Origin of the sequence: Aquibium sp. ELW1220, assembly GCF_030398385.1 — a bacterium.
Lineage (GTDB): Bacteria > Pseudomonadota > Alphaproteobacteria > Rhizobiales > Rhizobiaceae > Aquibium.
Genome location: NZ_JAOAOQ010000038.1, coordinates 1 through 52232, shown reverse-complemented (window position 1 = coordinate 52232; position 52232 = coordinate 1). Strand labels below are relative to the sequence as shown.

47 protein-coding genes and 2 pseudogenes are annotated in these 52232 nt (G+C 66.6%); 18 read left to right on the top strand and 31 right to left on the bottom strand.

Annotation, left to right across the window (positions count from 1 at the left end; genetic code table 11):
• Positions 1-569: 569 nt before the first annotated feature.
• Entirely contained in the window at positions 570-1496 is a 927-nt protein-coding gene (locus N1F91_RS24710; RefSeq protein WP_289996143.1) for a dienelactone hydrolase family protein, read from the top strand.
• Between the two features lie 37 nt (positions 1497-1533).
• Here the strand turns inward: N1F91_RS24710 and N1F91_RS24705 are convergent, their stop codons facing one another.
• From N1F91_RS24705 to N1F91_RS24640, 14 genes and pseudogenes are all read right to left on the bottom strand, one after another.
• Entirely contained in the window at positions 1534-3003 is a 1470-nt protein-coding gene (locus tag N1F91_RS24705) for a nucleotidyltransferase family protein (protein ID WP_289996142.1), read from the bottom strand.
• Positions 3000-3692, bottom strand: coding sequence for a glycosyltransferase family A protein (locus N1F91_RS24700; RefSeq protein WP_289996141.1), 693 nt, complete (start codon positions 3690-3692; stop codon positions 3000-3002). Before N1F91_RS24700 ends, N1F91_RS24705 begins: the two co-directional genes overlap by 4 nt.
• Positions 3689-4447 (bottom strand): glycosyltransferase family A protein, encoded by a 759-nt coding sequence (locus N1F91_RS24695; RefSeq protein WP_289996140.1) that lies wholly within the window; start codon positions 4445-4447, stop codon positions 3689-3691. Before N1F91_RS24695 ends, N1F91_RS24700 begins: the two co-directional genes overlap by 4 nt.
• Positions 4444-5523 carry a serine kinase gene (locus tag N1F91_RS24690; RefSeq protein WP_289996139.1) on the bottom strand — a complete coding sequence of 360 codons (1080 nt, stop codon included), beginning with the start codon at positions 5521-5523 and terminating at the stop codon, positions 4444-4446. Before N1F91_RS24690 ends, N1F91_RS24695 begins: the two co-directional genes overlap by 4 nt.
• 4 nt (positions 5524-5527) lie before the next feature.
• Complete coding sequence (locus N1F91_RS24685) at positions 5528-5938, bottom strand: PqqD family protein (RefSeq protein ID WP_289996138.1); 411 nt, start codon at positions 5936-5938, stop codon at positions 5528-5530.
• A 288-nt stretch (positions 5939-6226) separates the two neighbouring features.
• Positions 6227-7948, bottom strand: coding sequence for an AMP-binding protein (locus tag N1F91_RS24680; protein WP_289996146.1), 1722 nt, complete (start codon positions 7946-7948; stop codon positions 6227-6229).
• 99 nt (positions 7949-8047) lie between these two features.
• Positions 8048-9562 carry an amidase gene (locus N1F91_RS24675; protein ID WP_289996145.1) on the bottom strand — a complete coding sequence of 505 codons (1515 nt, stop codon included), beginning with the start codon at positions 9560-9562 and terminating at the stop codon, positions 8048-8050.
• 528 nt (positions 9563-10090) lie between these two features.
• A pseudogene (locus N1F91_RS24670) lies at positions 10091-10579 on the bottom strand (ATP-binding cassette domain-containing protein); the annotation flags it as partial.
• A gap of 4 nt (positions 10580-10583) precedes the next feature.
• On the bottom strand, positions 10584-11300 hold the full coding sequence (locus N1F91_RS24665) for an ABC transporter ATP-binding protein (RefSeq protein WP_289996137.1): 717 nt from the start codon (positions 11298-11300) through the stop codon (positions 10584-10586).
• On the bottom strand, positions 11293-12324 hold the full coding sequence (locus tag N1F91_RS24660) for a branched-chain amino acid ABC transporter permease (protein WP_289996136.1): 1032 nt from the start codon (positions 12322-12324) through the stop codon (positions 11293-11295). The genes N1F91_RS24665 and N1F91_RS24660 overlap by 8 nt, the downstream gene beginning before the upstream one ends.
• The gene (locus tag N1F91_RS24655) at positions 12324-13190 is read right to left on the bottom strand and encodes a branched-chain amino acid ABC transporter permease (RefSeq protein WP_289996135.1); all 867 of its coding nucleotides are present in this window, start codon (positions 13188-13190) and stop codon (positions 12324-12326) included. Before N1F91_RS24655 ends, N1F91_RS24660 begins: the two co-directional genes overlap by 1 nt.
• A 238-nt stretch (positions 13191-13428) precedes the next feature.
• Positions 13429-14664, bottom strand: coding sequence for an ABC transporter substrate-binding protein (locus tag N1F91_RS24650; RefSeq protein ID WP_289996134.1), 1236 nt, complete (start codon positions 14662-14664; stop codon positions 13429-13431).
• 72 nt (positions 14665-14736) lie between these two features.
• The gene (locus tag N1F91_RS24645) at positions 14737-16335 is read right to left on the bottom strand and encodes a flotillin domain-containing protein (protein ID WP_289996133.1); all 1599 of its coding nucleotides are present in this window, start codon (positions 16333-16335) and stop codon (positions 14737-14739) included.
• Positions 16336-16501: 166 nt separating this feature from the next.
• Positions 16502-17581 (bottom strand): substrate-binding domain-containing protein, encoded by a 1080-nt coding sequence (locus N1F91_RS24640; protein WP_289996132.1) that lies wholly within the window; start codon positions 17579-17581, stop codon positions 16502-16504.
• 181 nt (positions 17582-17762) lie between these two features.
• Here N1F91_RS24640 and N1F91_RS24635 point away from each other — a divergent pair, with 181 nt between their 5' ends.
• Positions 17763-18200, top strand: a complete 438-nt coding sequence (locus N1F91_RS24635) for a MarR family transcriptional regulator (protein ID WP_289996131.1) — start codon at positions 17763-17765, stop codon at positions 18198-18200.
• 614 nt (positions 18201-18814) lie between these two features.
• On the opposite strand, the gene N1F91_RS24630 is transcribed toward N1F91_RS24635, so the two are convergent.
• Positions 18815-19078, bottom strand: a complete 264-nt coding sequence (locus N1F91_RS24630) for a helix-turn-helix transcriptional regulator (RefSeq protein WP_289996130.1) — start codon at positions 19076-19078, stop codon at positions 18815-18817.
• Between the two features lie 287 nt (positions 19079-19365).
• Here N1F91_RS24630 and N1F91_RS24625 point away from each other — a divergent pair, with 287 nt between their 5' ends.
• From N1F91_RS24625 to N1F91_RS24615, 3 genes are all read left to right on the top strand, one after another.
• Complete coding sequence (locus N1F91_RS24625; protein ID WP_289996129.1) at positions 19366-19626, top strand: DUF6634 family protein; 261 nt, start codon at positions 19366-19368, stop codon at positions 19624-19626.
• Between the two features lie 7 nt (positions 19627-19633).
• Positions 19634-21175 (top strand): AAA family ATPase, encoded by a 1542-nt coding sequence (locus N1F91_RS24620; RefSeq protein WP_289996128.1) that lies wholly within the window; start codon positions 19634-19636, stop codon positions 21173-21175.
• A gap of 152 nt (positions 21176-21327) precedes the next feature.
• Entirely contained in the window at positions 21328-22083 is a 756-nt protein-coding gene (locus tag N1F91_RS24615; RefSeq protein ID WP_289996127.1) for a metallophosphoesterase, read from the top strand.
• A gap of 479 nt (positions 22084-22562) precedes the next feature.
• Here the strand turns inward: N1F91_RS24615 and N1F91_RS24610 are convergent, their stop codons facing one another.
• The 4 genes from N1F91_RS24610 to N1F91_RS24595 are packed head-to-tail and all read right to left on the bottom strand — an operon-like array spanning position 22563 to position 25598.
• On the bottom strand, positions 22563-23300 hold the full coding sequence (locus tag N1F91_RS24610; RefSeq protein ID WP_289996126.1) for an SDR family oxidoreductase: 738 nt from the start codon (positions 23298-23300) through the stop codon (positions 22563-22565).
• Positions 23297-23938, bottom strand: a complete 642-nt coding sequence (locus tag N1F91_RS24605) for an isochorismatase family protein (RefSeq protein WP_289996125.1) — start codon at positions 23936-23938, stop codon at positions 23297-23299. The genes N1F91_RS24610 and N1F91_RS24605 overlap by 4 nt, the downstream gene beginning before the upstream one ends.
• A 24-nt stretch (positions 23939-23962) precedes the next feature.
• Positions 23963-24823, bottom strand: coding sequence for an isocitrate lyase/PEP mutase family protein (locus tag N1F91_RS24600; protein WP_289996123.1), 861 nt, complete (start codon positions 24821-24823; stop codon positions 23963-23965).
• A gap of 25 nt (positions 24824-24848) precedes the next feature.
• Positions 24849-25598: an aspartate/glutamate racemase family protein gene (locus N1F91_RS24595; RefSeq protein WP_289996121.1), complete on the bottom strand. Its 750-nt coding sequence runs from the start codon at positions 25596-25598 to the stop codon at positions 24849-24851.
• 227 nt (positions 25599-25825) lie between these two features.
• Here N1F91_RS24595 and N1F91_RS24590 point away from each other — a divergent pair, with 227 nt between their 5' ends.
• Positions 25826-26593: a GntR family transcriptional regulator gene (locus N1F91_RS24590; RefSeq protein WP_289996120.1), complete on the top strand. Its 768-nt coding sequence runs from the start codon at positions 25826-25828 to the stop codon at positions 26591-26593.
• 23 nt (positions 26594-26616) lie between these two features.
• On the opposite strand, the gene N1F91_RS24585 is transcribed toward N1F91_RS24590, so the two are convergent.
• Genes N1F91_RS24585 through N1F91_RS24555 form a run of 7 tightly spaced genes read right to left on the bottom strand, consistent with a single transcriptional unit; the run spans position 26617 to position 33575 of the window.
• A complete protein-coding gene (locus N1F91_RS24585; RefSeq protein WP_289996119.1) occupies positions 26617-27495 on the bottom strand; it encodes an MBL fold metallo-hydrolase in 879 nt (292 codons plus the stop codon).
• A gap of 9 nt (positions 27496-27504) precedes the next feature.
• On the bottom strand, positions 27505-28362 hold the full coding sequence (locus N1F91_RS24580; protein WP_289996117.1) for an SDR family oxidoreductase: 858 nt from the start codon (positions 28360-28362) through the stop codon (positions 27505-27507).
• Positions 28362-29870 carry an aldehyde dehydrogenase gene (locus N1F91_RS24575; RefSeq protein WP_289996144.1) on the bottom strand — a complete coding sequence of 503 codons (1509 nt, stop codon included), beginning with the start codon at positions 29868-29870 and terminating at the stop codon, positions 28362-28364. The genes N1F91_RS24580 and N1F91_RS24575 overlap by 1 nt, the downstream gene beginning before the upstream one ends.
• 46 nt (positions 29871-29916) lie before the next feature.
• On the bottom strand, positions 29917-30651 hold the full coding sequence (locus tag N1F91_RS24570; RefSeq protein ID WP_289996116.1) for a GntR family transcriptional regulator: 735 nt from the start codon (positions 30649-30651) through the stop codon (positions 29917-29919).
• Positions 30651-31565: a polysaccharide deacetylase family protein gene (locus N1F91_RS24565; RefSeq protein WP_289996115.1), complete on the bottom strand. Its 915-nt coding sequence runs from the start codon at positions 31563-31565 to the stop codon at positions 30651-30653. Before N1F91_RS24565 ends, N1F91_RS24570 begins: the two co-directional genes overlap by 1 nt.
• A gap of 16 nt (positions 31566-31581) precedes the next feature.
• The gene (locus tag N1F91_RS24560) at positions 31582-32328 is read right to left on the bottom strand and encodes an Asp/Glu racemase (protein WP_289996114.1); all 747 of its coding nucleotides are present in this window, start codon (positions 32326-32328) and stop codon (positions 31582-31584) included.
• A 41-nt stretch (positions 32329-32369) separates the two neighbouring features.
• Positions 32370-33575, bottom strand: coding sequence for an FAD-dependent monooxygenase (locus N1F91_RS24555; protein WP_289996112.1), 1206 nt, complete (start codon positions 33573-33575; stop codon positions 32370-32372).
• Positions 33576-34020: 445 nt separating this feature from the next.
• Between N1F91_RS24555 and N1F91_RS24550 the strand changes: the two genes are divergently transcribed.
• The 8 genes from N1F91_RS24550 (at position 34021) to N1F91_RS24515 (ending at position 42365) form a co-directional block, all read left to right on the top strand.
• Entirely contained in the window at positions 34021-34938 is a 918-nt protein-coding gene (locus N1F91_RS24550) for a branched-chain amino acid ABC transporter permease (protein ID WP_289996111.1), read from the top strand.
• 2 nt (positions 34939-34940) lie between these two features.
• Positions 34941-35861 (top strand): branched-chain amino acid ABC transporter permease, encoded by a 921-nt coding sequence (locus N1F91_RS24545; protein WP_289996110.1) that lies wholly within the window; start codon positions 34941-34943, stop codon positions 35859-35861.
• The gene (locus tag N1F91_RS24540; protein ID WP_289996109.1) at positions 35858-36658 is read left to right on the top strand and encodes an ABC transporter ATP-binding protein; all 801 of its coding nucleotides are present in this window, start codon (positions 35858-35860) and stop codon (positions 36656-36658) included. The genes N1F91_RS24545 and N1F91_RS24540 overlap by 4 nt, the downstream gene beginning before the upstream one ends.
• Positions 36648-37391 (top strand): ABC transporter ATP-binding protein, encoded by a 744-nt coding sequence (locus N1F91_RS24535; RefSeq protein ID WP_289996108.1) that lies wholly within the window; start codon positions 36648-36650, stop codon positions 37389-37391. The genes N1F91_RS24540 and N1F91_RS24535 overlap by 11 nt, the downstream gene beginning before the upstream one ends.
• 52 nt (positions 37392-37443) lie before the next feature.
• Positions 37444-38619, top strand: coding sequence for an ABC transporter substrate-binding protein (locus N1F91_RS24530; protein ID WP_289996107.1), 1176 nt, complete (start codon positions 37444-37446; stop codon positions 38617-38619).
• A gap of 87 nt (positions 38620-38706) precedes the next feature.
• Positions 38707-39648 (top strand): TAXI family TRAP transporter solute-binding subunit, encoded by a 942-nt coding sequence (locus N1F91_RS24525; protein WP_289996106.1) that lies wholly within the window; start codon positions 38707-38709, stop codon positions 39646-39648.
• A gap of 26 nt (positions 39649-39674) precedes the next feature.
• Complete coding sequence (locus N1F91_RS24520; protein WP_289996104.1) at positions 39675-41618, top strand: TRAP transporter fused permease subunit; 1944 nt, start codon at positions 39675-39677, stop codon at positions 41616-41618.
• A 177-nt stretch (positions 41619-41795) separates the two neighbouring features.
• Positions 41796-42365, top strand: a complete 570-nt coding sequence (locus N1F91_RS24515) for a CopD family protein (protein WP_289996103.1) — start codon at positions 41796-41798, stop codon at positions 42363-42365.
• Here the strand turns inward: N1F91_RS24515 and N1F91_RS24510 are convergent.
• Positions 42343-42843 carry a DUF2231 domain-containing protein gene (locus N1F91_RS24510; protein WP_289996101.1) on the bottom strand — a complete coding sequence of 167 codons (501 nt, stop codon included), beginning with the start codon at positions 42841-42843 and terminating at the stop codon, positions 42343-42345. The two genes, N1F91_RS24515 and N1F91_RS24510, sit on opposite strands and share 23 nt — an antisense overlap.
• 42 nt (positions 42844-42885) lie before the next feature.
• On the opposite strand from N1F91_RS24510, the gene coxB reads away from it, so the two are divergent.
• From coxB to N1F91_RS24495, 3 genes are read left to right on the top strand one after another with little or no spacing between them, the layout of a single operon-like run.
• On the top strand, positions 42886-43563 hold the full coding sequence (gene coxB, locus N1F91_RS24505) for a cytochrome c oxidase subunit II (RefSeq protein ID WP_289996099.1): 678 nt from the start codon (positions 42886-42888) through the stop codon (positions 43561-43563).
• Positions 43560-46070 carry a cytochrome c oxidase subunit I gene (gene ctaD, locus N1F91_RS24500; RefSeq protein WP_289996098.1) on the top strand — a complete coding sequence of 837 codons (2511 nt, stop codon included), beginning with the start codon at positions 43560-43562 and terminating at the stop codon, positions 46068-46070. Before coxB ends, ctaD begins: the two co-directional genes overlap by 4 nt.
• A complete protein-coding gene (locus N1F91_RS24495; RefSeq protein ID WP_289996096.1) occupies positions 46067-46429 on the top strand; it encodes a hypothetical protein in 363 nt (120 codons plus the stop codon). Before ctaD ends, N1F91_RS24495 begins: the two co-directional genes overlap by 4 nt.
• Before the next feature lie 2 nt (positions 46430-46431).
• Here the strand turns inward: N1F91_RS24495 and N1F91_RS24490 are convergent, their stop codons facing one another.
• The 3 genes from N1F91_RS24490 to N1F91_RS24480 form a co-directional block, all read right to left on the bottom strand.
• The gene (locus N1F91_RS24490; RefSeq protein WP_289996095.1) at positions 46432-47058 is read right to left on the bottom strand and encodes a hypothetical protein; all 627 of its coding nucleotides are present in this window, start codon (positions 47056-47058) and stop codon (positions 46432-46434) included.
• Between the two features lie 384 nt (positions 47059-47442).
• Positions 47443-48672, bottom strand: a complete 1230-nt coding sequence (locus N1F91_RS24485) for a YeeE/YedE family protein (RefSeq protein ID WP_289996094.1) — start codon at positions 48670-48672, stop codon at positions 47443-47445.
• A gap of 95 nt (positions 48673-48767) precedes the next feature.
• Positions 48768-49682, bottom strand: a complete 915-nt coding sequence (locus N1F91_RS24480; RefSeq protein ID WP_289996093.1) for a sulfurtransferase — start codon at positions 49680-49682, stop codon at positions 48768-48770.
• Positions 49683-49994: 312 nt separating this feature from the next.
• Here N1F91_RS24480 and N1F91_RS24475 point away from each other — a divergent pair, with 312 nt between their 5' ends.
• The gene (locus N1F91_RS24475) at positions 49995-51293 is read left to right on the top strand and encodes a sorbosone dehydrogenase family protein (protein WP_289996092.1); all 1299 of its coding nucleotides are present in this window, start codon (positions 49995-49997) and stop codon (positions 51291-51293) included.
• A 589-nt stretch (positions 51294-51882) separates the two neighbouring features.
• Here N1F91_RS24475 and N1F91_RS24470 read toward each other — a convergent pair.
• Positions 51883-52232, bottom strand: a pseudogene (locus N1F91_RS24470) (hypothetical protein); the annotation flags it as partial.

Below are 52232 nucleotides of genomic sequence, written 5' to 3'. Positions count from 1 at the left end.
TCAGCTCGTTGCGCACTCGCCCGCATCGCTCCGCCATCCCTTCGACCGATTCGTCGACAAGCGGTTTCCCGAGCGCTAGCGGCAAAAGTGAGTCGTTCGTGAAATGAGGGGATTCATGAGGACTCCGGCACGCCACTCCGCTTTAATTCGCCACTATACGAAGTAAACAGTCAATCCAAAAATGGCGCCTTCTTCTTAACGTTGGATTCACTAAGCATCTTGCGCTTGAGTTGTCCTCTCGTCCGTCGACGCCCAGCGTATCACTCTCCAGCTTGTGTTTCGACAGGTCCACCGTTTAGAATCTCATTGGATTCAACCATTTGCCGCTACGCTTCCCGACCGCATTCATATCATCTAATAAACGATCGGATTGAGCCGTCTATTTGTAGCCGGTACGGGATGGCGAATGAACGGCCGAGCGATTCCTCTACAACCTGTTGCAACAACGACACACGCATTTAGCTACTGGCGAGAGTACTCGGGGTTTCGCGCATTGCCGCTGAGGAACCCATGCGGTAGATCAGGAGAAAGACCGCATGGTCGCTTTTGCAATCTGAAGATCGCCGCCAATGGCAGGCAAACCTTTCCGACGACAGGTCGACCGCTGCTGCGCCGCCATGGCCGCCCGCGCTCTGGCTGGGCTCGTCGTCGCCCTGTTGGCCGGGTGCCAGTCCATCGGGGGCATGGTCGTCCACTTGCCGGAATCGGCGGTCACTACGGCGGGCTCCGGCGCGGTGGCGATACCGGTTGCGGGACTGTCGCGTCCCTTGCCGGCGACGCTTCATCTTCCCGCCGGGACGCCCCCCTTCCCGCTCGCCGTCGTCAGCCACGGCTCCGACCAGCGCCTCGAGGTCCGGGCGCGCATGACGATGCCCGCCTATCCCGCGCTGACCGAGTTCCTGGTTGGCGAAGGCTACGCGGTGCTTATCCCGCTGCGCCCGGGCCACGGTCCGGCGGGCGGTCCTTATCTCGAGGACCAGGGCGGCTGCGAGCGGGCCGACTACCGTGCATCGGGACTGGAGACCGCCCGGCTGATCCGGGCGGCGATCGACCATGCGGAGACGCTGCCGGCCGTATCGAAAAACGATACGCTGGTCGTCGGCACGTCCGCGGGAGGCTGGGGCGCCATCGCCATCGCCTCGACCGATCCGGATGGCATTCGCGGCTACGTGAACTTCTCGGGCGGCAGAGGGGGACGCAACCGCGGCCGGCCCGGCGTCAACTGCGCTCCCGAACGGCTCGTCGAGGCGGCCGGTGCGTTCGGGCGCAGCGCGCGCCTGCCGGCCTTGTGGCTCTACGCCGAGAACGACAGCTATTTCGGCCCGCAGCTCAGCCAGGCCATGGCGGAAGCCTATCGCGGTGCCGGCGGACGCCTCACGTTTTCACTTCTGCCGGGCACCTCCGGCGAGGGCCACGGCCTGATCAACCGGCCCGCGGCGGCATGGGCGGACCCGCTGCGCAGCTTCCTGCGCGAGATCGATGACAGCCGGAAGTAGCGCCCCCTTTGCAAGAAGCGCGAAGGGCAGCCCGGGCTCACGCAGACAGGCTCGACTCCGCGATGGAAAACGGGACCGCGCCGTACAGCGCCAGGTCCTGCGGGGCCGCCCCTCGCCGCAGATACCGCGCAGGCCGCGCCTCCAGCGTGAGCGGACCCGCCTCGGGAAGCGTGACGACGCCCTCGAACACCAGCCTGCGCGGCCCTTCGCGGCGATCGAGCTTGCGGTAGCGCAGCCTTGCAATGTGTCCGGCAGGCGAGCGCAATTCGAACTCGATGCGCCGCCGGGTGGCCGGCAGGGTGCAGTCGAGCACGAGCCGGATCCGGCAACGTCCGGGATGATCAGGCCCGGCCGGCAGGTCCGCACGAAACCGCGCCGGGCGTTCCGGTGCTGGAGACGTTGCTCCGCCAATTGCCCGACCGCGCAGCAGATCGTCCGGCAAGGGGCTTCTCGCCTTCGGCCCGGCGCGCATGCGGCGCAGCTTCGCCAGTCCGCGCGCCAGCGCGAGGACCCGCTCGCCCTCCGCTCGGGGACGGGCCTGCAGCAGCACGGAGAGCCGGTCGGCGAAGGATCGGCCACGCGCCCGCGCGACGAGCGGCTCGAGCACATCGGCGGGGACGGGGCTGCCGATGACGGACACAAGATAGGACAGCGCGACGGCCGCGGGGACGGCCAGGCCGCGCTCCTCGACGACCGAGAGAAACGCCGCCCAGTCGAGGTCGGTGCGGCGGACAGCGGCGTCGCAATCGACCAGCCAGTCGCTGTGGGCATGTGCGTCCAGGCTGCCATGCGCGATGGAAAGAGCCAGCCTGTCGGCCGTCGACGGAACGCTGACGGCGATGCCCGCGAAAACGGCGGGCACCGCACGCTGCCACAGCGCGGCGTCGTCTTCGGCACTCGCGTGAACCGGGTGGAAGGCGGCCTGGTGCAGGTCGACGTCGCCATAGTCGCCGCGCAGGAAGTTCAGCGCCCTGACCGCGCCGAGCCGTCCGCGCAGGAAGTGCATCGAGACGCCGGTAGCGGGCTCCCATCCGTCCGTAACGAGACATTCGAAGGCGGCATCCATGGAGCCCGGCGGCACGAGAAGGTCGATGTCGTGCGAGATGCGCGAGCGCTCGGCGCCGGCCTCGACGGCCACGCGTGCCGCGCCCTTCATCAGCATGACGGGGATTCCCGAAGCGGTCAGGGCGGCCAGCACCGGCTCGGCCTCGCGCATGGCAAGGCGCGACCGCGTCCAGAGCATGCGCTGCAGCCCGGCGAGGCGGGGCTGCGCCGGAAACTCGGCCAGGCGCCTGCCGAAACGTTCGGACAGCGCCGCAAGCAGCCGGTGCTCGCGGAAGCCGACGACATCGATGTCGTGTTGCGACAGCCAGGACCGCGCCGCGGCAAAGGCGGCGTCTTCGTCGCGGGCGGCGACCGCGCGAATGAGGAGATCGAGATCGCCGGCAGGCCAGGCCCAGCCGAGATCGGGAAAACGGCGACGAACAGCGGATCGCGGGGCGGTCACAGGTCTTCGTTCCGCTTGCGCCGGAGGATCGCCCGTCGGGCGACGTCCAGATAGCCCTTGTCGCGCAGCGGGTTGTTCCGGTCCGACAGGCTGCCGGGACGCATGCGCCGCAGCGCGACGACATCGGGATGCATCGACAGCGAATGACCCGCTTCCCGTGCCCGGGCAAGCCAGTCGATCATGTCCCCGGCAAAGCCGGGAGGATCGATGACGGGGCCGACCGACCTGACCACGTCGGTCAGTGCGAAGAGCGTCGTGCGGGTCCAGCCTGGCAGGGGAGCCGCGACGCGGTTGGCCGGATCGCCGGAAAAGGCCTGCCAATGGCCGAACGCCAGGGCGGTCCCGGCACATGTTCCGAGAAAGGCGAACTGGCGCTCGATCTTGTCGGGCAGCCACAGGTCGTCGGCATCGAGCGTCGCCAGATAGGGCGTCGAGACCGCGGCGATACCGGCGGTGGTCGCAGCACCCGGTCCGGCATTCGCCTGCGATAGGATGTCCACCGGCAAACCGGCCGCTCTCACGGCAGCCACGGTGGCATCGGTCGAGCCATCGTCCACCACGATGACGCGGACGGGCGGACGCGTCTGGCCCCAGACCGACGCCAGGGCCTCGGCGATCGTGCTCTGCGCGTTCCAGGCCGGGATGACCACGGTATAGGAACCTGGTTCGGCAATTCTCTCCGTCGTCACATCAGGCCCCGCATCTTCTCCATCTCCGCCACGTCGAGGAACGGCGGGATGGAGCGCAGCAGGGACGGGTCGTTCTTGCGCCGCTGCGCCGACTTGAGCATGGCCCGCATTACCCCCCGGCGCAGGGCCTCGGTGTCGGCCGTCATGTTCGCCTCGTGGCGGCGGTAGAGCACGGAGACATGGTCGCAAAGGACATGCGGTGTCCCCCGTTCGAATATCCGCAGCAGGAAGTCGAGATCCTCTCCGACCGGAAGCTGCGGATCGAACGGTCCGACCGCCTCCACGAGTTCGCGGCTATAGGTCCCGGTGCTGAGGCTGATGCCGCGAACGGTGGCGCAGACCGCACCCCTCGCGACGGAGAATGTCTGCGGGTCGATGTCGTTGACGAGGGTCATGCGCGAATAGACCATGCCGAGCGAGGGATCGCCGGCGAAGAGGGCGAGGTCGGTGGCGTAGCGCCCCTCGGTGGAGACGTCGTCGGAATCGAGGAAACTGACGAAACGCGTCTCGGGCAGCAGGTTGCGCAGACCCGTGTTGCGGGCAGCGGTGACGCCGGCATTTTCCTGGCGGATAAGCCTTATTCCGCCTTCCTCTTCCTGCAGTCTCCGCACCACGTCGCGGCTCCCGTCGGTCGAACCGTCATCGATGACCAGGATGTCCAGATCGACCTCCGGACGATGCCGCAGGAGCGAGCGGATCGCAGTTCCGACATAGCGCTCGCGATTGAAGACAGGCATGATCACCGTCGTCGTCACGGCCGGCCATCCTCGATGAAGCGCCGCAGCCGCGCCGCGATCTCGGCAGGCTCCGGTCCGAGATGCAGGACATAGCCGGGCAGACGGCCGGCGAGCGTCGCGAAGAAGCGGAAGCCGCTCTCGCGTTCTCCGGGCATCTGCCAGAGAGCGCTTGGCGCGAGCGCAAGCAGGACGTCGCGCGCCGATGCCGGTTCGAGCGTGGTGCGTGTCGCCCCCGTCTTCGGGATCAGGATCGCCTGGAGGCCGAGGCGCGGGGGAATTGGCCCGACAGCAATGTCGCGGACATGAAACTGATGTTTGCCCTGCCAGTTGAGCGGCCGTTCGCCGATGCGCTCGGCAAGCCCCAGCCGCGCATAGCCGGCGGGATCCTGCTTCAGCGTGCCGTAGAGCGGCGCTGCGGAGACGCCGCCTGAGAGGTCGACGAGGACGTAGTCGTCACCGACGCTGGCGAGCCCTGAAAGCAGGCCGGCAACCACCGTTCCCGATTTGCCCGCGCCGCCGGCGCCCGCAAGGAGCACGCCCCTGCCGTCGAGCCCAAGCGTCCCGCCATGCACGAGCCGGCGGCCGATGGCCGCGTAGGCCCAGTGCAGGAAGACGCGCAGCGGCGCGCCCGGCTCCCAGGGCGGATAGTCTTCTGGCCCCTGCATCAGTTGCACCGCCCTGCCTTCTCCAGACGACATGACCTGCCAGAGGCACTGGTCGTGGGAGAAGCTGGCCTGCAGACCGGCCGGTCCGAGGCGCCGGTTCAGCTCGTGCGGAAAGTAGGGTTCGTCCCCCCATGGTCGCGGCGCCTCCACGCCGCTTAGGCCGGCATGCAGGATCGTCACCGACAGGGTCTTGCGGTCCTGCCCGGCAGCCACTGTCAGCGGCACGATCGTCTCGGCGATGGCCTGCTTGAGCGGCCCCTCGGACAAGCGGACCGTCAGGTCGAGCCAGGGCAGCTGAATCCGCGTCGGCTGAAGGCGTGCGCCTGCGGAATCCGCCATGGCCAGAAGTGCGGCGGCATATTCGGCGACGGATGCGCTGCCGATCGTTCCCGCCCGGTCGTCGCCTCTCTCGCGTGCCGCGATGCCCATGGCGTCAGCCCTGCTTCACGACGGGCCAGCCGGCCGGCTCCTCGACGTCGTGGATGGGATCGGCCGTGAAGAGCTCGGCAAGGTCGTCGAACACGGCCACTTCGGGCGCATCGCCTGCTGCGGCGAACCGGGCGATGGCCGAAAGGTCCGGCGCGGCGCCGGAACCCTGCGGCTGGCGGACGAGCAGACCGTGTCCGCACAGCGTTTCCGCGAAAGCCGCTATCGGTGCAGGATCGCTGCCGGCGGCTGCACCGATCGATGCGGGCGAAGCGCCTGCGCCGAACATGTCCCAGAGTGCGCCGGCACTGCGGGACAGGCTGAAGTAGCGTCCGGTCGCCAGATCGACGACGACGACGTCGCCATCGAAGGACTCCGACACGACATCCCGGCTGGCAACGCGATAGCCCTGAGACATCGGATCCACGATATCAGTAATGCTGCTGCCCTCGCCCAAGCCCGTCCCTCACAGATCGACCGCTTCATTTGCCGGAACCGATTGGCCGACAGTCCCCGACGTCATCTCAGTTCACCTTGAAGTTGCCAAGTCAAGCTACTCCTGGCCGAAACCTGGTCAAGGCCAATCGGCGCTCTACTCAGTTGTAGGACTGCTGCGCGGTCCGGGCCGTCCTCCGGCGCATTTCTGTATGTAGCCGGGACCTCGAGTGGCGATACTGCCCGCCACTCGCCGAGACCGCGATGGAACTCACGCCGTTGCCGCTGTCTTCAGCCCCAGTTCGGCGATCATGGCGTCGCGCATGACGAATTTCTGCGGCTTGCCGGTCACCGTCATCGGCAGCGCCTCCATGAACCGCACGTGGCGCGGCACCTTGTAGTGGGCGATCTGGCCGCGGCAGTAGCTGCGGATGTCTTCCTCGGTCGCGGTTTCCCCGGGGTGGAGCACGATCCATGCGCAGAGTTCCTCGCCATAGCGCGGGTCGGGCACCCCGAACACCTGCACGTCCGAGATCTTCGGGTGCCGGTAGAGGAACTCTTCGATCTCGCGCGGATAGACGTTCTCGCCGCCGCGGATCACCATGTCCTTCACCCGGCCGACGATGTTGCAGTAGCCGTCGCGGTCGATCGTCGCGAGGTCGCCCGTGTGCATCCAGCCCTCCTGGTCGATGGCCTCGGCCGTCTTCTCCGCCTCGTCCCAGTAGCCTTTCATGACCGAGTAGCCGCGCGTGCACAGTTCGCCGGACTGGCCGACCGGCACGGTCTGTCCGCTCTCGTCGACGATCTTCACCTCGACATGCGGGCCGATGCGCCCGACGGTCGCGACCCGCTTGCCGATCGGATCGTCGACGTCCGACTGGAAAGACACCGGGCTCGTCTCGGTCATGCCGTAGGCGATCGTCACCTCCGGCATGTGGAGATCGGAGACGACCCGCTTCATCACCTCGATCGGACATGGCGCGCCGGCCATGATTCCGGTCCGGAGCGAAGCGACGTCGTGGCGCTTGAAATCGGCACTGTCGAGCATGGCGACGAACATGGTCGGCACGCCGTAGAAGGCCGTGCACCTTTCGGACGCGATCGCTTCCAGCGCCGCTGTCGCCTCGAAGCCCTCGCCCGGGAACACCATGGCCGCGCCCTTGGTCACGCAGCCGAGCGTTCCCATCACCATGCCGAAACAATGGTAGAGCGGCACGGGAATGCACAGCCTGTCGGCCTCGGTCAGCCGGATCGTGCGGGTGACGATGTCGGCATTGTTGAGGATGTTGGCATGCGTCAGCGTCGCGCCCTTCGGTGCGCCGGTGGTGCCCGACGTGAACTGGATGTTGATCGGATCCTGCGCATCGAGCGTCGCCGTGACCAGGTCGAGCCGGTTGCGTTGCGCGGGCCCGGCGAGGCGCGAAAGACCGTCGAAGGACAGCATCCCGGGCGAGCGCTCAGGCCCCATGCGGACGACCGCCCTCAGCGAAGGCAGCCGCGCCGCCGACAGCCGCCCCGGTTCCGCCGTCTCGAGTTCTGGCGCCAGCGTCCGGATCATCCCGAGATAGTCGCTCGACTTGAAGCGCGCCGCGGTGATCAGCGCCTTGCAGCCGACCTTGTTCAGCACGTATTCAAGTTCGGACGTCCGGTAGGCGGGGTTGATCGTGACGAGAACGACGCCGATGCGTGCCGTCGCGAACTGCGTCACCAGCCATTCCGGCCGATTGGGCGACCAGATGCCGACCCGGTCGCCCTTCTGCAGCCCCAGCGCCAGCAGGCCCGCCGCGACGGCGTCGACCTCCCGCGCCAGCTCGGTCCATGTGTAGCGTTTTCCCGCCTCGCGGAAAATCGCTGCCGGATGCGGCCCGCGCCGTGCGGCGGTCGCCGCGAGGACCTGCGGGATGGTGTGCTCCAGCAGCGGAACGGACCGGTCGCCAGCGACATGAGAGAGCCCGCCATGCGGTTTCCGCAAGGCAGGGCCGACCGGCGGCATCGGTGCCTTGCCGCCGAGCAGGCTCGACGACAGGCCCGCCGCAAGCGATTGCGACAAGGCGTTCACGATGTTCCTCCCGTCACGCGACCGCGTCCGTCCCTACATCGTCCTCCAGTCGGCGATCCGCTCGAAGGCGGCGGCCGCGCGGTAGATCGTGCTTTCCTCGTAGTGCTTGCCGATGAGCATCATGCCGATCGGCAGGCCCTCGGAAAGGCCGACGGGAACGGTCATGGCCGGGTGACCCGTCGTGTCGAAGGGGCAGGTATTGCCGATCATCTCGAAAGCGCGCTGGATGTAGAGCGCCAGCGAAGCATCCGCCGGCGGGATCTTCTGTGCCTTGATCGGCATGGTCGGCATCAGCAGCAGGTCGTACTGGCCGAGCGCCGCGTCATAGGCCGCGCGCAGCCGTCGCGACAGGTTCTGCGCCTTCGCATAGTAGTGGCCGCGATGGTGCTTGAGCATGAACTCGCCCACGAACATCGAGATCTTCAGGCTTTTCGACAGCTCGTCGGCCCGGCTGCGCCAGTTGGAGTGATAGTCGAGCAGGCTCGTCACGTAGAGCCCCTTCCATCCCGTGGCGAAGCCGTTGCCGTGCATCATGATGTCGGTGAGGCCCTCCAGCGCGATCGGCGTCCAGATCGCCTGGCCCTGGAGATGCATCGGCACCGAGATGTCCTCGACGGTCGCGCCGAGCTCGCGGAAACGTGCGGCGGCCTTGCGTACCTTGTCGTCGACGTCGGGTTCCGAATTGGCGAGGCCGAAACCCTCGCGGACGATGCCGATCCGCATCCCCGACACGCCGCGCCCGAGCGCATCGGTGTATCGGTCGAGACGTGGCGCATACTGGCGCGGATCGAGCCCGTCCTCGCCGGCGATCACTTCCAGCAGCAGCGCGTTGTCGCGCACGTTCTGGGTGATCGGCCCGGCATGGTCGATGGTCGGCTCGATCGGCATGACGCCGGTGTAGGGCACTAGCCCGTGCGTCGGCTTCATGCCGTAGGCGCCGCAGAAGGAGGCAGGCATGCGGATCGACCCGCCCTGGTCGCCGCCGATCGCCATGTCGACCTCGCCCGCGCCGACGAGGGCGCCGGAACCGGAGGACGAGCCGCCTGCGATGTAGCCCGTCTTCCACGGATTGTGCACGGGGCCGGTCGCGTTGGTGTGGCTGCCGCCCGAGAGGCAGAAATACTCGCAATGCGCCTTGCCGACGATCGTGCCGCCGGCATCGAGGATGCGCGTCACCACGGTGGCGTCGACGTCGGGCGTATACCCTTCCAGCGTCGAGGCGCCGTTCATCATAGGCACGCCGGCGAGGCAGACATTGTCCTTCAGCACGATCGTGCGGCCGGACAGCGGTCCCGAATGCGCCCCGCGGACCTCCGACTTCACGTACCAGGCGTTCATCGGGTTCTCGGCAGCCGACGGGCGATAGCCCGGCGTGCGCGGATACTTCACCTGCGGCAGGTTGTCGGGCATCGAGGCGACGACGTCGTAGGCCTCGAACGAGCCTTCCATCAGCGTCATGTAGTCCATGAGTTCGCGGTCTCCCATGGACATGTGGAGGCCGCTGACGAGGCTGCGCATCTGCTCCAGCGTGGGTCGCCTGACGTGCATGGGGTACTCCCTGGGAAGGTCTGTTGCGGCCGGTTCCGTCCGGCGCGGCATCGCGGGCGCTGCGGCAGGAGGCGCGGCAAAAGGGGATGACGGATGGGACGCGGCCATAGAGGCAGGCACGGGACGCGCCGGTGCGGGGGAGAGCACCGCATGCGCGGCCATCGCCGGACTGCTGGCCGGCCCGAAGGTCGGCACACCCGGCTGCGCCGGCGCGGCGGAGGGGCGGGAGCCTGCTGCTTTGGCCACCGGCTGCGTGGACGGGCCATGGCCGCCGACCGCCCGCGTCCGCCGGACGGAGCCGAAGCCCAGGAACTCCTCCACCTGGCGCGGGTCCTTCAGCGCCTCGGCATGGATCTCGCCGGTGACGCGGCCGCGCTCCAGCACCACGACCCGATCGGACAGCGTCGCGATGAACTCGAAGTTCTGCTCCACCAGCACGACGGTGAGGCCGCGGCTCTTGCGCAGCCTGGTCAGCGTGTCCTCGATCTCCTCGATGATCGACGGCTGGATGCCCTCGGTCGGCTCGTCGAGGAGCAGCAGCCACGGGTTGCCCATCAGGCAGCGGGCGAGCGCGAGAAGCTGCTGCTCGCCGCCCGACAGCGCGCCGCCGTCGCGGTCGAGCAGGCGTGTCACCCGCGGGAAGTCGGCAAGCACGCGTTCCACCGCTTCGGCCTCGTCGGTGCCGGTGTCCGCATGCCAGGCCATCCGCAGATTGTCGCGCACCGAGAGTTTGGGGAAGATCCCCCTGCCCTGCGGCACGTAGCCGATGCCGCGTTGCGAGCGCTGGTGCGGCGCCAGCCCGGTGATGTCCTCGCCGTCGAGCCGTACCGACCCGCCGGTCGCCGGGATGAAGCCCATCACGGTCTTCAGGAGCGTCGACTTGCCCATGCCGTTGTGGCCGAGGATGCCGACGAACTCGTCCGCCGCCACCGTCAGGTCGATGCCGTGCAGCACGGGAATGCGCCCGTAGCCGGCGGTCAGGCCGCGGATCTCGAGGGCCGAGCGGGTATCGGTCATGGCGCTACCCCCTCTTGCCAAGGTAGACGTCGCGGACGCGGCTGTCGCTCATCACCGCCTCGACATTGTCCTCCATCAGCACGGCGCCCTGCGAGAACACGGTGATCTGGGCGGCGATGGAGCGGATGAACTGCATGTCGTGCTCGACGATGATAAGGGCTGCGTCGCGGTTGATCTCGTGGATGATCGCGACCATCCGCTCGACCTCCTCGCCGGTCATGCCGGCGGCGGGCTCGTCGAGCAGCACGAGCCAGGGCCGCGCGGCCATGACGATGCCGAGCTCGACGCGCTGGCGCTCGCCATGGGCGAGGCGTCCGACGGTGGCACGCGCGATCTCGCCGAGCCCCAGCCGCTCGATCACCTCGGCCGCCGTGCGGTCGGCCTCCTTGGTCCCGGTGAGCCGGTAGGCCGAGAGCCAGATGTTCTCGCGCACGCTGAGGCCGTCCATGACGCTCGGCACCTGCGTCTTGATGCCGACGCCCATGCGCGCGACGAATTGCGGGTCCCAGCCGGTGGTCTCGACGTCGTCGATGAAGACTTCGCCCGAGGTCGGCTTGAGGATGCCGGTGAGGCAGCGGAAGAAGGTCGTCTTGCCGGCGCCGTTCGGCCCGATGAGGCAACGCAGCTCCTTGCGGCGAAGCTTGAAGGAAACGTTGTCGACGGCGGTCACGCCGCCGAAGCGCATGGTGAGGCCACGGGTCTCCAGAACGACGTCAGCCATCGGCGCGCCCCCTGCCCCGCCGTCCGCGCCGCACGGCGTTCGGCCGGTTGCGGCGCGACGAGCTGCCGAAGGCCGTCATCAGCGACGGCACCACGCCGCGCGGCAGCACGAGCACCACCACCACCAGGATCAGCCCCATGATCAGGACGTTGTCGACGGCGGTCTGCTGGCCGAGCGCGAACTTGAGATAGCCCAGCACGGCAGCACCCAGCACGGGTCCCACCAGGGTGCCGAGCCCCCCGACGATGCACCAGATGATGATCTCGGCCGACTGGCCGAGCGAAAACAGTCCGGGCGTGACGATCTCGGCCCAGGAGGCATAGAGCGCGCCGGCAAGCCCCGCGATGCCGCCGCCGATCGCAAACAGCACCGACTTCCGGAAGCGGGCGTCATAGCCCATCAGTTCGACCCGGTTCTCGTTCTCGCGGATCGCCACCGCGATGCGTCCGAACGGACTGGCCAGCAGCAGCCGCACCAGCACGTATACGATGAGGAGGATGACGAAGGAGACGTAGTATAGGCTGGAGTCGTAGATGTAGGCGGACGGGTCGCCCGGCACGTTCAGCGTCTGGTAGCCGGGCATGCCGTTGTAGCCGCCGAGACGCGCGGTTCCGATCTGGTACTCCGGCCCGGCGGTCGTGTTCATGAACCGGAAGAAGATCAGCGTCACGACCAGGGTGATGACCCCCATGTAGACGTCCGTCAGCCGGCCGTAGAACATCATCGCGCCGAGCAGGAAGGCAAACACGAAGGGGACGGCGATGGCGATCAGCATCGGCGCCGTGCTCTCGCCGATGTTGGCGGCCGACACCGCGTAGGCATAGGCGCCGAGCCCGTAGAAGGCGGCCTGGCCGAAGCACAGGATGCCGCCGAAGCCCCAGATCAGTCCGAGGCTGAGCGCGAGCAGTCCGTAGATCACGAGCAGCGTCAGCGTGTAGAAATTCAGGACGAGCGGCGCCACGAACATCAGGATGACGCCCGCCAGGACCACCCAGGCGGCATCCCGCAGCTTGGTCGTCTCCATCACAGCCGCCCCTTGAAGAAGCGTCCGGTGATGCCTTGCGGCAGGAGGCGCAGGAGGATGATGGCCGTCACCAGCAGCGCCACCTCGCCGATCACAGGTCCGGAGAGGAAGGTGAAGGTCTGCGAGACGAGGCCGAAGACGGTGGCGCTGGACAGGAGGCCGAGCACGATCGACGCGCCGCCGGAAATGACGGTGATGAAGGCCTTGGCGATATAGGCCGAGCCCCAGGTCGGCACGAGGCCGACCAGCGGCGCAAGGACGCCGCCGGCAAGCCCGGCGAGCGCCGAGCCGACGAAGAAGGTGCTCATGTAGACCCGGTCCGGACTGTAGCCGAGAGCCGCCGCCATGTCGGCGCTCTGCATCGTGCCGCGGGCGACGAGACCCAGCCGCGTCCCGCGCAGGATCGCGTAGGCGGCGACAAGGAGCAGGATCGACACGATGATGATGAAGAAGTTGTAGCCGTTGATCTGGTAGGCGCCGAGCGTGAACCCGGAGATAGGCGTCGACACGCCGGTGGTGGTGTTGCCGAAGATCATGACCGCGGCGCCGGTGAAGGCGAGGCTGAGCCCCCAGGTGGCGAGCATCGTGTCCACCAGCCGGCCGTAGAGGAAGCGGATCACCAGCCGCTCCACGATCAGGCCGATCACGCCGACGACGAGCGGCGCCACGATCAGCATGGCGATGTAGACGTTCACGCCGGCCTGCACCGCCATGATCGTCGCATAGCCGCCCATCATCATGAACTCGCCATGGGCGAGGTTGATGACGCGCATCATCCCGAACACGACCGCGAGCCCTGCGCTGATCAGCACCAGTACCGCGATCGAGTAGAGGATTTCGAGGATGAAGACGGCTGCGAGGTCCATGCCGGTCCTGTGGGCGGAGAAAGTTCAGTCAGAGCGCTGCGCAAGTCTGTCGCGGAAGCACCGAAGCACCCCCTCACCGACCCTTCGGGCCACCTCTCACCTGCCCGGGCAGCGGGACCCAGGCTGGTTTGGCGCCGGCGTCTCGGCATCGAGTTTCCTCTCCCCCGGGCAGGGGGAGAGGTGGCCGCGAAGCGGACGATAAGGGGGTGCCTGAGGCGTCACCCCTTTGCGTCGGCGATCAGATCTTGATCTCGTACTGCTGGTTGTCGTCCGGATTGGCGACGAGGTCGCAGACGAGCTGCGTGTCGATCGGCTGGCGCGCGCCGAAGCTCTGCAGGACGTTGAGCTTCTGCCCGCGCATCTCCATCAGGTGGACGTCGAGCGTGGCATGGTGCGTCTTCGGGTCGATCGTGACCTTGCCGGCCGGACCGTCGAGCGAAAGGCCGCCGTCGAGCGCCTCGATCACCTTCGCCTGCTCGACCGAACCCGCAGCCTTGACCGCCTCGGCCCAGAGCAGGATGCCCTGGTAGTTCGACACCGCGAGTTCGTGGATGTTCGGCACCGTCTCGGCCCCGTGCATCTCGCCCCAGGCGGCGGTGAAGGCCTTGTTGGCCGGCGTGTCGAGTTCGGGCGAATAGTTGTAGCACACCACGATCCCGTCGCCCTCCTCGGGCGTCAGCACCAGATGCTCCGAGCCGACGCCGAGCGTCGTCGATGCGAGCGGAATGCGCGACTTCATGCCCGCGGCCGCCCACTGGCGGTAGAAGGACAGGTGCGCGCCGCCGACCAGCGCCGAATAGACCATGTCGGGCGCTGCGGTCTGGATCTTGGTGATGGTCGAGCCGAAGTCGGAAACGTCGAGCGGGAAGAAGTCGACCGCCACCGTCTCGCCGCCGCCGTCCTTGAAGTACTTCTGGATCCAGCGGGCCATGAGCTGGCCGTAATTGTAGTCGGCGGCCAGGATGTAGACCTTCTTGCCCCACTTTTCCATCGTGTAGGGGATCTGCACCTCGGTCGTCTGGGCCGGCGTAACGCCAGTGACGAAGCAGTTCCTGTCGCAGACGCCGCCTTCGTACTGGATGTTGTAGAAGTAGAGCGTGTTGGCGCGGCGCAGCGTCTGGCGGATCGCCTCGCGCGAGGCCGACAGGATGCCGCCATGCACGACGTCGACCTTGTCCTGACGCGTCAGCTGCTGGGCGTACTGCGTGTAGAGCGCCATGTTGGACTGCGTGTCGTAGCCGATGTGCTCCACCGGACGGCCGAGCAGGCCGCCGCCGTCGTTGATCTGCTTGACCGCGAGCTTCACGGCCATGTCGATCGGCTTGCCGTAGGCGTCGAAGATGCCCGAGATGTCGAACACAGTGCCGAGCTTGATCGGATCAGCCGCGAAGGCGTTGCGGATGAAGGCCGGGCTGGCGAGCACCGCCGAACCGGCGGCGGCGCTCTTGAGGATCGTGCGTCTGGAAATCGTCATTCTCATTCCCCTTTTCTCGTTTCGGCGCGTCTCCCGGCGCGCCAGTGAAGCCAAGTCCTTTGGCTCGGTCGATCAGTCCTTCTTGCGAACCGGCGAGCGATTGATGGCGTCGAGCGCGCGGGCGCCGAGATTGTGGTCCATGTCGACCCCGATCTCCTCGCCGAGCTTCTTGATCATCGGGAAGCCGATCGCCATGCCCATGATCGAATCGAGTGCGGACTGGAACCCGCCCTGCCCGCCTGCGCCACCTTCGCCTGCGCCACCGCCCATCGGGCCGAGGCCGGAAATGTGGTTGATGCGGATCGAGTCGATCTTCTCCACCGGCTTCATCATCTGCGCGGTGATCTCGGGCAGCATGTCGAGCTTGTGCATCTCCAGCCGCAGCCGCAGGATCTGCTCGCTCTGCGAGTTCTCGGCCTCGATCATCGCCGACTTGCCTTCCGACTCGGCGATCAGACGGTGACGCTCGGCCTCGGCCTTCACCTGGGTGGCGTTGCTCTCGGCCTTGGCGAGCGACAGGATGGTATCGACCTGCGACTTGACCTTCTGGTCGTCGACCTCGGCGTCCTCGCGCGCCTTGAGCAGCGCGAGCTGCCGGCTGCGTTCCGCCGCCATCACGTCTCGTTCGGTCTGCACTTCCTCCTGCGCCTTGACGAGCCTTGTCTTGGCCGCCTCGAACCCGGCTTCGGCGATCTGCTCCTCGCCGCGCTTGGCGGCAATCCGGATGGAATTGTCGATCTTGGCCGTCTCGACCGCCAGCAGTGCCTCGATCTCCTGCTTGCGCAGCAGAAGATCGCGCTCGATCTCGGCGCGCTTGATGTCGCCGGTCTTCGAAATGCGCGCCTCTTCGGCGATCCGCTCGGCAGTCGTGCGGGCGTTCTGGATCTCGGTGTCGAGGTCGATGCGGCGGCGCTCGAGGTCGAGGCGCTTGGCGATCTCGGCCTCCTCCTGCTCGCGCTCGATCAGCAGCCTGTGACGGGTCTGGTCGAGCAGCCGGCGCCGGATTTCGACGTCAGCCTCCGTCTCCACCTGCACACGCGCCTTCTTGTTGTGGCTGACGAGTTCGGCAAGCTTGCGCATGCCGACCGCGTTGAAGGCGTTGTTCTCGTCGAGCGCGTTGAACGGCGTCTGGTCGAGCCGAACCAGCGATACCGAATCGAGCATCAGGCCGGAGCGGCCCAGATTGGGCGAAAGCCGCGCCATGACCGCCTCGACGAAGGCGTCGCGCTGCTCGTGCAGTTCGTCCATCGAGCGGCCGGCGACGGCCGACTGCATCGCGTCGACCAGCTTGCCCTCGATCAGGCCCTGCATCTCCTCTTCCCGGAAGGTCTTTGAGCCGAAGGCCTGCGCGGCGGTCGCCACGCCCGTTTCGGACGGGTCGACGCGGACGTGGAACTCCATCGCCACGTCGACGCGAAGCCGGTCCTCCGAAATGAGGGATGCCGCGCCCTGGCGCTCGATCCTAAGCCGCGTCGTGCGCATGTTGATGCGTTCGATGCGGTGCAGGATCGGCAGGGACAGCGCGCCGCCGTCGATCAGCACGCGCCGGCCGCCGAGGCCTGTCCGCACCAGCGCCGTCTCGCGCGTCGACTTCGCGTAGAAGCGGTTGAGGAACAGCACGCCGAGCACGATCGCGACGACCAGAACGACGAGCGCCAGAAACCAGGCCACGCTTACCTCCGTTTCGATGGGAGCGGGACCGGCGTGCCCCGCACGCGATTCCCCTGAACTGGGGTGGAAGCTAGCGCAGGAACATTTTCCGTTTCAAGCTTTTTTGCTTTCCGAGTTAAACTTTCTCGGAATGGGAGCCGGGTCGGCGTCCGATGCGCGGCCGGCCTCAGGCAAGCCTGTCGATGACGGAGAACAGATGGCCGTCGGCGCGCGCCAGGTAGATCGGGTTCTCCTTCCGCTCGTTCGAGACGAAGGTGCCGCCGCGCGCGCTGCGCCAGGTGATCGGAGCGCCGCGCGGCCGCTTGCCGTCGATCAGCGCGGCATAGAAATGCAGGCCTTCGTAGATCGACTGCCCGAGCGCGTTGAGCACCGGGGCATGCTCGCGGTGCAGGCTGCGGTAGCGCTCGACGAAGGAGAGATTGGCATCGGTCTTGAGACCGGCGAAATAGGAGGACGCGGCATAGAGGCGGCGGGTGTAGTCGGCCCCCGTCGCAAGCAGAACGTTCTCTTCGATGGCGGTGGAGAAGCGCACGATCGACCGGTCGAGGCCCATGGCGCCGAACACCCGGTTGAATTCGACCGCTTCCTGACCGATCAGGGACAGGAGCACGATGTCGGGCCGTTTCGCCGCAACCTGCTCGACCAGTTCGACCGGTTCCTCGAGGCCGAACGGCACGTAGGTCTCGAACACCACCTGACCATCCGATGCGGCGATGCAGTCCCTGGCGTACCGGTGCGAGGCGCGCGGCCAGACATAGTCGTTGCCGACCAGCGCCCACCGCCTCACCCCCAGCGAGGCGGCGAGATGCCGGATCGCCGGGGCAAGCTGCTCGCGCGGCGTCTCGCCGATGGTGAAGCAGGCCGGCGCCTGCTCGTTGCCTTCGTAGAGCGGCGTGTAGACATAGGGTATCCGCCCGCCGAGCGCGGCGTTCAGGCGCTGGCGCACCGAACTCACATGCATGCCGACGACGGCGTCGACGCCGCCGTCCTCGATCAGGTCGTTGAGCTGCTCGACGGCCGTCTCGACCACGGAATCATCTGCATCGAGGAAGACGAGCTCGACCTCGCGGTCACCGATGCCGCGGTAGCGGTTGATCTCATCCAGCGCGAGCTGGGCACAGGAAATGCAGGAGGGGCCCCAGATGCCTGCCGACCCGCTCATCGGGATCAATACCGCGATGCGCGCCCTCCGGCGGCCGCCGAAGAAGAGCCCTCCGCGCAGGCCAGCCCCGAGGGCGGGTCCCATGCCGCCTCCGTTCGCGCCATGGCGCAAAGCCGATCGCTCGATCATCCGGGTTCAAGCCCCTGTATGTTCCCGCTGTGTTGTTTTTCTTTTCCGAATTAAGTATCTGAAGCATCAAACGAAGGCAATCGGCCCGGCTGCGATTCGTATGCCGGCAACCAGTGCCGACCTCCGGGAGAGGAACGTGTCCGAACGATCGCTCAGCGACTATCTGGCCTACCTGGTAGCCCAGACGCACCGCAAGCTGCATGGCGACCTGGAGCGCGAGCTCCAGGCGGAAGGCGTGAGCGTTGAACAGTGGCGGATGCTCGAGGTGCTGAGCGAACGGCGCGGCCTGTCGATGGGCGAGATCGCCGATCTCGTGCTGATGAACCACCCGGCGCTCACCAAGATGACCGACCGGATGGTGGCGCGTGGCCTGGTCCATCGCCTCCCTGATCCGCATGACCAGCGGCGCGTGCTCGTCACCATCACCGATCTGGGATTCGAACTCTTCGAGCGCGTCCGCGGCCATGTCGAGGAACAGAACTCGGCGCTGGAAGAGCACCTCGGCCACAAAGGCTCCGCCGCGCTTCGAAAGCTCCTCGGCAGCGTCATCGATTTGGGCGAGGCAGGCAGATAGGCCCGCAGGTTCACCAGCCGGCATCGGTGGGGGGGCTTCCGATTGAACCGCGCTGGGTTTGCCGCCAGCCCCTAGCCATGGATAGTCGCGCGAAACCAGTCCCGATGCCTGTCGGACAGCAGTTCGCCCGACGGAGCGCCTTGAGGATCTTCCGGACGCCGGCCTTCACCTCCTCGAATGTCTGAGACAGTCGGCCATGGCCGGTTTTTCCAGCTGGCGTATTGGCGCTCCTCGGCTTCGACCGATGGTATGTTGCCGATGGGCTCCGGCAGCCGGCGACTGTCGAACCAGTCGACCCAGGCCAGCGTGGCGACCTCGCCTGCGCGCGTCCCGGACCTGCCGTGGCGGCAAATCCAGGCTGACGCACGCCTCAGAGCGTGTGAATCAATCGGGGACGCGAAAGTATCCCCACTGAAATCCTTGAGATTTTTGGCTCAAGCTGCGCGGAAACGGGCATTCCTTCACATCCTCTCAGTCCGTCACCGACGCGTCCGAAGAGCAAGCGAGCGTGGGGACCGCGGCCTATCTGCCAGCCATACCCGGCAAACGGACCGGATTGAAATGCTCAGCAGTCGTACATGACCCCGAAGTGCCGCAAGCATCCGCGACGACAGCTAGAAGCGTAGGTTTCCCTTCTGGAGATGATCCGCCCGGATCCTTAGCCCCGGCCCAGAAACGCCGTCATCGGGAATGAACACGATCCCCTGCTTCTCGAAAGCATCCTGCAGGCGCCGCCGTGTCTCGAGCGAAACCGTCGGGTCGTTCTGCTCGATGCGCAGGATGGTCCGCTGCCCGACGCCGGATAGCGCGGCCAGTTCACGTTGGCCGATGCCCAGGGCGACGCGCGCCGCCCGCAATAGTTCGCTAGGAATGTCCATGCAGCTTCGTAGCGCGCCTTGTTGGACGACTCCATGGGATTCCCTATCCAGCCGTATCGCGGATCCCGGATGAGTCCTTGCGGCGCCACTGGCGCCGGCTAAAGCCGGCTGGACGCCGCACGTCCCGACGCCCTAAGCAGAATCCGTTCCGGCGGCGGTTGTGATTCGCTGTGTCCGTGGGCGGCAGAGGAAGGGCGTTCGACATGGTGGTACGGTTAAGGCAAGGCGAAGGGCAGAGCCGAGAATTCGCCCGGTTCCATCGGAAACTGGACGAGCTTGTCGCCGACATGAAGGCTCTGCGGGATGGAAGCCTGCCAGAGGAACTGGCCGGCGTCGAGCCTCCGACCCTGGATCGCTGGGCGCCGGCGCTGGGACACAAGCTCTACCTCGTTGGCCTGTCGACGGGCCACCCGAAGCTGGTCGGGGAGAACCGGTTGATCAGCACGTCCGAACTCATGCTCGTGTCCGAAGACCACACATATGCGCGGACCCTGTCCCGGTGGTATCGCCTCGGGCGCGAGGTGAGCCGTACCGAACTGGACGGCTGAGGACGTCATGGCGCACGCTTCCCATCCCACGGCCGATCCCTCGGACCGTCATTTTGAACGCCGATGCAAGCAGGCGCTTGCCGGCGTCCACCTGCCGACCGAGCGAGAGCTGCTGCGCGGCATGGGGTTCTTCATGGACGATGTCCGCGAGGACATCAGGGAGTGCGCGGAGCGTCTTGCCAGGCACATCCGGCGGAAGGGTCTGCAAGGTCATGAGTCCGTGCTCGAAATCCTCGACGACCTGGCGATGGCTCCCGGCATGGACGCGCTCGGTCTGCTGGAAGCCCAGCTCGCGAGCTTTCCTGACTGGGCGGCCATTCCTGCGAAATCCTGGCGGACACGGTGCCGCATCTATCGGGCGGCGTCCGGCGATGCCGATGCGGCTGCCCTCGTTGCGGCGGAGATCGCCGCTCTCGGGTTCGAAGACATCCGGTCCGCACAGGGTCGAGACCTTGTGTGGCGCTCCCTTGGCTGGGCGGTGCATTCGCGGCGGATGGAAGACTGGCATGCAACCGGCGCCCGCATCACCTTCGCCAGGAACCACCACCGGAATGACGTCGGGGACTATGCGAATGAGTTCCGACGAGCATTCGACCTGTCCGCGGAGACAGGCGGTGCGTCAGAGCCGGGCGGTTCGGATGCTCCAGGGCCGGACGAGACGGCCAACGACGCCGAGTCGCGGTCTGCCGAGGGCGTGGTGGTCTTCAGGACCATCGGGATGGGGACCGCCAGGGGCGGAGCGGATGTCGGCAGAGACTATACGGAACTCCTCGACATGGCGCTGCCGCTTTCGCCAGTGCCCGACCTCGGCCTGGTTCGGGAACGGCTCCTAAAGGAATTCCCTTACGCGGCATCGGTGATCGAGACCGTCCTGCACGATGTCGCCGGTGGCGACCACGTCCACATCCGGCCGACGATGCTGGTCGGCCCACCCGGCGCGGGCAAGAGCCATTTCGCGCGGCGGCTAGCCGAGGAACTGAAGACCCCATGGGAGATGATTCCTTGCGGCGGCGTACACGATGCCATGCATGGCGGCTCATCGCGGAAGTGGTCGACCGGTGAGCCCAGCCTGCCTGTTGCCGTGGTCCGCTCTCGCCGACATGCCGGTCCCATCATCCTCCTCGATGAAATCGAGAAGGTGGGCAATGGCCGCCACAACGGAAACCTTCATGACGTACTGCATGGACTACTCGAGCGGGAGACGGCGGCGCGATGGCGTGATCCCTACATCGACGCGCCATGCGACCTGTCGCATGTCTCGTGGATTCTGACGGCCAACACCGTGGAGCCAGTTCCGAGGTCGCTACGCGATCGCTGCCGCTGCATTCGGTTTCCGGAGCCCGGACCCGAGCATCTCCCGGCGCTTGCCCAGCAGCTGTTGTCCGAGATGTACCGCGAAAAAGGTTTCGATCCGCAGTGGGCGCTCCCCCTCGACGGGGTCGAGATCGAGGCGCTGTCCGCCGCATGGCCGGGCGGTTCAATCAGGGCTCTGCAGCGGATTGTGGAACGGCTCATCCACGTCAGGGAGGCCAGCATGACCCGCTGCTAGTGCAGGAGACCCTGGCTACGAGCCATCGGAGGCCCCGGCTCGGCCAGGACGGATATTCGAATCCTTCAAAACCTGCGCTCCGATGTGCATCGACGCTGTCGGCAAGGATTCCATTGCTTACAATGGCCACACAGGCTCCATTGGAGACGAAAATGAAGATATGGATCCTGTCGGACCTTCACCTTGAGTACGCCGACTTGCGGCAGCCGCTTCGTATACCCGACGCAGACGTCTGCGTGATGGCCGGAGATCTCTGCCGCGCCCCGGCCAACGGTGTCCACTGGCTGGCGGAGCACATCGCGCCTTCGATGCCATGCGTCTACGTCGCCGGCAATCACGAGTTCTACAAAGGGTCCATCAGGGAAGGAATCGAGGACGGTTTGAGGGCCGCTGAAGCATTCACGGGCGTGCATTTCCTCGAAAACACGTCTGCCGTCATCGACGGGGTCCGCTTCCTGGGCGCCACCCTGTGGACCGACTACCGCATCGAGGGCCATCCCCAGATAGCGATGCACCACGCCCGTGGCCGCATGAACGACTACAGGCAGATCGCGAGGCAGCGGAATCCCTGGCAGCGGTTTGTGCCGGAGGCCGCCTACAGGATGCATCAGCAGTCGCGGACCTTCCTGGACACCGCCCTGAAGGATTCCGCCAGAACGGTCGTGGTCACACACCACCTGCCGCACGCGCGTTCCATTCCGCCGCGATTCAAGGGCGATCTCCTGAACGGCGCCTACGCTTCCGACCTGACACATTTAATCGAAAGCGGACGTCCGGCACTCTGGGTTCACGGCCACACCCACGACAGCTGCGACTACCCGGTTTGGGAAACCCGCGTGGTCTGCAACCCGCGGGGATACGATGACGAGAACAGCAAATTCGATCCGGCGCTGGTGGTGGGAGTGTAGGAGAGCGGCTCGTGTCGGCCTGTACGCTTCTACTTGTACCCCTGCGCCACATGGGCGGGCAAAACCGTCGCGCCGATCGACAACATCGTTCCGCACTTGGATCACCTCTAGGATTGCTTCGCCGCCGATATGATGCGATGCGCCTTGAACACTGCCTGCGGTGCAAAAGCCGTAAAAAATCTCGCGCTCTACAACTTAAAATATCCGGCGGCGCATCCTGTTAGTACTTCTTTGGAGTTCGAAAATACCGTTATAATTTTGGAATAAAGCGGATCACTTTTGCTGAGCTATTGGCGCCGTCACTGCCGTACCTGCTGCCGCCCAGCCGCGAGTACTTGCGCCGCCTATGGCGGGACCGGCTTGCGCAGACCCTGGACAGCAGGCGCCTGAGCTAGGCTCCGATGATCCGGAGCCGGCGCCGATGACCCTTCAGGGACATCGCCAGGCCGCTGACAAGGCCGGACGGCGGCACCACGCCGTCAGGGCATGTAGCCGCCGCCGTTCACCCACAGCACCTGGCCCGTCATATAGGCGCTGTCTTGCCCGAGCAGGAACCGGATCGGCCCGACCACATCGTCCGGATATGCAAGCCGCTTCATAGGAATGGCGTTGCGGTAGGCTTCCAGGCTGACGACGCTCTCGCCGCTCTCGTCCGACCGTCCAGTTCCGCCGCGAAGAAACGCTGTGTCGACGAGGCCGGGCGCAACGGCATTGACCCGGACCGTCAACGCCCATTCATGCGCGAAGGTCTTGGTAAGCGCGACGACGCCCGCCTTGGCCGCGGCATAGGAGCCGTAGCCCGGGCGCACGAAATGGGCGAGGCCGGAGGCCACCATCACCACGCTCCCGCCCTCCGCCATCAGCGGCATGACGGCCTTCGTGGAAAGGAACGCGCCGCGCAGGTTCCCGGCGATCACGTCATCGAAGTAGTCGCTCGACGTCTCGGCCAGCGGCTGGATACGGCTGTTGTAGCCTGCAAGGTTGACGAAGCCGTCGAGCGCAGGAACGCGGCTCGAAAGCTCCTGCATCGCCGTGCCGATCGAAGCCTCGGAGAGCACGTCCACGGCGACCGACGGCACGTCGAGCGAATGCCGCTCGAGCGATGCGGCCAAGTCTAGAACGACGACCTCGTCGCCGCCCTCGACCAGCGCGTTGACCAGTGCACGGCCGATACCGCCGGCCCCGCCGAGCACGGCGATCCTGCGGATGTCGGTCATCGGTCGTTCCTCATCGGCAGCGAGCGGAGGTAGGCGAGAATCTCCGCTTCGGAGACCACGTCGGCGTACTTGGCGTTCATGTCGAAGAGGTTCGCCTCGTGCGGGGCCGGATGCCGGTCTCCGCAGGCATCGCGGACAACGCTCGTGGTGAAGCCGTAGGACATGGAATCCACACAGGAGGCGCGCACGCATCCCGACGTCGTCAGACCAGTCAGGATGACGCTGTCGATGCCCATGGCCGTCAGCGTGGAGGCCAGCGAGGTCCCGAAAAAGGCGCTCGGGTACTGCTTGGTGACCACGATCTCGTCGTCACGCGGCACGAGGCCTTCGGCGAACCCGGCCGTCTTCTGTCCCTTGACGAAGGCCTTCAACGGCTTGGCCTTCTCGAAGAAGCGGCCGCCGTTGATCCCGCCCGGCTGGTAGCTCACCTCGGTCAGGATGACCGGTACGCCGACCTCGTGCGCCACCTCCCGGATGCGCAGGGCCGACGCGAGAGCATCGTCCACCCCCGCATAGAGGTCGCAGTCCCTGTCGAAATAGGCATGCGCAAAATCGATCAGGACCAGCGCCGGCTTCTTTCCGAAGCCGGCGCGGTTCCCATAGGCCTTGGCGTAGTTCGCGTCGAGATCCTCGCTCATTGCACGTCTCCCTGGAGCCTTGCTTCAGACCTGTGCGTACTTCTTCTCGAAGTCCCACACATCCTCGAAGCCGATCAGTTTGTTGAACTCGGCGAAGGAATAGAGTTCGACGGCGTCTGTGCTCTCGCCGTTCTTCAGCAGGTCGGCATACGCCTTCTCGAGCGCCGCACCCACGGAGAGGAAGCCTACCGCCGGGTGGATGGCGATCGAGTACCCCATCTCGTGCAGGGTCTTGGCCGACAGGAGCGGGGTGCGCCCGCCATTGACCATGTTGGCGAAAAGCGGCGCGTCGATCTCGTCGGCGACGCGCTTCATCTCGTCCACCGTCTCGGGCGATTCGATGAACACGACATCGGCGCCGGCCTTGGCGAAAGCCTTGCCGCGCCGGATCGCCTCCTCGATGCCGAGCCCGGTGCGCGAATCCGTGCGCGCGATGATCAGGAAATCGTCGGACTTGCGGCTGTCGGCAGCCACCTCGATCTTGCGCACCATGTCCTCGAGCGGAATGACGCGCCGGTTCGGCGTGTGGCCGCACTTCTTGGGGAACTCCTGGTCTTCCATCTGCATGGCGGAGACGCCGGCGTCCTCGTAGCCGCGCACCGTGTGACGCACGTTGAGCAGGCCGCCATAGCCGGTGTCGGCATCGGCGATCACCGGCTTGGTCGTCATCTTCACGATCTGGGCGATGCGCTCGATCATGTCGCGGTACGTAGCAATGCCGGCGTCCGGCTCGCCGAGATAGGAGGCGACGGTGCCGTAGCCGGTGACGTATAGCGCCTTGAAGTCCATCCGGTCGGCGATCAGCGCCGAGATCAGCTCGAATACGCCGGGCGCCAGGATGAATTCCTTGTTCTTGAGCGCGGCCTTGAGTGCGGGATCTGCCATTGTCTTCCTGTCCTTGGGTCGTTTTTCAGTGATTGCGCAGGAGCTGTCCCAGCCCTGCGATGCGGTCGTCGATGCCTGCGGCGCGCAGGATCGACCAGAAGGTCGCCTGGTTCGACGTCACGACCGGCACGCCGAGCACGGCTTCCAGTTGCTCGACCAGCGGCAGCGTCGGAAAATCGGTGCAGGTGATCAGCAGGGCCTCGCTGCCGGGCACGAAGGCCGCGCGCGCATGGGCTGCCACCTGTTCGATCGGCGTCTCGGCGATGCGGACATATTCCTGCGGGCCGTTGGCGCCGATGCCGAGGCCGATCAGCCGGTCGACGGCAAAGCCGTTCTCTTCCAGGAAATGCGTCTCATGCTCGTTCAGCCGGTCGGCATAGGGCGTGGCGACCGAAAGCCGCGTCACGCCCAGCGCCTTCAGCCCCGCGATGATGGAGGCCGAGGTGGTGACCGCCTTGACGCCCGTCCGCGCCGTCAGTTCGTCGGGAAGCGAACCGACCGGATTGATCATCGAGCCGGCCGTGCAGGCATAGGCGATCGCATCCACCCGCGCCTGCTTCAGCATGGCGAAGACCTCTTCGAGGTCGTCCATCAGCGCTTTCCGGCCCGCCTCGCTGGCGGCGGTATCTGCATGCAGCTTCATGCGGTGGGTATGGAAGGTGACGCCCTCGGGCACCATGCGCATCCACTCGGCCTCGTTCACAGTATTTGTCGGCGGCACGATGAGCCCGAGCTTCGCACGCTGGCTATAGACTGAGAGGTGACGGCACTGCATCAGGGACGCTCCATGTCGGCCATCGATGCGCCGACCTGTTTGTTCAGATGAATTCGCACAGCCGCACGATAAATGTCCATACCTTTTTCCATCTCCCTCCGTCACGACCAGCATTCCGCGTGCTCACGAAGAACGAACGGTTGATCTTGCGCAAGGCGGCCGGGTGCGCCAGATACGACAAAATTGTCCGTACGTCCGGGACGAATGCCAGGGGAGGCCGCGACAGCATGGCTGACACGACGAGCGTTGCCGGCGAGGCCGGGAGCGACGGCCCTCGCTACGCGCGTATCCAGAAGGTGCTGGAGGAGCGCCTGATCGGCGGCGTCTATCCGGTCGGATCGCTGATACCTACCGAGATCGAACTCGCGGCCGAGTTCAACACGTCCCGCTTCACGATTCGCGAAGCGCTCCGCTACCTGCGCGAACACGGCTATGTCGAGCGGCGCCAGGGGGTGGGCACCCGCGTCATATCGAGCAGTCCCCACTCGACCTTCTTCCGCTCCTTCGGCTCGCTGGAGGAACTGTTCCAGATCGCGGTCGAGACCTACTACGTCATCCTCTACACCAGGCGCATCGCGCTCGACGCGGAGCTTGCCGAACTGGTCGGAGGACTGCCGGGCGAGGAATGGTTCGAGGTAGCCGGCGTGCGATGGACGCGGCCCGGCGGCACGCCGATCTGCTACATCCAGAGCTATATCCCCGCTCGCTTCGAGCATGTGATCCCGCTGCTCGACGGGCACCAGGGACCGTTCTTCGCCCTGCTCGAGCGCCACTCCGACGGAAAGATCGAAGAGGCCGTCCAGGAAATCCGCGCCTTGCCGATGCCGGCCGAGATCGAACGGCAGCTCGGCCTGTCGAAGGGATCCTGGGCGCTGCAGCTTCTGCGCCGCTACCTGACCGACCAGGGCGTGCTGATCGCCTCCTTCAACTGGCATCCGTCCGATCAGATGGTCTACATGATGCACATCCAGCGGGCGAAGCCGTCGGTCGACTGACCGGTCTGCCCGGACCGGCGCCGTCATCCCACGAAATCCGGCCTGAAGCCCCCGCCCGCGCGGGCGATGGTCATGCCGCCGGCGCCTCTCAGATGCGCAGGCACGAGCAGCGCGCCGGTCCCGGCCGACCGCTCCAGGAGAGCGAGCCGCGTGGCGACCGCCTGTTGCGGATCGGCGCAGAACGCGCTTGCCCAGCCGGGCTCGTAGACCTGGACGGGGGAATGGATGGCGTCGCCGCAAAACAGCGCCTGCCCGTGCGACCGGCAGTCGAGGCAAAGCCCGACCTGCCCCGGCGAATGTCCCGGCAGGGCCTCGATGCGCATGCCGCGCGCCAGGTCGAACCCGTCGTCGACCGTTTCCGCCAGTCCAGCCTCGATCACCGGAAGGACGGAATCGGTGTAGGCACCATGATTGTGGCTCCCGGGTTCCCTCGCCTCGATCGCCTGCCAGTGCGCCAGCTCGGTCCGGCCGATGAGGTAGCGCGCCTTCGGGAAGGTCGGCACCCAGCGGCCATTGTCGAGCCGCGTGTTCCAGCCGACGTGGTCGGCATGGAGATGGGTGCAGAGAACCACGTCGACCTCGTCCGGTGACACGCCGGCCGCGGCAAGGCGCTCGATGAAGCCGGTTCCCTCGCGCCGGTGCCAGTCCGCACGGCGAGGCCGCTCCTTGCGTTCGCCCACGCAGCTGTCGATCAGGATCGTCATGCCGCCGGCGCGGAGCAGCCAGCTCTGTACGCCGAGCAGGATGGTCCCCGCCGCGAAATCCACATGGTGCGGCGCGAGCACGGGTTCGAGGTGCCGGATCGCCTCGATGTCGGCGCCCGGCATCAGGAACGACAGCGGCAGCGCGAACGGGTCGAGGTCCACGATACGTTCAAGCGTCGCGCCGCCGAGATCGAACATGGTGTCTCCTCACATGATCCGTGGCTTGTCGGCCGGCGCCGATCGCGCCGCGGCAGCCGCTTCGTCCGGCGCCAGCGCGTCGTTCCAGAGCCTGGCGATATAGCGGCCTCCGGTCTCGTGGTTGGAGGCGTCCGAACAGAGCCAGAGGATCGCGCGCCGCATGATCGAAGGCGGCAGCAGATTGCCGTCCGCACCCTTCTTGCCGGGCCCGGACGGCAGGAGGTCGGTGTCGGCCGCCCCGCCCGGCAGGTAGACGTTGACCGTCACTCCCGTACCCGCCAGATCCTGCGCCCAGACGCGGGAAGCCGCCTCCAGCGCCGCCTTCGACGGGCCGTAGGGCGAGTATCCTTTCCGCACCATCGTCTGGTCGCTGGTCGAGACGTTGATGACCTTGCCGAACCCACGCGCCACCATGCCGGGCACCGCGGCGCGCGCCATGTTGAAGGCACCGGTCACGTTGGTGTCGATGATCGCCTTCCAGGCGTCCGGCTCGGCTTCCCAGAAACGCGTCGGCTCGGTGTTGAAGCGCTCCGAAATCAGCCGCATGCCGACGCCGGCATTGTTGACGAGCACGTCCACGCGCCCGAAGCGCGCCACCGTCTCTGCCACCACGGCCTCGCAGGCCGCGTAGGAGCAGACGTCGGCGACGATGCCGGCGACATCGTCGCGTCCGGCCGCACGCCCGGCGTCCGTCGCTGCCGCGCGCGCCTTCTCCACCGCCGCGTCCAAGGCCGTGCCCGGCCGGGACCCGGTCAGCACCACCTTCATGCCCGCCGCCGCCATCTCAAGCGCCATCTCGAGCCCGAGCCCGCGCGACGCGCCGGTCACGATCGCCACGCGCCCGGCAAGCGACGGCTGCGCCGCCATCACGCCGTCTCCCCCGCAAGGCCCATGCGCGGAAACGTCCGCCGCTCCCGGGCGATGATCGTGGTCTTCATCTCGGTGAACATCGCCCGCGACCCCTTCGCGCCCTCGCGCCCGAGGCCCGACTGCTTGAAGCCGCCGAAGCCGGTCCTGAGGTCGCGCACGATCGGCGTGTTGACCATCACCGTCCCGGTTCGCAGCGCGGACGCCGTGCGCATCGCGCGCTTCAGGTCTTCCGACCAGACGTAGCCCACGAGGCCGAACCTGCTGTCGTTGGCCTTGGCCACCACCTCGTCCTCGTCGTCGAACACCTGCAGCGTCGCGAAGGGACCGAAGATCTCCTCCTGGCAGATGGCGATGGAATTGTCGGGCGCCAGCATCGCCGTCGGCTCGAAATAGTAGCCCGCGTTGAACCCGGCGTGGCGATGCCCGCCGGTCAGCAGCGTCGCGCCCTCCTTCGTGCCGCTCTCGGCATAGCGGCTCATCCGCTCGCGCTGCGAATGGTTGATCATCGGGCCGATCTCGATGCCCGGCGCGAGCGGGTCGCCGACGGCGAGCGCTTTCGTCCGGGCGGCGAAGCGCTCGATGAAGGGCTCGGCGATGCGCCGCTCAACGAAGATCCTGCTGCCTGCGAGGCACATCTGCCCATTGTTCATGAACGAGCCGAGCAGCGCGCCGTCGAGCGCGAGATCGAGATCGGCGTCGCCATAGACGATGCTGGCGGACTTGCCGCCGAGTTCCATCGCTCCGCCCTTGATGCCCTTGGCCAGCGCCGTCAGGATGGCCGTTCCCGTCTCGGTGCCGCCGGTGAACGAGACCATGTCGATGTCGGGATGCGAGACCAGCGACACGCCGGTGACGTGGCCGCGGCCGTTGACGAGGTTGAGCACGCCGTCAGGCAGGATGCCGGCCTGCGCGACCAGCGCAAACAGCCGCGTCACCGTCAGCGGCGTCAGTTCGGACGGCTTGACCACGCAGCAATTGCCGAAGGCAAGCGCGCCGGCGATCTTCATGGCCGTCAGCCCGAGCGGCATGTTCCAGGGACCGATGAGGCCGCACACGCCGATCGGTTCGTAGGTGACGAGGCTCATCAGCCCCGGCTCCTGCGTGAACACGTCGCCGCCTGCCTGGTTCACGTATTCGGAGAAGAAGCGGAAGTTCTGCGCCGCCCGGGTCACGTGCATCAGCTTGGTCTGGCCGAGCGGAATGCCGGTGTTGATCGTCTCCAGCGCCGCCAGTTCGTCGGCATGCGCAAGGATCAGGTCGTGGATCGCCATCAGCGCCTTCTGCCGGTCGGCAATGCTCGCGCGCGGCCACGGGCCGTGGTCGAAGGCCTTCCGCGCGGCTGTCACGGCACGATCCACCTCGAGGGCGTCCGATTCATGCAGGATGGCTATCCGCCGCTCGGTCGAGGGATCGACGACCACGATCTCCTCGCCGCCCGCTTCGACGAACCGTCCGGCGACGAAACCGGTGACGCGGGTCGGATGGTCAGACAGCGCTTCGCGCATTGCGGTCACGTCGGTACTCCTTTGCTTGGTCTTTTTCGCTGCGGCCTCAGCGGCCCCGCTTCAGCGTTCCGTCGCGCGGCCGCGGCTTGGTCGAGAGGATGTGGCCGGCCATGGCCGTCTCCGCCCACTCGCTGTTGCGCTGCGCCAGCGCCGCGATGATGTCCCGGTGCTGCTCGTTGGAGCGGCGGATGTTGATGCTCTGGTCCCAGACGAACTGCTTGATCAGCACCAGCGGCAGCGACACCGCCTGGGCGGTCAGCAGCTTCAGCTGACGGGAGCGCGCCGCGTTGACGATGATCGAGTGGAATTCGGAATTGAGCGTCACGAAGGCATTCGCCGCGTCCGCGCCACCGGCCGGATCGATCCGGTCGATCTCGACGACAAGCCGTTCGAGGCGCCGGATCTCCTCGTCGGTGATCTTCTGCGCCGCCGCGCCCGCCGCGTAGCTTTCCAGCCGCGCGCGGACGTCGAAGATGATCACCACTTCCTCGTAGGAGAAGTCGGCGACGAAGCGGTGGCGGTTCTCGGCGATCGCCAGTCCCTCGCCCACCAGGCGCCGCAGCGCCTCGCGCACGGGCGTCCTGCTCGTGCCCGTCATCGCCGCGAGCGGTTCCTCGCGCAGATGGTCGCCCGGCTTGAGTTCGCCCGTCAGGATCGCGCGGCGGATCAGCTCGTAGGCGCGCTCGACCGGACGGCTGGATTCCGCCCGTTCGAGCTGGCTCACCATCTCCGGATCGACGAAGATCAGGCTCCCGTCGCGCCGGGGCGCACCGTCCATCATCACGCCGGATCCGGCTCGATGTGGCTCTGGTGATTCTCGAGATACCATTCGGCGATTTCCTCCCTCGTCGCGAACCACACCCCCTCGAACTGCTTGGCGTACCGGATGAAGTCCCGCAAGGCGCGGATGCGGAACGGCTGGCCGATCACATGCGGATGCAGGCCGATGTTCATGAACCGCCCGCTGGTCGCGCTTTCCGCGTAGAGCCAGTCGAACTGCTCCTTGAACATCATGAAACCGGTCTCTACCGTCAGCCCCTGCCGCAGGAACGAGAAGTCGTTGACCTCCGACGTGTAGGATACCGAGACCATCGGCCTGCCGCTGCGGGTCTTCACCAGGTAAGGCTGGTCGTCGTTGAGGAGGTCGGTGATGAAGATCAGCCCCTCCTCCGACAGGATGTCGATCGTGTTCAGCGTCGAGCGCAGCGATGAAGACAGCCACCCCTTCGCCTTCTTTCCCACCGCCTGCTCGTAGACGTCGAGCGTGCGCCTGATCACCGCGCGCTCCTTGTCCTCGTCGAACATGTAGTCGGTCAGAAGTTCGTCCTGCACGTAATTGTGCGCCACGATCTCGAAGCCGCGCGCCAGCGCCGCCTCGATCACTTCCTGGCGCTCGACCGCCATCTTGGCGTTCATCGTGCAGCTCGAGGTTACGCCCTCGGCGTCGAAGACGTCGAACATGCGCCAGACGCCGACCCTCTGGCCATACTCACGCCACGTGAAGTTTGGGTTGTCGTAGACATTGCCCGGCAGGTCGCCGCCGACGATGCCCGGACCACCCGGATAGTACTTCTTGTCGGTCGGCTGAACCTTGTCCCAGTACTCGAAATTCGTGGTCAGGATCACGGCCAGGCGCTTGCCGTCAGGCCATTTCAGCGGCTTGCGCTTCGGCACCGGGACGAAATCATAGTGCATGTCCTGCTCCCGCCGCTCAGTACTTCGCCAGCAGCGAACCGAAGCCCTGCACCTTGTCCTCGATGCCGTTCATGCGCAGCGCATGCCAGTAGGTCGCCGTGTTGATGGCGATCACGGGCTTGTCGAGCCAGAACTCGGCGATGGCGCCGACGCGGGCCATGGCGAGGTTGGTACCGGCCTGCACGATCGCTTCCACCGACGGATCATTGACCTCGATGATGGCGTCGCGCAGCGTCTGCTCGCTCTCGTGGGCGATTAGCATCGGGCTCTTGCACTTCAGCCCCTTCACGGTCACGACCTCGTAGCCGCAGTCGGTGAAGAACTTGCGAACCTGCTCGTCGCCGATCGGCATGTAGGGCGTGACCACCGCGATGCGCTTGATGTCGCCGAACTTCTTGAGCGCCGCCTGGCAGGCATCCGAGCCCATCGCGACGTTCATGCCGGCGCGCTCCTCGACCTGCGCCTTCAGCGTGTCCGCGCGGTCCTTGCCGTCCCAGAAGGTTTCGGCCGACATGCCCATGATCATGGCGCCTGGCGAGCAGGTCTTGACCGCGTCGATGGCATTCATCGTCTCCGCGCGGATGCGCATGACGAGTTCGTTGAAATCCTCGTCCGAATTGACCGGATCGTCCGGGATGATGATGCGCGAGAAGTGGTTGGTGACACCGACCGGGCGCATCGAATCGAATTCCGGCTGCACCGACGTGTTGGTGGACGGCGCTATGACGCCGAACTTCATCCGGTAACCGAGACTGTCGACCATGGAAACGTTCCTTGAGTTTGGCTTCTTGAAGAGGGTTGGCGTCAGGCGACGGCTTCGAGGTCGCGCAGGGACTGGATCATCGACGACTTGAGGAGAAAGTCGCGGTGCTTGCGGGGATCGGCGACGATCGACCGCAACTCGTCGTGATAGGCGCGCCGCTGGGCGGGATCGGTCTCGTTCATCATCTGGCGGTTGCGCAGCGTCTGCGCCTGCACCGCCTCGAGCGTCACCTTTCGGCGCTGGCGCTCGTAGCGCCCCATCAGCTCGAACGGCGCCTCGCCCTTAATCACCTTCGTCAGCTTCTCGGTCAGGTTGATCGCGTCGTGGATGCCGCCATTCATCCCCATCCCGCCAAGCGGGTTGTTCACATGGGCGGAATCGCCGGCGAGGAAGATGCGGCCGCTGGCGAAGTTCGCCGCAACGCGCTGGTTAACGCGGTACGCAGTGGCATGCACGATGTCGTATCCGGCATCGTTCGGGCAGAGCGCCTGCAGCCGCGCCTGCATCGTCTCGGGGTCCTTGATCTGCTCTTCGGTCTGGTTCGGATCGGTCGGCAGCAGCACGCGCCACAGCGACGGCGTCCGCAGCAGCACGGCCCATTCGTTCGGATCGGTGACGTAGGCGATGGGCGCCAGATCGGGAATCGCCTGGGCGAAGTCGAAATGCGTCGACATCGACAGGAAGATCTCGGGGATCGTCATGCCTTCGAAGGGAATGTCCAGCGACTTGCGGATCGCGCTTCGAGCCCCGTCGGCGGCGATCAGGTAGGAACCCCGCATCTCCTCGACCGAGCCGTCCGACCGGCGCACCATCAGTGTAGCACCGGCGTCGTCCTGCCTGGCGCCGACTGCCTCCGCCTCGTAGACGAGATCGACGAAGTCGCGCTCCTCGATCCAGCCGCGCAGCAGTTCCGTCAGCTTCCACTGCTCGCACTGCAGCCGATAGGGATGGTTCGTGTCGTTCGACAGCAGGCCGAGGTCGAAGGTGGCGACGACCCCTTCCGACCGGTCGCGGAACTGCCACTGCGGACAGACCAGTCCCTGCTCGACGAGACGGCCGCTGACGCCGAAACGCTCCAGCATGTCGAGCGTCGGCGGATGGAACGTCGAGGCCCGAAGATCCTTCGGCAGTTCCCGGCTCTGTTCCACGATCGTGACCGGAATGCCGGCCTCCGCAAGCGCGCACGCCGCGACCAGCCCGACCGGCCCCGCCCCCGCGATGAGTACCCGTTCCTTGTCTGCAACCATACCCAGTGGCCTCTTGAATGTTCCGCTTGACAATGCCGAAGCACCCTTTCAATGTGTACATATTGTCAGGACATATCAACTGAAATTTTCGGGGTATGTTGAGACGACGAAGCCGTCCTGAAATGCACGCCGGATCGATCCCCGGCGTCGTACGGATAGCCGGGAAGCGCGGTAACGAGAGGCCGTCAAATGGCCCGCAACCGCAGAACGCAGGGGTTTTTGCGCAAGAAACTTGCGCGATGCCGCGAGAGCGGGAACTGAGCCGGGATCTACGATCCCAACGCACCATGGGACGGCGCAAGCCGCCGCAAGGAACCGCTTGAAGCGGCGCTGGAGGGCATTTGTATCGCATCGTGACAGTCAGGCACGCGATTTTGTATCCAAATCGCGACGGCAGGCTCAAATCAATGTATACAAACGGTCGGCATGACCGGGAGACGTCGCCATGCTGCTGATTCAGCAATTCGTCAACAGCGTCATGCTCGGCAGCGTCTACGTGACCGTGGCAGTGGCGTTCACTCTGACGATCGGCGTTCTCAATTTCCTGAATTTCACGATCCCCACCCTTTTCATGCTGGCCGGCATGGTCGGTTGGGCTCTGGCCTATTGGGGCCTGCCGTTCGGTTTGTCCGGACCTTTGCCCTGGCCGCTCGCCCTGTTCTTCGGCATGTGCGCCGCGATCCTGGCGTCGCTTCTGGTCGAGCGCTTCACCTTCCGCTACCTGAAGACGAAGTATGGCGACTCCACCGAGCACGCCATTCCGCTGGTCTCCTCGCTCGGCTTCCTGCTGGTGCTCGAGAACCTGGTCCGCATCGGCTACGGCACGGACGCGCAACGCTTCCCCGGCCCGAGCGCCGACCTGACGATGTCGATCGGCGGCATCTTCGTGCGCATTCCGCAGGTCGTGAGCCTCGGCATCGTGGTGCTCATCGTCGTCGGCCTGACATGGCTCCTCAAGAGAAGCCGTATCGGGCGTGGCCTGCGCGCCATCGCCGAAAATCCGGACGCGGCCAACATCCTGGGCGTCGACACCAACCGCGTGGTTCCGGTCGTCTTCATGCTGACCGGGCTTCTCTGCGGCCTCGCCGGCGCGCTCTTCGCCGTCAACTATGGCGAGGTCTCGCCGCAGATGGGCGAGGACATCGGCACCAAGGCCATCGCCGGCATGGTGGTCGGCGGACTGGGCTCGATCTGGGGCGCCGTTCTCGGCGGCCTCATCGTCGGCCTGACCGAGATGATGACCATCCACTTCTTCGGCGCCGACACGGTGCAGGTCGCGGTCTGGGGGCTGCTTCTGCTGACCCTGCTGCTGCGCCCGCAAGGCCTTCTCGGCCACCACTCCATCGGCAAGGGGAAGCTCTGACCATGAGTGGCTACTGGGCAGGCATCCTCTCGATCCTCGCGATCAACGTCATCTTCGCCTACGGCATCTTCCTGCCGGTCGCGACGGGACAGCTCAACCTCGGCGGCGCCGGCTTCCAGGCGCTCGGCGCCTACACCGCCGCCTATCTCTCCGCGATGTTCGGCCTTCCGGTCCCCGTGACGGTCGGCGTCGGCATGGTGGTCGCCGGCGTCGTCGGCTTCCTCATCGCCTTCCCGATCCTGCGGACCCGCGGGGTCTACCTGGTGCTGGCGACGTTCGCCTTCGCCGAAGTCGTCGCCGGAACGATCCTGAACTCCGAGACGCTCGGCGGCGCCATGGGCATGTCGGTGCCCGCCTTCATCGACTGGGAAATCCCGGTGATCGTCGCAGGCTTCGTCACGCTCTTCGTGTTCTACCTGATGTCGACCCGCTTCGGCCTGACGATGCGCGCCACGCATGACGACGAGGTGGTCACCGACCTGATGGGCGTCAACATCCGCATGGTCCAGGTCTGCGCCTTCGCCATCGGCGGCGCGCTGGCCGGGCTGGCCGGCGGGCTCTACGCCCACTCCTTCTCCTTCGTGGAGATCCAGAGCTTCAACGCGCTCGTGTCGATCTACGTGCTCCTTTACGTCCTTCTCGGAGGCACCCAGACGGCATGGGGTCCGCTGGCGGGTGCCGCCTTCTTCACGCTGCTTCCCGAACTGCTACGCACGGTCCTGCCGCAGGTGAAGTCCTTCCTCGCCGCGCTCGTCGGCATCGAGGAGCCGGTCGGTCCGCCCGACGATTCCTGGCGCTTCGTGATCCTCGGCGCGCTGACCATCGCCATGATGGTGCTTCGGCCCGAAGGACTGATCACCCGCACCATGATCGAGCGGCTTCGCTTCCGCAGGTCCTCCTCCGCAAGGGAGCAGGTGGCATGAGCGCGCCGCTGCTTTCGCTCCACGCCGTCTCGAAGAACTTCGGCGGCCTGGCGGTCATCACCGACGTGTCCTTCGAGGTTCCGCAAGGCTCGCGCACCGCCCTGATCGGTCCGAACGGCGCCGGCAAGACGACGGTGTTCAACCTGATCTCCGGGGTCTTCGCGCCGTCGGAAGGCGAGATCAGGCTGGAAGGGCAGTCGATCGACGCCCTCCCTTCGCGGTCCCGCATCGGTCTGGGCGTTGCACGGTCGTTCCAGAACATCCGCCTGATGCCGCATCTGTCCGTGGTCGAGAACGTGATGCTGGGCCAGCAGGCCCGCGCCGGCAACCTGGCGGGCATGTTGACCCCGATTTCGCTCTTCGGCCGCTCGAAATGGCGCCGCGAAGCGGAGGACCTGCTCGACCGCATGGGCCTCTCGACCTATCCGGGCGAGGTCGTCGCGACCCTGCCCTACGGCATCCGCAAGAAGATCGAGGTGGTGCGCGCCCTCGTCGCGAAGCCGAAGATCCTCCTCCTCGACGAGCCGGCGGCGGGACTGAACAACACCGAGACGGCCAACCTGCGCGACTTCCTGATGACCATCTCGCAGTCCGGCGTCACCCTGCTCGTCGTCGAGCACGACATGAGCCTCGTGCGCAGCCTCTGCGACCATGCGGTGGTGCTCAACTTCGGCCGCAAGATCTATGACGGCTCGACCCGCACCGTGCAGGACGATCCGGCCGTGCTGGAGGCCTATCTCGGGACCCGGCAGGCGGAGAAGGCCAGGACCCACGCGGAGGCCGACCATGTTGCTTGAGGTTTCCGGCCTGGACGTCCGGTATGGCCGCACCCATGCGGTCCGCAACGCCACGATCACGGTCGGCGAAGGCGAGATCGTCACGGTTCTCGGCGCCAATGGCGCCGGCAAGACCTCGCTGCTGCGCGCCCTGCAGGGAGCGGTGAGACCCGCCGGCGGCCGCATCGTCTTCGACGGCAGGGACCTGACCAACGCGAGCCCGTCGGCCCGCGTGCGCTCCGGCATGATGCTGGTTCCCGAAGGCCGCCAGATCTTCGTGTCGATGACGGTCCACGAAAACCTGCAGATGGGCGTCTACCTGCGCTCGGACCGCGACGCCGCCCGCGACATCGAGGCCATCTACGACCGTTTTCCCAATCTGGCGGAACGCCGCGACATGAAGGCGAGCGTGCTGTCGGGCGGCGAACAGCAGATGCTGGCGATCGGTCGCGCGCTGGTCGGCCGTCCGCGCCTGATGATGCTCGACGAACCCTCGCTCGGCCTGTCGCCGCTCTTCGTCTCGCGGCTCTTCGACCTGATCGTCGAACTGAACCAGTCCGGCATCGGCATCCTGCTGGTCGAACAGAACACCACCATGGCGCTCGAAGTCGCCGCCAGGGGCTACGTCCTCGAACTGGGCTCGATCGTGCTCGAAGACACCGCCGAAGCCCTGTCCAGAAATCCGACCCTGACCGAAGCCTATCTCGGAGGGCACCAGAATTCGCCATCGCCCGCGATCGGAGAGCGCGCGTGAACGGCGGACGGAACTGCACAAGACAACGAAACAACCCAAGAGGAGAACAGCAATGAAAGTCAGGTCGCTACTCGCCGCAGCCGCGATCCTGCTCGCTGCAGGCACCGCCTACGCGCAGGAAACCATCAAGATCGGCAACATCGTCGTCACCGCAGGCCCGCTCAAGGGTCCCGGCGAGCCGACGCTGACGGCCATCGACATCGCCGTCGAGGAAATCAATGCCGCCGGCGGCATCAACGGCAAGCCCGTCGAAATCGTCCGCTTCGACACCGGTTCGGACCCCAAGCAGGCCTCGGTCGGCGCCCGCAAGCTCATCCAGGACGACGGCGTGCTGGCCATCGCCGGCCCCTTCTCGTCGGGTGAATCGGCTGTCGCGCTCAATGACGCCGAGCGCCTCAAGGTCCTGATGATGCCGACGTCCGCCTCGGCGCCCGGCCTGACCGACGGCCGCACCTATGGCTGGCGCCTGACGGAAGACGAGACCAAGCAGTTCGGCCGCCTCCTGAATTCGATCAAGGCCAAGGGCATCAAGGCCGACACGGCCGAGATCGTCTACATCTCCGAGGAGGTCGTCTCCAACGCAGCCGGCACCAAGCTCTACCCTGCCCTGCTCGCAAAGGCCGGCATCAAGCACGGCGACCCGATCGCGGTGCAGTACAAGAGCTTCGACATGTCCGCGCAGGCCGCGCAGATCATGCAGGCCGACCCCGACCTCGTCGCCATCGCCGCGCTGCCGGAATCGGCTTCCAAGGTCATCAAGGAACTGCGCCGCCAGGGCTTCAAGGGCCGCATCATCGGCTCGCAGATCTTCGCCGATCCGAACGTCGTCGAACTGTTCGGTCCCGAAGGCGACGGCACCCTGCTCGTCGCCGGCTTCTGGAAGGGCCGCACCGAGGCCTCGCAGGCCTTCAACGCCAAGTTCGTCGAGGAGACCGGCAAGCGCGGCATCCACAAGCTCGGCGCCCACCATTCCGACGCCCAGGCCTACGACACCATCTTCCTGCTGAAGCAGGTGATGGAGAAGGCCGGCGTGACGGGCGATCCGGCCAAGCTCGAGGAAGAGCGCGCGGCCATCGTCGCGGGCATGGAAGGCGTGCGCTTCTCCGGCATCCTCGGAGACGACATCTGCTTTGCAGGCCACGACGCCGAACTGCCGGGCTACGTCATCGAGATCAAGGGCGGCGAGTGGACCAAGTTCGACGAGGCTCCCGCCGATAAGTGCGAATAAGGCACACGATCGAGCGGCTGCCGTGGCGGCCGGCTTCCACCGGCCGCCACCCTTCAGGAAACGAAACCGAGAAAAGGGAACGAGACCATGCTGAAATCCCTCGCCTTCGCGGCCGCCATCGCCGTGACGACCGTCTCCGGCGCAATGGCGCAGACCATCGGCCTGGCGACCACCCAGGGCGGCGCGACGGAGCAGATCGCGACAGCGATCGCCAAGACCGTGTCGCAGGCCACCGACCTCCAGGTCCGGCCGCAGATGCTGGCCAACACGTCGCAGTACATTCCGCTGGTCAATGACGGCCGCGTCGAATTCGGCATCGCCAACTATCCGCAGACCTTCTACGCCCTCAAGGGCGAAGGCATGTCGGCTGGCCAGCCCGCGCCCAACCTCAAGCTGGTCGCCACGCTGATCCCGTTCAACGCCGGAATGATGGTTCCCTCGTCGCTCGGCATCAAGACGCTGGATGGCCTCAAGGGCAAGCGCGTGCCGCGTTTCCCGGCCAATTCGCTCGGCGACTACATCATCCGCGCCTCGCTCGCCACGGCCGGCCTGACCTATGACGACGTGACCAGCGTCCCTACCGCGAACTTCCCCGCGCAGTTCCAGGCCTTCAAGGACGGCGCGACCGACCTGACGATCGCCACCGCCGGCGCGCAGTACACGTTCGATTTCGAGACCACGCTCAAGGGGGTGACCTTCCTCAACTACAAGGAAGGCGACGAGAAGGTGCTGGCCGCCGAGCTTCCGGGAACGTTCCTCAAGCCGGTCGGATCCTACAAGGTGCCGGGCGTCAGCGAGGACACGGTGATCTTCGCCTACGACTACACCCTCTTTGCCAATGCAGAGGTGCCGAACGAGGTCGTGGCCAAGGTCGCCAAGGCGCTTTTCGAAGGCCAGGCGGCGCTCAAGGAAACCGGCCCGATCTGGAACGAATACGATCCTGCCAAGATCGGCAAGGCGGGCGTGCTCGAGTACCACCCGGGCGCGATCGAGTTCTACAAGAGCGTCGGCATCTGGACCGGCGAATGATCGACCGCCGCCAGGGTTAGATCGAGATGAACGCAGACGTTCGCAATCCGCTTCGCATCGTTCCCGCGGTCCTGGCCGTGCTCGTGCCGGCCGGATCAATCGCCTGGATCGCATCGGTTCCGCAACGTCTCGGCATTCTCATCTACCCGGAACAGATCGCCGCGCTCATGCTGGGCGCGGCGCTCGCGGTGGTCTTCTTCCGGGCCTGCCGGCCCGGAAGAGGCCTCTTCAACGCAGTCGATGCGGCGCTGGGCGTCGCCGCCTTCGGGCTCGGCCTCTTCGTCTTCATCCGCTTTCCCGTCCTCTCGGAAGGCGCCTTCCAGCGTCCCACGGAAGCACTGCTCCTCGGCATCGTTACCACGGGCCTGGTGATGGAGGGGCTGCGCCGGGTCATCGGCTGGGCCCTGATCATCATCTTCATCGTCATGCTGCTCTACGCGCTGTTCGGCGACTGGGTCCCCGGCGCCCTGACGGGGCGGCCGCAGCCGATCGCCGACGTCCTGCGCTTCCTCGGCACCGACTCGACCGCCACATGGGGCCAGGCGCTGCAGATCGCGGCCTTCGTGGTGGTCGTCTTCGTACTGTTCGGCGGCCTGCTGCTGGCCGTCGGAGGCGGCGACTTCTTCACGCAGCTCTCTCTTCGCGTGGCCGGAAACGGCCCCGGCAACACCGCAAAGGTCGCCGTCACGGCGTCCGCCCTCTTCGGATCGATCTCCGGCAGCGCGGTCTCGAACGTGATGTCCACCGGCGTCATGACCATCCCGATGATGAAGAAGGCGGGTTTCCGGCCGGAGCAGGCCGGCGCCATCGAGGCGGTCGCCTCGACCGGCGGCCAGCTGATGCCTCCGATCATGGGCGCAGCCGCCTTCCTGATGGCCGAACTCCTGCAGGTTCCCTACCGCGACATCGTCATCGCGGCGCTGCTGCCCGCGATCCTCTACTACCTGTCCGTCTTCGTGCAGATCCACTTCATCGCCCACCGCGACAGCATTCCGTCTTTGAAGGACCTCGACCGCACCCCGATGGCCTCGGTCCTCGCCCAGGGCTGGCTCCCCATGCTGGGCATCGGCGTGCTTCTCGTTTCGATCTTCAGCTTCAACGTCCGCGCCGAGCTTGCAGCCATCTGGGCGATCGTGGCGATGGTGGCGCTGGGCCTCGCCACCTCGTTCTTCGGACCCGAGGAACGGCGGCTGTCGCCGCGCAGACTGCTCGACGCGATCGTGAAGACCGGTCAGTCCACCTGCGACATCCTCCTGATCACCGCCGCCGCCGGCATGATCATCGGTCTGCTCACCACCACGGGCCTCGGCTTCGCGCTGTCGCTCTACCTGCTCGACTTCGGCGGCGAGAGCCTGTTTGCCCTGCTGCTGGTGACGGCCGGCGTCGGCGTCGTGCTCGGCATGGGACTGCCCACCACCGGCGTCTATCTCCTGATGGCGTCGCTGGCGGCCCCTGCCCTGACGCAGCTCGGCATCGCGCCGATGCAGGCGCACATGTTCGTCTTCTACTACGGCATGCTGTCGATGATCACGCCGCCGATCGCCATGGCCTCCTTCGCCGCGGCCAGCATCGCCAACGCGCCGCAGCTCAAGACCAGCATCGAAGGCTTCCGCTTCGGCTGGATCGCCTACATCCTGCCCTTCCTGTTCATCTACAAGCCGGGGCTCCTGATGGTCGGCAGCGCGGTCGACATCGTCTACGTCTTCGTCAGTTCGGCAGCCGCGCTCGTGCTCGTCACCGGCGGGCTGGTCGGCCACGCCCTCAGGCCGCTGGGGCTCGCGACGCGCATCGGCTGGACGATCCTGGGCAACGCGATGATCGCGCCGATCCACGAACTCGGTGGCTGGACACTCGAATACGTGGTGTCGGCGGCCGGCCTCGTCCTGCTCGCCTTCTACGCCCTCGCAGGCAGCGCCCGAACGACGATCGCCGCGCGCGACGGGATCGGCGACCGACCGACCCCGCGGTAGCAAAGCCGGCCGATCGGGCATCCCCGCCGCGGGACGCAGACGACTCCGACGCCCCAACGGCTGCGCCCGTCGAACCTGCCGCTGCCCCGGAACCATCGCTCCCCTGCCGTGTTCCTGTTCCTGTCGCCCGCCCATGGCCGCGCACCGTCGTGCTGCATGCCATCGGCGGGACGCGCCATGACAGGCGTGATCGAGCGGAAGTCGAAGGGGACGCCAGTTGACGATCCATGGTCGGAACGGATGATCGTCTGGCTCAAGCTGCTGCACATCGCGGCCGTCTGCGTCTGGATGGCCGGTCTCGTCAGCCTGCCTGGCCTCTATGTGCAGCGCGCCCGCATCGTACAGGGCGACCGCCTGTACATGCTCCAGCGAACCACACGGTTCGCCTTCCTCAAGCTGGTCTCGCCGGCCGCGTTCCTTGCCATAGCCTCGGGAGCCGGCCTGATCTTCGTCAGCCAGGCCTATCAGCCCTGGCTTTCGGCCAAACTGGCGCTCGTGGCCCTGCTTGCCCTCCTCCACACGCTGACGGGGCTGGTCATCATCCGCCTGTTCGAGGAAGGGCAGATCTATCCCGTCTGGCGCTTCATTGCCGTGACCGCGGCAACGGTCGCCCTCATCGTGGGTGTGCTGGCCCTCGTCCTGGCGAAACCCGAGATCGAATGGAGGAGCCTTGTCCCCTCCGTGCTGACCGAGCCGGGCGGCCTGCGCCGGCTGGCCGAGGACCTCAGTCCTTGGCCGATACCATGAGGCCGATGCCGTGATGGAAGATCAGTTTTCCGCCGTGCCAGCCGGCAAGACCGGTCAGGAACGTCGCCAGCAGCGACAGGAGGAGACCGTGCGGCAGGACGTCGGCGGTATCCTGCACCCGGATGCCCCAGTTCAGCCCAGCCACGGCGATCAGCGTCATGGCAGCCACGCCGTGCGCCCAACTCGCCACCCGGCCACGGATGCCGCGCACCAGAAGCAGTTCCGCCGTTCCGGCGAACGCGGCGACCAGTCCGCCGCCGAAAGCGAAGCCCGACGACCACAGCCCGACCCGCAGCCAGAACGGATCGGCCGACCACCAGTAGAAGATGTCGATACCGAGCGTGCCTATGACCAGGGCGATCGGAAAATGCACGCTCATGGCGTGGATCGGATGGCCGGCGATCGCCACCGCGGACGTCACATCCAGTTCGTTGACGGCCTGGTTGACCGGATTGGGGCGGCTTTCGCTGTCGGACATGCGGGAACTCCTGTTCCGGCAGTAAGGCGCGCGCGCGCCTTCTTGTTCCCTGCCGTCTTGCTTGTGGCGCCGGTCCTGCTGGCCGGCTGCGCCGGCGACGCCTCGGCGCTCGATCCCGCCGGCCCGGGCGCCCGGGCGATCGCGCGGCTGTGGTGGGTCATGTTCTTTGCCGCCATCGTGCTCTTTGCGCTGGTCATGGGCCTGTTCGCGCTGGTCATGCTGAAGCCGTCCGTCGGCGCGAGGCTGCCCGCCGGCCGATGGATCCTGTGGGGCGGGCTCGTGATGCCGGCGCCGGTCCTGATGGCCCTGCTCCTCGTGTCGCTGGTGCAAGGCGAGCACCTGCTGGCACGCGAGGGGGAAGGTGATCCCCTTCGCGTCGAGGCCCATGCGCGGCAGTGGCAGTGGGAGTTCCACTATGTCGGCGCCGAAGGCGGCCCCGTCACCGTCGGCGTGCTGCACATGCCCGTCGACCGCCCGGTCGACATCGTGACGGTCAGCGCGGACGTGATCCACAGCCTCTGGGTTCCGGCCTTGGGCGGCAAGATCGACGCGGTGCCCGGCCATCGCAACCACGTGCGGCTTGTGGCCGACCGCACCGGAACCTTCGGCGGGCTCTGCGCCGAGTATTGCGGCACCGGCCACACCACCATGCGCTTCGAGGTCAAGGTGCACGAAGCGGGCGCCTTCCTCGACCTGCTGGAAAGGGACTTCGCCGAATGACGCAGCCGCGAGGAAGCGAAGCGCTCCGCCTGCACAGGCAGCTCACGGCGATCTGGGGCACCGGACCGGGGCTCGCCCGGCTGGCGGCCGTCAACCATTCCGTGATCGGGAAGCGCTTCATGGCCACGGCGGCCATCTTCTTTGCCATCGGCGGACTGCTCGGGATGCTGATCCGGACCCAGCTCGCCTCGTCGCAAAGCCCGTTCATGGAGGAAGGCGTCTACGCGCAGGTCTTCACCATGCACGGAACGATCATGATGTTCCTCTTCGCCATCCCCATGCTGGAAGGGCTGGCGATCTACCTTCTCCCGAAACTGCTGGGCGCACGCGACCTCGCCTTCCCCCGCCTCACCGCCTACGGCTACTGGTGCTATCTCTTCGGGGGCACGATCATAATCGCGGCCCTTGCCCTCGGCGTCGCGCCCGACAGCGGCTGGTTCATGTACACGCCGCTCTCCTCGCGCGTCTTCTCGCCGGGCATCAACGCCGATGTCTGGCTGCTCGGCATCACCTTCGTGGAGATTTCGGCGCTGTCTGCGGCCATCGAGATCCTCGTCAGCATCCTGAAGCTGCGCGCACCGGGCATGTCGCTCGACCGAATGCCGATCTTCGCATGGTACATGCTGGTGACGGCGGGCATGATGCTCGTCGGCTTCCCGCCGCTCATCCTCGGATCGATCCTGCTCGAACTCGAGCGCGCCTTCGACCTGCCCTTCTTCGACCCGGCACGCGGCGGCGATCCGCTGCTGTGGCAGCACCTCTTCTGGCTCTTCGGCCATCCGGAAGTCTACATCATCTTCCTGCCGGCCGCCGGCGCCATATCCACCTTCCTTCCGGTCTTCGCCGGCCGCCCGCTCGCGGGCTATCAGGCCGTCGTGGTGGCGCTGATCGCCATGGGCTTCCTGTCACTCGGACTGTGGGTCCACCACATGTATCTCGTCGGCATCCCGCATCTCGCGCTCAGCTTCTTCTCCGCCGCGAGCGCGCTCGTCGCCATTCCGACCGCCGTGCAGATCTTCGCCTGGTTCGCCACGCTCTCGCACGGCCGGCCCCGCTTCTCGCTGCCGATGCTCTACTTCTTCGGCTTTCTCTTCATATTCGTCATCGGCGGCCTGACCGGCGTGATGGTCGCGATGGTGCCGTTCGACATCCAGGCCCACGACAGCCATTTCGTCGTCGCGCACCTGCATTACGTTCTGGTCGGCGGCTTCGTGTTCCCCATCCTGGGGGCTGCCTACTACTGGGTGCCGCACATCACCGGCCGCATGGCGGTCAATCACCTGGCGAAGCCGGCCTTCTGGATGATCTTCGTCGGCTTCAATGTCACCTTCTTCATCATGCACCTGACGGGGCTTCGCGGCATGCCGCGCCGGGCGCACCTCTATCCCGCGGAGCCCGGGCTCGAGATCTTCAACTTCGTCTCTTCGGTCGGCTCCTTCATCATGGCGATCGGTTTTGGCCTGGTGCTGCTCGACTTTGCGCTGCACTTCCGCTTCGGGCAGGCCTTCCGGCGCAACCCCTGGCGGGCGCAGACGCTCGAATGGGCGATGCCGACGCCTCCTCCAGCCTACGCCTTCGCCTCGCTGCCGCATGTCGAGGCCCGCGCCGACACGCTCCGTCCGGACGACGTGGGCGCCGAACTTGCAGCCGGGCGCGGCTATCTCGGCTTCGTGCGCGAGGGCCGCATGGAAACGCTCGCCGTCGAGGCGATCGGCGGCGGCGTCGAACAGGTGGTGGAACTGCCGCGCCCCAGCTACCTGCCCCTGATCACGGCCCTCGGCACCGGCGTCTTCTTCCTCGCCATGCTCTTCAAGGTCTACTGGATCGCCTCGATCGCGCCGCTCCTGATCGTCGCCCTGTTCCTCCGGTGGACCGTCGGCCGCGGCAGGCAAGGCGACACGGGGCCGGAACCGATCGGTCGGGGCATCTCGGTTCCTTCGCACTTCGAAAGCCGCAACGCGCCCTCGATCTGGGCCACGCTCTTTGCGCTGATCGCGAATGCGACGCTGGTTGCCTCGCTGGCCTTCGGAGGGCTTTTCCTGTGGATTTCAGCGCCGGGGTGGCCCCCGCCCGACATGCCGCGCCCGGACCTTGTTTCGAGCCTTGCCGTACTGGCCGTCCTGGCGATCGGTGGAGTGGCTGCCCTCGGGGGCGTGAGCGCCGGGGCCGCGGGCCGCACGGCACCGCTGGCGCTGACCGCCGCGATGCATGCGGCAAGTGCGGGCTTCTTCGCCTGGTCGGCCGTGTCGATCGCCGACCCGACAGCGCATGCCGCCGCCGCGACCGTCTTCGTCGCGCTCTGCTATGCCGCCCTGCATGCGATGATCGGGTTCGTCTTCGCCTGCTACGGCCTGTGGCGGGTCTCTGCCGGCTGGGTTTCGCCCGCCCGCCTGCTCGACCTTCGGATCGGCCTGCTCGTCCACCTTTACGCCTTCGCGGCGGGCGTCATCACCCTCTCCTTCTGGTGGCTGCTGGCAGAACTCGGCGCGCCCGGAGGCGAGGCATGAGACGCCAGCTGCGCGAGATCGGACCGCTGGCCGTCGTCATCTCCGGCTTCCTGCTGTGGAGCGCGGCATTCCTTGCCATCTATGGTGCGCAGGCCACGGGTTGCAGCCTCGGCTGGAACGCGGAGATCCTCGTCGGTCCCCTGACGGTCCAGCGCGCGGTCCTGATCGCCCTCTTCGCCGTTGTGCTGGCCGGGCACGTCGGGCTCCTCGTCCGCTCGACGGCCTGGACGACGGTCGACGGCCGACCGGAGACGGGAACGGCCGATTTCATGCGGAAGGCTGCGTCGCGGCTGGCGCTGCTGTCGGCGGCAGCGTCCGCGGTCTGCTTTGCCGGGGTGATCTGGCTGACGCCCTGCTGATCTCAGCCGGCGTCGGCGTCGGCGTCGGCGTCGCCTTCGGGTGTCGGCTGCACCTCGAAGACCATCTCCGACGTCACCTCGAGCGCCCGGTCCTGGCGGACCTCCACTCCTGTTGGCGCGACATGATCGGCCAGCGCCTGGTCGCGTGCGCGGATGAGGTCGGCGATCTCGGCTTCGTAGGCGAAGAAGATCGTGGTCAGCCAGCGGTTCACGAGATAGGACGGGCGCGGCATGTGGACGTCGAAGCGCGGCAGGAGCGCGATGGTCCCCTCCGCGTCGAGCCAGTCGTCGCCCACCACCCACTGGTTCACGGTGAACAGCCGCAGCATCCGCCCATGTGCGTCAACGCCGACCGCGGCGAGGTGATGGATGGGACCGTCGACGCCGTGCGGCCGCACGAAACAGTGGAAATGGCCATGCTCCACCACATCCTCCCCGGCCGGATGACAATGGTAGAACCACTGCGCCCCGCTCGAGGGATCGAACACGTCGCCGGGCGGATAATGCTCCCAGGCGGCGATGGAGGACGTTTCTCGAAACGTTTCGGTGAGCACGCTCTGGCCGCCCTTGGCGAGGATGCTCTCGCAGAAGGCGATCTCGCCGAGCGCATGCTCCCGATCGTCAGCCATTGGTCTTCTCCGGCAGGGGAACGGGCGGCGGCGGCGGCGCGAGCTTTGCAGGCGCAGCCGGCGGAGCAGCGGGCGGCGGCGGCGGTGCAAGCTTCGCCGGCGCGGCAGGTGGGGCAGCCGGCGCCGGAGGCGGCGCAAGCTTTGCGGGTGCAGCCGCGCAGGGAGCCGCGGCAGCGCATGGTGCGGCGGCAGGAGCCGCAGGCTGAGCCACGCGCGGCGCACCCGCCGCACAGGGAGCAGCGGCAGCGCAGGGCGCAGCGCCGGTGGCCGGGGGGGTCTGCGTCTGTTCCTGCGCCCTCGGCACGGGATGGCGCGCATGATCGACCGCGACGGCCGCAGTCGCAGCCGCGAGCGCTGCACCGAAGAGGAGGGTGTTTCTGGCACTCATTTCCTGGAAAACCCGTCGAGACCGAAGAGAGGACGTGCCGCAACGCCGGCGAACGACCCGGCGAAGGCGGCAGCGAACCACAGCCACCCGTGCAAGCTGCCCGAGGCGATGCCGGAAAACAAGGCCCCGATGTTGCAGCCAAACGAAAGACGCGCGCCATAGCCCATCAATAGACCACCAGTAATGGCGGCCAGCAACGAACCGACCGGCAGCTTCGCCTTCGGCGCGAACTTTCCGGCAAGGCTGGCCGCAAGCCCGGCGCCAAGGATGATGCCGAAATTCATCACCGAGGTGACGTCGGAAAGCACGCTCGACGCCAACGCCGACTGCGGCCCGGGCCAGGTCCAGAAAGCCCATGTCTCGACTGGAACGCCTGCCGCCTGCGCGATCTTCGCGCCCCAGAGGCCGAAGCCAAAGGTCACCGACCATGGATGCCCCGCGAGCAGCAGCGTCGCGATGTTGAGCACCGCCAGCATGAGTCCGGCGCCCACCAGCGGCCATGGCCCCTTGAGCAGCCATGCCCAGCCTGCGCGGGGCGGCGTCGCTTCCCACTCGACATCGCCATGCGCCCTCCGCTCCACCAGCGCCGTCGCCAGAGCGACGAGCCCGAGCGCGGCCAGCGTGGCGAGGACGGCGTTGCCGGTCGAAAGCTCCCGGCCGAGATCGATGACGCCGAGCGACGGCAGTTCGAGCCACCACGGCAGATGCGCCGTGCCGACGACGGCGCCGACGATGAAGAACGCGAGGGTCACGAGCATGCGCGCCGACCCGCCGCCCACGGTGAACAGCGTGCCAGAACCGCAGCCGCCGCCGAGCTGCATTCCAAGGCCGAACAGGGCCGCGCCGACGAGCACCGATACGCCGACCGGCGCCAGGGCGCCCACCAGCGGCTTGCCGCCGAGGCTGCCGGCTGCCAGGAGCGGGATCATCGCGACGGCCGCGATGCCGATCATCAGCATCTGCGCCCGCAGCGCCCGTCCGCGCCGCTCCACGACGAAGCGGCGCCAGCCGCCCGTGAAGCCGAAGGAGCCGTGATAGAGCGCTGCGCCGAGAAGCCCGCCCACCAGGAAAAGCGCTGCCTGACGCAGGTCGATCAGGCCCGCGATGGCGGCAAAGCCGACGATCAGCGCGCCGCCGGAGATGAGCGCCGGTGCCCGGTCCATGGTGGCCGGGAGCACGGTCTTCGCACGCTCCGCAGGAGATCGATCGAGAGGAATGTCGGTCATGGTCTCTTGTGCCGCTTCTGTCGCTTGCTCGAAAACGCCAAATGTCCGGATCGCTCCGGACATTCGCAGGCGTTCGTGACGTCCGTTGGAAAGGCTCAGGTGCCCGAGCGGTTCTCGACCGGACGCTTGGGATCGGCTGTCCACTCGGCCATCGAGCCGTCATACATGGAGGTGTTCTTGTTGCCCAGCACCTCGCTCAGGCCGAACCAGGCAACCGAGGCCCAGTGACCGGTGTTGCAGAAGGCGATGTTCTTCTCGTCGGCGGCAAGGCCGACGGCCTCCGACAGCGCCTTCACCGTTTCGGGGCGGGCAAACAGTGCATATTCCGCGCTGTAGAGATCGCCGTGCTTGATGTTGACGGCGCCCGGGATCGTGCCTTCCGTTCGCACGACCGGGCTCTTGGACTTGCCCTCGAACTGCTCGGCCGGGCGGCCGTCGACCAGCTTGGTGCCGGACTCGAGCGCTGCGGCGACTTCCTCGGTCGTGGCCAGGAGTTCGTCCTGCAACTCGTATTCGAAGGCGACGGGGGACGGCTTTGCCGGTTCGGCCGAACGCGCGCCGCCGGCCGCGTCGTACTGGCGCCAGCCACCATCGAGGATCGAGACCTCGTCATGGCCGAGATACTTGAAGGTCCAGTAGACGCGGGTCGCGCCGCCGAACTCGGTCGAATCGGTGCCCCAGGGAACGATGACGACATGGTCGTCCGCGTCGATGCCGAGATCGCCGATCAGCTTGGTGATCTGCTCGACCGGCGGCAGCATGCCGGGCACCCCGTTGAGCTCCGTGCGCCATCCTGCGGTGGAATAGGGCGCCACGACCGCGCCGTCGATGAAGGGGGTCGTCCCGAGATCGGTCTCGGCGACCTTGTCGCGGATGTCGAGGACGACGACGTTTTCCTGGCCGGCATTGGCCTTGACCCATTCGGCATCCACGAGAGGACGGACGTCTGAGGCAAAGGCGGCGGGCGCGGCCAGCACGCCAAGCGTGAGGGCGAGTGAAGCGATGCGCATCGGTGTGTCTCCCGGTCTGGATGTCCTGGACTTCGCAGGGGAAGTCTCTTGACCGATTTTCTACCGGATCGGCTTGCGGCGGTCAGGGCATGGGCGCCTGCCGAACCAAGGCTTGTTCGAACGGGGTTCCAATTTCATTCCAGTTCTGGAAACGAAATTTCAGCTGGCCGGCACCCACAACCGGGAGCGGCAAAATTCGTTCTTCCCTCGCCTGCACGGCTCCAGGCCGCGACTGCGGTTTTGTCAGCGTCGCGGATTCCATTCCGGCACCCGATGTTCTAATGCGAAAGCCAGACATCGAGGACCAGAGCCATGGCAACGTCTCTCTTCGCGGAACTCGTCGCCTTCGTCGGCGGCGTCATGGTCCGGATACGCCATCGCGGCCAGGGTGCCCTGGCACAGGCTTTCGGCGACCAGCCCTCCATACCGCCCGCTAGGGCGCAGGGCGCGATCCCGACGCTGAAGATGCCCACGGCTCGCGGCTGGGAGGACGGGCGCCTGCCGGTCGCCGCCCGGGGACTCAAGGTCAACGCCTTCGCCGCCGGCCTCAAGCATCCCCGCTGGATCCACGTCCTGCCCAACGGAGACGTTCTGACCGCCGAGGCGCTGTCGGTACCGGGCGGCATCAGTTCAATCTTCGACTATGCCATGTCGGCCACGATGCGCCGTGCCGCAGCCCTCGGCGACAGTCCGAACCGAATCACGCTGCTGCGCGACGCCGACGGCGACGGCGTGGCCGAGACGCGTCACGTGCTCCTCGACGGCCTGAACCACCCTTTCGGCATGGCGATGCTCGATGGCACGCTCTATGTCGGCAACACTGACGGGCTGGTGGCGTTCCCCTATGCCGACGGCGATACCCGCATCGAGGCGCCGGGGCGCCGTCTCGCGTCCTACAAGCCGGCCGGACACTGGACACGTTCGATCCTTCCTTCGCCCGACGGCAAGCGTCTCTATGTCGGCGTCGGCTCGCTCTCCAACATCGCCGACGAGGGCATGGAGGCCGAGGAAGGCCGCGCCGCGATCTATGAATTCGACATCGCCACCGGGCAGAACCGCATCTATGCATCGGGCCTGCGCAACCCCGTCGGGCTGGCCTGGGAGCCTTCCTCCGGCGTTCTCTGGACCGTCGTCAACGAGCGGGACGGGCTTGGCGACGAGACCCCGCCCGACTACCTCACTTCGGTGGTCGACGGTGGTTTCTACGGCTGGCCCTACTGCTACTGGAACCGCATCGTCGACGACCGCGTGCCGCAGGACGCCGCGATGGTCGCCAGGGCGATCACGCCCGATTTCGCGCTCGGCGGACACACCGCCTCGCTGGGGCTCTGCTGGATGCCCGGCGGCACGCTGCCGGGTTTCCCGGACGGCATGGTGATCGGCCAGCACGGCTCCTGGAACCGCTCGACGCTGTCGGGCTACCGCGTGATCTTCGTTCCCTTCGAGAACGGACGGCCTTCCGGCCCGTCGAGAGACATCCTTTGGGGCTTCCTGTCACCCGACGAGAAGTATTCCTACGGCAGGCCGGTCGGCGTCACGCTTGGACCAGACGGGTCCCTGCTCGTGGCGGACGACGTCGGCGACGTCCTGTGGAGGGTCACGGGAGCTTGAGGGCCGCCGCGGCGGAACCCTGCAATGCAGTCGGTGGACGCTCAAGCATATGAACGGCGCCGAGGACTTGGGGAGGTTACCCACAAAGCCGAACAAGTCGCCGGTACTTCGACGCCGACGTGGCTTTCTTCCCCGGTCCCTATTCCGTTCGGCCAGTCGTTGAGGCGGAAGGGTCGGTGAAGCCGGGTAAGTTGATACGCGGCCTTCGGTGGCTTGCAGACGACCGCTCGGGTACGGCATCATGCCTTTTTTCAATCCTGGGCGATGAGCCGCCAAAGCGCCTAAGGCCGCGTCGTGGATCTCGCGCCGCCTGCCGTCCCTTGTCAGGGCGCTCGTATCCGCCAGGGCAGGCATGATGTCCGAAGTGCGGTCAGGCGCTCCCCTCCCGCATCAAGTCAGTCGTCCGTCGGCAGACGGCCCCGCGCGGCGCCCTTCGCTCGGCGCGATCCCGCCCGGACGTTGTGATGAACCACCTGGCCCTCTTCAGACGAGCGCGCGGCGCCAATCATTCGGGTGAACGGGCGACGTCGCGGCGGGACCGCTCCGACATGCAGGCTGACGAAGAGCCAGCTGTGCGGTACGGCGGCGATCAGAACTCTTCCCAGCCGTCCGCTTCCCCGGCCGGTTCGGGCTTGCGCAGCGCCGCGGAACGGCCCGCGGAATAGCTCGGCCGCGCCGCATGCTGCGAACGGGATGGCGTGCCATGCATGGAGCGGACGTTGTCGTGCCGTGACGCGGAGGACAGATGGCGGCCGGCGCCGACATCGAACCGGCCGACCAGTTCCGCCATGGCCTCCGCCTCCCGGCTGAGCGAGACCGCAGCCGCGGTCGACTGCTCCACCATCGCGGCGTTCTGCTGCGTCGACTGGTCCATGTGCCCGATCGCCACGTTGATCTGGGCGATGCCGGTCGACTGCGCCTCGGCCGATGCCGCCATGG

What these genes read in the sequence shown, in the direction of transcription:
- N1F91_RS24710 (WP_289996143.1), top strand. Translation starts at nt 570, where the DNA reads ATGGCAGGCAAACCTTTCCGACGACAGGTCGACCGCTGCTGCGCCGCC.
- N1F91_RS24690 (WP_289996139.1), bottom strand. Translation starts at nt 5,523, where the DNA reads ATGGGCATCGCGGCACGCGAGAGAGGCGACGACCGGGCGGGAACGATC.
- N1F91_RS24685 (WP_289996138.1), bottom strand. Translation starts at nt 5,938, where the DNA reads ATGTCTCAGGGCTATCGCGTTGCCAGCCGGGATGTCGTGTCGGAGTCC.
- N1F91_RS24680 (WP_289996146.1), bottom strand. Translation starts at nt 7,948, where the DNA reads ATGCCGCCGGTCGGCCCTGCCTTGCGGAAACCGCATGGCGGGCTCTCT.
- N1F91_RS24675 (WP_289996145.1), bottom strand. Translation starts at nt 9,562, where the DNA reads ATGCACGTCAGGCGACCCACGCTGGAGCAGATGCGCAGCCTCGTCAGC.
- N1F91_RS24665 (WP_289996137.1), bottom strand. Translation starts at nt 11,300, where the DNA reads ATGGCTGACGTCGTTCTGGAGACCCGTGGCCTCACCATGCGCTTCGGC.
- N1F91_RS24660 (WP_289996136.1), bottom strand. Translation starts at nt 12,324, where the DNA reads ATGGAGACGACCAAGCTGCGGGATGCCGCCTGGGTGGTCCTGGCGGGC.
- N1F91_RS24655 (WP_289996135.1), bottom strand. Translation starts at nt 13,190, where the DNA reads ATGGACCTCGCAGCCGTCTTCATCCTCGAAATCCTCTACTCGATCGCG.
- N1F91_RS24650 (WP_289996134.1), bottom strand. Translation starts at nt 14,664, where the DNA reads ATGACGATTTCCAGACGCACGATCCTCAAGAGCGCCGCCGCCGGTTCG.
- N1F91_RS24640 (WP_289996132.1), bottom strand. Translation starts at nt 17,581, where the DNA reads ATGGGACCCGCCCTCGGGGCTGGCCTGCGCGGAGGGCTCTTCTTCGGC.
- N1F91_RS24630 (WP_289996130.1), bottom strand. Translation starts at nt 19,078, where the DNA reads ATGGACATTCCTAGCGAACTATTGCGGGCGGCGCGCGTCGCCCTGGGC.
- N1F91_RS24625 (WP_289996129.1), top strand. Translation starts at nt 19,366, where the DNA reads ATGAAGGCTCTGCGGGATGGAAGCCTGCCAGAGGAACTGGCCGGCGTC.
- N1F91_RS24620 (WP_289996128.1), top strand. Translation starts at nt 19,634, where the DNA reads ATGGCGCACGCTTCCCATCCCACGGCCGATCCCTCGGACCGTCATTTT.
- N1F91_RS24615 (WP_289996127.1), top strand. Translation starts at nt 21,328, where the DNA reads ATGAAGATATGGATCCTGTCGGACCTTCACCTTGAGTACGCCGACTTG.
- N1F91_RS24610 (WP_289996126.1), bottom strand. Translation starts at nt 23,300, where the DNA reads ATGACCGACATCCGCAGGATCGCCGTGCTCGGCGGGGCCGGCGGTATC.
- N1F91_RS24605 (WP_289996125.1), bottom strand. Translation starts at nt 23,938, where the DNA reads ATGAGCGAGGATCTCGACGCGAACTACGCCAAGGCCTATGGGAACCGC.
- N1F91_RS24600 (WP_289996123.1), bottom strand. Translation starts at nt 24,823, where the DNA reads ATGGCAGATCCCGCACTCAAGGCCGCGCTCAAGAACAAGGAATTCATC.
- N1F91_RS24595 (WP_289996121.1), bottom strand. Translation starts at nt 25,598, where the DNA reads ATGCAGTGCCGTCACCTCTCAGTCTATAGCCAGCGTGCGAAGCTCGGG.
- N1F91_RS24590 (WP_289996120.1), top strand. Translation starts at nt 25,826, where the DNA reads ATGGCTGACACGACGAGCGTTGCCGGCGAGGCCGGGAGCGACGGCCCT.
- N1F91_RS24585 (WP_289996119.1), bottom strand. Translation starts at nt 27,495, where the DNA reads ATGTTCGATCTCGGCGGCGCGACGCTTGAACGTATCGTGGACCTCGAC.
- N1F91_RS24580 (WP_289996117.1), bottom strand. Translation starts at nt 28,362, where the DNA reads ATGGCGGCGCAGCCGTCGCTTGCCGGGCGCGTGGCGATCGTGACCGGC.
- N1F91_RS24575 (WP_289996144.1), bottom strand. Translation starts at nt 29,870, where the DNA reads ATGCGCGAAGCGCTGTCTGACCATCCGACCCGCGTCACCGGTTTCGTC.
- N1F91_RS24570 (WP_289996116.1), bottom strand. Translation starts at nt 30,651, where the DNA reads ATGATGGACGGTGCGCCCCGGCGCGACGGGAGCCTGATCTTCGTCGAT.
- N1F91_RS24565 (WP_289996115.1), bottom strand. Translation starts at nt 31,565, where the DNA reads ATGCACTATGATTTCGTCCCGGTGCCGAAGCGCAAGCCGCTGAAATGG.
- N1F91_RS24560 (WP_289996114.1), bottom strand. Translation starts at nt 32,328, where the DNA reads ATGGTCGACAGTCTCGGTTACCGGATGAAGTTCGGCGTCATAGCGCCG.
- N1F91_RS24555 (WP_289996112.1), bottom strand. Translation starts at nt 33,575, where the DNA reads ATGGTTGCAGACAAGGAACGGGTACTCATCGCGGGGGCGGGGCCGGTC.
- N1F91_RS24550 (WP_289996111.1), top strand. Translation starts at nt 34,021, where the DNA reads ATGCTGCTGATTCAGCAATTCGTCAACAGCGTCATGCTCGGCAGCGTC.
- N1F91_RS24545 (WP_289996110.1), top strand. Translation starts at nt 34,941, where the DNA reads ATGAGTGGCTACTGGGCAGGCATCCTCTCGATCCTCGCGATCAACGTC.
- N1F91_RS24540 (WP_289996109.1), top strand. Translation starts at nt 35,858, where the DNA reads ATGAGCGCGCCGCTGCTTTCGCTCCACGCCGTCTCGAAGAACTTCGGC.
- N1F91_RS24535 (WP_289996108.1), top strand. Translation starts at nt 36,648, where the DNA reads ATGTTGCTTGAGGTTTCCGGCCTGGACGTCCGGTATGGCCGCACCCAT.
- N1F91_RS24530 (WP_289996107.1), top strand. Translation starts at nt 37,444, where the DNA reads ATGAAAGTCAGGTCGCTACTCGCCGCAGCCGCGATCCTGCTCGCTGCA.
- N1F91_RS24525 (WP_289996106.1), top strand. Translation starts at nt 38,707, where the DNA reads ATGCTGAAATCCCTCGCCTTCGCGGCCGCCATCGCCGTGACGACCGTC.
- N1F91_RS24520 (WP_289996104.1), top strand. Translation starts at nt 39,675, where the DNA reads ATGAACGCAGACGTTCGCAATCCGCTTCGCATCGTTCCCGCGGTCCTG.
- N1F91_RS24515 (WP_289996103.1), top strand. Translation starts at nt 41,796, where the DNA reads ATGACAGGCGTGATCGAGCGGAAGTCGAAGGGGACGCCAGTTGACGAT.
- N1F91_RS24510 (WP_289996101.1), bottom strand. Translation starts at nt 42,843, where the DNA reads ATGTCCGACAGCGAAAGCCGCCCCAATCCGGTCAACCAGGCCGTCAAC.
- ctaD (WP_289996098.1), top strand. Translation starts at nt 43,560, where the DNA reads ATGACGCAGCCGCGAGGAAGCGAAGCGCTCCGCCTGCACAGGCAGCTC.
- N1F91_RS24495 (WP_289996096.1), top strand. Translation starts at nt 46,067, where the DNA reads ATGAGACGCCAGCTGCGCGAGATCGGACCGCTGGCCGTCGTCATCTCC.
- N1F91_RS24490 (WP_289996095.1), bottom strand. Translation starts at nt 47,058, where the DNA reads ATGGCTGACGATCGGGAGCATGCGCTCGGCGAGATCGCCTTCTGCGAG.
- N1F91_RS24485 (WP_289996094.1), bottom strand. Translation starts at nt 48,672, where the DNA reads ATGACCGACATTCCTCTCGATCGATCTCCTGCGGAGCGTGCGAAGACC.
- N1F91_RS24480 (WP_289996093.1), bottom strand. Translation starts at nt 49,682, where the DNA reads ATGCGCATCGCTTCACTCGCCCTCACGCTTGGCGTGCTGGCCGCGCCC.
- N1F91_RS24475 (WP_289996092.1), top strand. Translation starts at nt 49,995, where the DNA reads ATGGCAACGTCTCTCTTCGCGGAACTCGTCGCCTTCGTCGGCGGCGTC.